Genomic DNA, 57,671 nt, shown 5'->3' on the forward strand with positions numbered 1-57,671 from the left:
AACGACAACGCCTTTGACCGGGCAATCGTGATTCACGGTGCGCCCTATGTCAGCCCGATGCTGGCCCGGGTGAATGGCCGGATTGGCCGAAGCCTCGGTTGCCCGGCAGTCAGGCCGGCGATTGCGCATCGGCTGATTGATTCGATGAAAGATGGGCAGCTGTTGTTCTCCTACTATCCGGATCAGCGCTGGTTGAAGACCTCTTCGTATATCAATTGCGGCAGCGGCACGGTCGCTTCGGCGTCCAAAACCACCGTCCGCAAGTAAACACCGCGTGAACCTGTCAAAACTGTAATCCCCTGCTCAGTCTTCTGAAAGGCAGCCCTCGTTAGTCTCGCCGTCAACTCCACGTTGACGGAACGGGAACAACGGCATGCATTCCAACACCTCAAGACGCACTTTCGTGAAGGGCCTGGCCGCCGGCGGTTTGCTCGGTGGCCTCGGCTTATGGCGTGCGCCGGTCTGGGCGATCACCAGCCCCGGCGAACCCCAGGTCCTGGCGGGCACCGATTTCGACCTGTTGATCGGCGAAACCGCGGTCAACATCACCGGCAACCCACGCACCGCCATGACCATCAACGGCGGCATTCCCGGCCCGCTGCTGCGCTGGCGTGAAGGCGACACCGTCACGCTGCGGGTGAGGAACAAGCTCAAGGACGACACCTCCATCCATTGGCACGGCATTTTGCTGCCGGCCAACATGGACGGCGTGCCGGGGCTGAGCTTCCACGGCATCGAGCCCGGCGGAATGTACGTCTATCAATTCAAGGTCCGGCAAAACGGTACTTACTGGTACCACAGCCATTCGGGCCTTCAGGAACAGTCCGGTGTTTACGGCCCACTCGTGATCGACGCCAAAGAGCCGGAGCCGTTCGAGTACGACCGCGATTACGTGGTGATGCTGACCGACTGGTCCGACGAAGACGCGGCCGGCCTGATGAAGACGCTGAAAAAACAGTCCGACTACTACAACTACAACAAACTCACCGTGGGTGACTTCATCCACGACGTCGGCGAAAAAGGTTGGGGCGCAACGGTCGCGGATCGAAAGATGTGGGCCGAGATGAAGATGAACCCCACCGATCTCGCCGACGTCAGCGGCGCCACTTACACCTTTTTGATGAATGGCCAGGCGCCGGACAGGAACTGGACCGGCGTATTCCGGCCCGGCGAGAAGCTGCGCCTGCGCTTCATCAACGGCTCGGCCATGACGTATTTCGACGTGCGCATTCCCGGCCTGAAAATGACCGTGGTCGCGGCGGATGGACTGCACGTCAAACCGGTGAGCGTCGACGAGTTTCGGATCGCTGTGGCGGAGACGTTTGATGTGATTGTCGAGCCGACGCAAGGGGCCTACACCCTCTTCGCACAATCAATGGATCGCACCGGCTACGCCCGTGGCACGCTGACTTCGAAGTCGGGTTTATCCGCGCCGATCCCTGCGCTGGACCCTCGCCCGCGGGTAACCATGGATGACATGGGCATGGGCGGGATGGACCACGGCAGCATGGGCGATATGGAGGGCATGGATCACGGCGGCATGGTCATGCCGGGCATGCAATCTCATCCGGACGCGGAAAAAGACAACCCGCTGGTGGACATGCAGGCCATGACCACGTCGCCAAAACTCGACGATCCGGGTTTGGGCCTGCGCAACAACGGGCGCCGCGTCCTCACCTATTCCGACCTGCGCAGCACCTTCGAAGACCCCGATGGCCGAGAGCCGAGCCGCACGATCGAACTGCACCTCACCGGCCACATGGAGAAGTTCGCGTGGTCGTTCAACGGCGTGAAATTCTCCGACGCCGAACCGCTGCGCCTCAAATATGGTGAGCGGGTTCGCGTGGTACTGGTCAACGACACGATGATGACCCACCCCATCCACCTGCACGGCATGTGGAGCGACCTCGAAGACGAAAACGGCCAGTTCATGGTGCGCAAACACACGATCGACATGCCACCCGGCTCCCGACGCAGCTATCGGGTGACCGCTGATGCGCTCGGCCGCTGGGCCTATCACTGCCATCTCCTGTACCACATGGAGATGGGCATGTTCCGTGAAGTTCGCGTGGAAGAATGAGGCGCTACCCCATGACCCGACTTACCCCGATTTCCTTGGCGTTCATAACCGTGAGCCTGACACTCTCTTCGGCCATGGCAGCCACCCACGACATGCAGGGCATGGACCACAGCCAGATGACCGGCATGGACTCTGGCCAGATGCAAAGCATGGACGACTTCCAGATGCAGCCCGCCGCGCCGACCGAAAGCCGCACGCCGATCCCGGCGCTGACCGATGCCGATCGCGCCGCCGTGTTCAACAGCTCCGGCGGGCACAAGGTGCATGACTCCGCGCTCAACTATTACTTCCTCGCCGACAAACTCGAATGGCAGGACGCCGATGATGGCAGCACGCTCGCCTGGGATCTGTCCGGCTGGGTCGGCGGTGATATCGATCGCCTGTGGCTGCGCTCCGAAGGCGAGCGCAGCAACGGCAAGACCGAAGACGCCGAAGTCCAGGCACTGTGGGGGCACGCGATTTCCCCTTGGTGGGACGTGGTCAGTGGCGTGCGCCAGGACTTCAAACCCGGCGCCCCACAAACCTGGGCGGCCTTCGGCGTACAAGGCATGGCGCTGTATAACTTCGAAGCCGAAGCCACCGCATTCATCGGCGAAGCCGGGCAAACCGCCGCCCGACTGGAAGGCGACTACGACATTCTGCTGACCAACCGCCTCATCCTGCAGCCGACCGCCGAACTGAATGTCTACGGCAAAAACGACCCACAACGAAGGATCGGCTCAGGCCTGTCCAACACCGAAGCCGGCTTGCGCCTGCGCTATGAAATCCGCCGGGAGTTCGCGCCGTACGTTGGCGTGACCTGGAACCGCACCTACGGCAAAACCGCCGACTACGCCAGCGACGAAGGCGAGGATCGCAGTGAAGCGCGCCTGGTCCTCGGGGTTCGGCTGTGGTTTTAAACCTTTCACCTAAAACAACTTTAATGAGGCCTTGCATGCGCACCATCAACATCACCGCTATTGCCGTCGGATTGCTGATGAGCACACTCGCTCAAGCACACCCGAAACTGCTCTCCTCCGTCCCGGCTGAAGGTGCGGAGGGCGCGTCACCGAACACCATCGAACTGCACTTCTCGGAAAACCTCATGACCCAGTTCTCTGGCGCAAAACTGGTCATGACCGAAATGCCCGGCATGGCCCACTCGCCCATGCCGATGAAGGCCAAAGTCAGCGGGGGCAGCGATCCGAAAACCATGGTCATCACACCACTCTCGCCACTGCCCGCCGGCACCTACAAAGTGGATTGGCGCGCCGTGTCGTCGGACACTCACCCGATTACCGGCAATGTCACGTTCAAAGTGAAGTAATAGATGAGTGACTCGGTCAGCATTGCGCTGCGGTTTGCGCTGTACCTAGACTTGATGCTGCTGTTCGGGCTGGCGCTGTTTGGGATTTACAGCCTACAGGGACGGGAGCGTTTTTCAGGGGTGGTGCTGCCGTTTCGGTCGATGTTGACGGGGACGGCGGGGCTGGGAGTGTTGCTGTCCATCGTCAGCATGGTGGCGATGGCGAGCGCCATGAGCGGTGAGTCAGACCTCACTGAACTGCGTCCGCACATCGAGATGATGGTGTTTGAAACGGTTGTCGGATTTGCCTGGATCGTGCGCATCGTCGCGCTGGTTGTCTGTGGTTTGGCCGTGACGCTCAACCTCCGCGCGCCCGGCATGAGTTTGTTGATCGCCTCGATTGGCGGCGGTATCGCCCTCGCCTCTCTCGCGTGGAGCGGACATGGGGCGATGGATGAAGGCAGTCGGCGCCTTTGGCATTTCACCAGCGATATTCTGCATTTGTGGGGGGCTGGTGCCTGGCTGGGTGCACTGGTGGCGTTTGCGTTGATGGCGAAGATCAATGCGCTGCAAACTGAAGAGCGCATCAGGATATTGGCCCGTGCGGTTTCGCGATTTGAAACGGCAGGTGCGCTGATCGTCGTGGTCATTTCGGTGACGGGCGTTGTGAATTATCTGTTTATCGTGGGCCCGAAACTCGATGACGTATTGCTCAGCACCTACGGGATTTTACTGTTCATCAAAGTGGCATTGTTCGCCGGGATGCTGGTGCTCGCGGCGTTGAATCGCTTTCACCTCGGGCCATTTTTGGAGCGGTCGCTACGAGACGGTCAATATCAGGTCGCCACCAATGCATTGCGGCGCAGCGTGTTTGTGGAGTTGGCAGCGGCGGTATTGATTCTAGGTTTGGTGGCGTGGTTGGGGACGTTGAGTCCGGAAGTGGCCAGCGAGGTCAGCGGTTGAAGTGGGACTCAACCCCAGGACTGCATTTAGTGTTTATGATTCGTTCGGGGACGGCTCCGCGTTAACGCTGGGCTGATGAGAATCCATCAAAAAAGTCCGAGAACAATGAAGAACATTAAAAGCACAATGATGCTCGGTGGTTTGTTCGCTCTATCGTTTGGCGTTCAGGCAGAACCTTCGCATCTGGACAGCATCATCCAGCAAGGCCAACTTCGCGTATGCACCACGGGTGACTACAAACCCTATACCTCCAAAGCCGAGGACGGCGAATACTCAGGCATCGACATCGCCATGGCCCGCTCACTGGCGGACAGCCTCGGTGTCAAAGTTGAATGGGTGCCCACCACCTGGAAAACCCTGATGCCGGACATGCTGGCGGGTAAGTGCGACATCGGCATGGGCGGCATCTCGGTGACACTGGAACGGCAGAAAAAAGCCTTCTTCAGCACCACGCTGGACGTCGACGGCAAGATCCCGCTAGTGCGTTGCGACGATCAGGCGCGGTACCAAACCATCGAGCAAATCAACCAGCCTTCAGTGCGCCTGGTTGAACCGGCTGGCGGTACGAACGAAGCGTTTGTTCACGCCTTCCTGCCCAAGGCGCAATTAAGCCTTCACGACAACGTGACCATCTTCCAGGAACTGCTGGATAAGAAGGCTGACGTGATGATTACCGATGCGTCGGAAGCGCTGTACCAGCAGAAACTCAAACCCGGTTTGTGCGCAGTGAACCCGAGCAAGTTTATGCAGTATGGGGAAAAGGCTTACCTGCTACCGCGCGACGACATCACCTGGAAGTTATATGTCGATCAGTGGCTGCATCTGGCCAAGGTGACGGGCAGTTACCAGAAGATTTTAAACCAGTGGGTAGCAACGCCAGAGACTAAATAACCCGATAGTTCCCACACGCCCTATCAGGCAAATCGCAAAACGGCGGAAACACTTCCGCCGTTAGTTAATCGTCGCGCAACAACCCCGAACTGTACTCGCCGAAGCTGTTACCAAGCGCACTGCCATGGACATTCATCTTGCCGGGATTATTGGTCGGCCCCGGGCCAAAGCCGGCAGACGGCAGCGTGGCTTCCGAATATTCGCTATAGGTACTTGCACCCGAACAGGCGCTCAACAGCACTGCACCACCGATTAGCACGACTTTGAAGAGATTCGAGATCATTTTTCAGTTCCCTGGGGGCTGGAGGCGCGGTGATACAAGGTTGAGTTGTCATCCTAGGCTTCAATGTCGGCGGGGATTATGAAACTTCGCGGGGCGACAGCGATGGTTCAGGTTGGGTGGTTTTGGCCGGCACAATGGTCGCAGGACGTTACAAAACCAATCGCCTAACGGGTGACCCCATCCAGTCAAATGGCATCAGACGTTGCAAGCGGTGCTTTGCTCCACGCGAGCCACGAGCAACATAGATGGGCTGACTGTCGCCCTTACTCTTTTCCGAGACACGATGAATGAAGCAATGGCGAACATGGCTACCCGTATTGATGCTGCTGACCTTGACGGGCTGCGCGACGCCACCACCCAAAGACCAGAACAACCTCTGCAACATCTATCGTGAATACCCTGACTGGTACGAAGACTCGCTGAAGATGCAGGAAAAGTGGGGCACGCCTCAACATGTGGCGATGGCCATCATGAAGCAGGAAAGCAGTTTTATTTCCGATGCCTTGCCACCTCGCGACTACCTGCTGTGGGTCATCCCTTGGGGTCGAGTCAGTTCTGCCTACGGCTATGCGCAAGCGCAAGACCCGGTGTGGGGTGAGTACAAAAGCGGCACTGGCAATGGCGGCTCGCGCGACAACTTTGATGACGCGATCATGTTCATAGGCTGGTACACAACCGGCACTCAGCGCCAACTCGGGATCTCCAAATGGGACGCTTACAACCAGTACCTGGCGTACCACGAGGGGCGTGGGGGCTATCGTAACGGCACCTATCTCGCCAAGCCTTGGCTGATGCAGGTAGCGCGCAAAGTAGAGCAACAATCACAGAGTTATAATTCGCAGCTCAAGCTGTGTCGTCAGGCGTTGGAGGATGATCGTAGTTGGTTTTTTTGAGTTGAGCCCTTGACGAGAGAGCACGAGAAAAGGGGCAGAGCTGTTTAACGCGTCGCCGCCCTTTCAGCTCAAAATCAGAAAGCCTCTACAGGCATCTCAACTTTGAACAGTTCGGCCTGACTCTTGGAAGCTGACCAATACGCTCCTCAAACAGCCTTGTAATTAGTAGCCAGATGCCATCTGGCCCACCTGATGACTGTCTCGCTCAATACCATTCCCGGCGTCCGGCGGGCTATCTCGCAGGACTCGCCTCAACCAACCAGCCCATTCCTGATAAACTGCGGTCTTTCGCCCCACCGATTCCAGACCCCAATGCCCCCAATCACTGCCACGCCCGCCCCGCTCTCCCGCCGCTTCTCCGTCGCCCCGATGATGGATTGGACTGATAGACACTGCCGTTTTTTCCTACGCCTATTGTCGAAAAACGCCCTCCTCTACACCGAAATGGTCACGACCGGCGCGCTGCTGAACGGCGATCACGAGCGTTTCCTGCGTCACAACGAAGCCGAACACCCGCTCGCCCTGCAACTCGGTGGCAGTGTCCCGCTGGACCTCGCCGCCTGCGCCCGCATGGCTCAGGAACACGGCTACGACGAGGTGAATCTCAACGTCGGCTGCCCGAGTGATCGGGTGCAGAACAACATGATCGGCGCGTGCCTGATGGGGCATCCGCAGTTGGTGGCGGATTGTGTGAAGGCGATGCGCGATGCAGTGTCGATTCCGGTGACGGTGAAGCACCGCATCGGGATCAATGGGCGGGACAGTTACGAGGAGCTGTGTGATTTCGTCGGCACGGTTCGGGACGCCGGGTGCACGAGTTTTACGGTGCATGCGCGGATTGCAATTCTGGAGGGGTTGTCGCCCAAGGAGAACCGCGACATTCCGCCCCTGCGTTATGACGTGGCAGCGCAGTTGAAGACGGACTTTCCGGAGTTGGAGATTATTCTCAACGGCGGGATCAAGACGCTGGAGGCCTGTCACGAACATTTGCAGACGTTCGACGGCGTGATGTTGGGGCGCGAGGCGTACCACAATCCTTATGTGATGGCTGAGGTGGATCAGCAACTGTTCGGCAGTACGGCACCGGTGATCAGCCGTGCCGAGGCGCTGGCGCAGTTGCAGCCTTACATTGCCGCACACCTCGATGCGGGTGGCTCGATGCACCATATCACCCGGCATGTGCTGGGCCTGGGCACCGGGTTTCCGGGAGCGCGCAAGTTTCGGCAGTTGTTGTCGGTAGATATTCACAAGGCTAAAGAGCCGTTGGCGTTGCTGGATCAGGCGGCGGAGCTACTTGAGGGGCGCTAACGGTTAGCGAAAAACCAGGCTGTATTTCTCGCAGCCTGGTTGGTGTATCAGAGCGCTGCCGCCTCAGTCCAGTTAACCCAGCCAAATGCCCAGGTTGCCAGAATCAATAAACCGAATGCGATCCGGTACCAGGCGAATACCGCGTAACTGTGGTTGGCGATGAACTTGAGCAAGCCGCGCACAGCGATCATGGCGAACAAGAACGCGGTGACAAACCCCAGGGCAAACACGGGCAAGTCGGCGGCTTGGAACAGGTCTCGATACTTGTAGCCTGAGTAGACCGCGGCACCGACCATGGTCGGCATGGCGAGGAAGAACGAAAATTCGGTGGCGGCCTTGCGCGACAGGCCAAAAAGCAGCCCACCGATAATGGTCGATCCAGAGCGTGAGGTGCCCGGAATCATTGCCAGGCATTGTGCGAAGCCGACCTTCAGGGCGTCGGTCCAGCGCATGTCGTCAACATGATCGACATACACCACATGTTCACGCCTCTCGGCCCACAACATGATGAGACCACCGACTACCAATGCCACTGCCACGGTGATGGGATTAAACAGATACTCATGAATCGTATCGGCGAACAATACGCCCAAGACCACGGCCGGCAAAAAACCGATCAGCAAGTTCAAGGTAAAACGCTGTGCATTACGTTGAGTTGGCAAGCCCGTGATGATTTCGAGGATCTTGCGACGAAACTCCCAGACCACCGCCAGGATTGCACCCAGTTGAATGATGATATTGAAGGCCATTGCTCGCTGACCACCGAAGTCGAGCAAGTCCGCGACAATAATTTGATGCCCTGTACTTGATATAGGTAAAAACTCTGTCAGCCCTTCGACCACGCCTAAAATCAATACCGATACAGTAGTCCAAAAATCCATCAATCCTCCCCATCGAAAAAACACGTCCGCTGACGTGTTTTTAATGCATCGTTAAACAGAGAGTAAAACGCATTCAGCCGCGCATGAGAACACCTTGTTAATTATTGTCCAGCACTACACCCAACACCCCTAATGTTATACAAGGATCAATAGCAGTTAGTTCAGCACCAAAGAAAAGCTCAATCCAACCTGTCAGCGGATCATTCATAACACTCCCCTCATAAAGTCACGCAGCGACCGGGTTCACCAGAAGCACAGCGTATTGCGCTGGAAAGGCGGGAGAACAAGCCGAAAGATGGCACAATGACACTCTTTAACCGGCAACCATTAACTACACAGGAGTGCAATGATTTCTAACAAATTCACCAGCAATGTTAAAAAAATGTGATGTCTGCGAGAAAACCCCATGAAATGTTACCAATTGTCAGTCACAGATGAGAATCCGTGCTTTAACATCCAGACGTCAGCACCCAGCCGAGTCAAAGCATGATGCTTACAGGGAAAATAACGACTACCAGCCACAGTCTCGCGAAGGAGATGATCGGTATTCTCACCATTGGGCGGACCCAAACGTTAGTGGAGGATTTTAAGACTCTATTAGCAAGCCACGTCCCGAATGATATACCTGTTGATACAATATGCTACAGCAACTCTTTCAGAAAAAATCAAGACATTCATTCATACCGGGCAGTCTTCGTTGTCATTGACAGCCCTCAGGCGTTTGTTGAGACCCTTGCCCTCGTTGAAAATATACGTGCCGACAACCATGCACTCCTTATTTTTGTAGCGATCACAGGTAGAGGCACCTACAACAAGATGAAATACTATCTTGCCGGTGCCGATTATTGTATTAAGTTCGGTACTTTGGCAGACGAAAACTCGGACGTGCTTTCCGAGTTTTTTAATAGCGCGGAATGGCAGAAGCAACACAATTTGCTCCTGGACCCCACTCGCATGTGCCTGATTGGAGACTGTAAAAGACTGGACGTATCGTTTCCTGAAATGAAGATATTAGAAGCATTTTCCGGCACAAAAAATCAAATATTGAGCCACGATGAAATCGCCAGAATCATGGGGCTTAATATTAATTTTTATGACCCAAGGGCCTTGGAAAAATCCATCAGCCGCCTTCGTGGAAAGATAAAAGGCCTATATGGCACAAATGCTATTCAAAGTATTCGTGGCCATGGTTATCGTTTAATCAGGGGTCTGATCTCGACCGCCCGATGATTAGTACGCAAGGGAGTAATTGCAGTATGAACGCAATGGGGAGCGCGTCTCACATCTATCGTGCGAGTCATTATTTATCTCGACAATTGATCCTCACTCGCGATGACTGCCCATTTGGCAGCGAGATCAGAATACAATTTGACGACAGTCAGGTTCTGCCCGCTCATGCCTGTAGTGCACCACCCATGAAGCAGATGAGTGGCATCTACAGTGAAGTACTGATGCAGACCCGGCTGATTGCCTTTTCGCTGAAAGACCGCAATGTCTCCAGCGAAAATAAATACCTGAGCCGGCGATTCGTTTGCGTAGGGCAATCAGATCTCGCCAGTCCTGCGCTCACCGAAGAGTTGATCCAATGCAACGATGCCCTGAGTAACTTTGGCCAGACCCTGGCTGTCGCTCTCAATGAGTTGCCTCTTTCGGCGGTGAGCTTCAACGACAAAAAGAAAATCCTCAACAACATTTATCTATTGAAAGATCATGGGATAGAGATTGCTTTCGACGGCTATGATATCCACGACGAAAGCATCGAACTCTTTACCACCCTGAATCTATTCGACTATATAAAAATACCCCTTTCAACCTTAGAATTGAACCTTAAACAAACTGGCAACCCTGAGTTATTCAATCGACTTCATGAACGTATGACCATGCTGACTCACACCACCAAAGTCGTCTTCATAGCCGACAGAGTCGAGCAGTCTGCCAGTCATGTACTGGCACGCGCGCTGCCCTTTGATTACTTCCAAGGGAGCCATTACTCCCCTGCCGACATCCTTTTGAATTAAAACCGAAAGTGCACTTCAGGAGAGAAGACATGGAAAGCAGCACAACCCTCCCCAGAAAATATTTTGTCGTCGTTACTCACAGCTCGGCATTACAACTTGAGCTGGAAGCATTGCTGTCGAACGAGCGATACAACTCATTTGGCACCGCACAGGCAAAAATGTTTGTCGAAGGTGTTGTCCCACCCTCTTCACCCCCTAAGCTGATGGAGTTTTTTTCCCCTCACCTGGACAGTATTGTCCCGCCTGTTATCAAACGTGATACACAGCGCATGCTTTCGACATTCGAATCCGAGTGGCGAACAGCCCAACCCGACACGCGATTCAATAACAGTAACGCTCGCACAGATGAAGCCTCGGACGCCATGCACAGGGCTGCAAAACCACTCAATTCCCATACAGAAGCCTGGCGACTGAGCAACGGCAACGGAGCTCTAATCAGAGATGATACCGAGATTGTATTGACTGGCCTCGAGGCCGCGCTGGTCAAAAAAATGCTCAACCATGATGATCGCGTCGTGAGCAAAGATGATCTTATTCGGAGCATCGGCAGAGAGCCGGAACATTATCGAGGTCTTGAGATGTGCCTTAGCCGACTACAGGAAAAGTTTAAAAACGCCAGTAATGGCGAACGCCTGTTCCGAGCGGTCAGGAACCGAGGTTATTGCCTGACACAAAAAATCATACGAGGAAAAAGCCTCACCTGAAAAACGCAACGACTCTGCGTGTAGTGCATTACAAAAACAAGAAAGCACACTATTTTATACTCCCCCCTTCGCAGCTGAAACGCCCCCCTCCAAACATGCCCCCCCCAACTTACCTTTATCGACTATTTCTAACACCCCACCGCTCAAGATAAACAACCAGCAGAACTTGTCAGCCGTTAGAAGTCGTCAGACAGCCTTTTTCCCAAACAATTAATCTATTCACTGGCGAGCGCACCGCATAGTGGCAATTCGCCCACTAATGATTTGCCATCTTATAAAAATAATAACGTTTGCTAAATCAACTTTGGCTGTTGTCTGTCGACGCGCGAATGGACGTATTTTGGGGATATCGCATGGTTAACAATCTTCGTATCAATCGAAATACCCACCTCAAAGGATTGACCTTCTGGGGACAATGGGCACTGGGTCAGGGCTTTGTAGTTGCCCTGTTGTTTTCATTGGTTTATTACCACACCGGAACGCTAGAGTTCTATTATCGAGTCTGTGCAATTCTGACTGTACTTGCTTCGGTGCCTGCCTATACATGGTGCGGCGTCTATGCAAAGAAAGATAACTATCTGACGGGCTTGGGACGTCTGTTCATGGGTTGGTCAATGACATTGGCCGCGTTAGCCTGTGTGGCGTTTATCTGTAAGGCTGACGAACTGTTTTCTCGTCAACTTATCCTGGTCTGGGCCGCCTGCGGCTACCTCGGGCAAGCGCTGTTGTACGTCCCGTTACACGGATTCTCGCAATACTATCAGCGGTCGCTTCAAAGCGAGCACAAGACCCTGATCGTGGGGACTGGCGAACTGGCATTGGGATTGGCCCGCAAACTGCGCAGCCTGGAGCACTTCCCGCTGGTGGGCCTGGTCAGCACGGACACCACGCTTGCGCCAGCGCCGGGCTCACCGCGTATCGTGGGCCCCCAGGAGCAACTGCTGGAGCTGATCGAAGCCCATGACATCCGACGGTTATACATTACGCTGCCCCTGAGCGAAGCGGCGAAAATCGAGGCCATGTATATCGATTTGCTGGGTGCCAACGTAGACGTGGTCTGGGTGCCGGACTTGAATAGTCTGACGCTGCTCAATCACTCAGTAAGAGTCGTGGACGGCTTGCCGGCGATCTACCTGAATGAAAGCCCGTTGACCAGCCAGCCCACCGCGGCACTGAGTAAAAGCCTGCTGGAAAAGAGCGTGGCGTTGTTGGCCATTGTCCTTCTAAGCCCACTGTTGTTGCTCATTGCCTTGGCGGTGAAACTCAATTCGCCAGGCCCGGTATTCTTCAAGCAGGACCGTCACGGCTGGAACGGCAAGGTGATCCAGGTCTGGAAGTTTCGCTCGATGCGCGTGCACGATGATCATGAGGTCAAGCAGGCCAGTCGTAACGATTCGCGCATTACCCCGGTTGGACGTTTTATCCGCCGTACTTCGCTCGATGAATTGCCGCAGCTGATCAATGTGCTGCAAGGCCACATGGCATTGGTCGGGCCACGTCCGCACGCCGTTGCACACAACAACTACTACTCCGGGAAAATCCTCGCCTACATGGCCCGTCACCGAATCAAACCGGGGATTACCGGGCTGGCTCAAATCAACGGTTGCCGCGGTGAAACGGACACCCTGGACAAGATGCAGAAACGGGTGGAGATCGACCTTAAGTACATCAACAACTGGTCGTTGTGGCTGGACCTGAAGATCCTGGTGAAGACGCCTTTCACCTTGCTGTCCAAAGACATTTATTGATGGCTTGGTAGACAGACACAAGCAACACCACAAGGGGACGCAAGTCCCCTTTTTCATGGGTGTCTTTCAGGTAGCAATGCTGATTCAAGAGTGGGATAGCGCAGAGAACTCCGCGCCAGGTCTTGCAGTTGATACGGACGATCTACAGCGTCAGTTGCGCTGTAGATCGCCCGCCTTTCACTCGGTGATCTTGTCGAAGTTGCGATAGAACAAGTCGCTGTCGCGGCTCTCGGTCATGGCGTGCAGCGAGTAGCTGCGATTGAGCCGCGCACCACCGTCCCGGGTCAGCGGTGACCAGACGATATTGGCGCGACGCATCGTCGACATACTCATCATTTCGTCGAACGGAATGGAGATATAAATGCCCTTGTCGAAACTGCCTTCGCCGTATTCCTCGCTGGTTGCGGTGGTCAACGTGGCCCAGGCGCCGAATTTCACACCATTATTGAACTGCCGTGACAAGTCGAGTGTGGCGCCCCAATCCCGCGCCAGATAACGGCCGACGCTGATGGCCGCCTGGGATTCGAACGGCAAATCGGTATAACCGGTGATGTGGCCGGTAACGGTCGAGTAGTCCCGCAGGCCAAAACCTTGGTCAAACTCACGCTGACGCACGTAGTTCAGGTCCGCGCCGACAGACCAGCCCTCCCCCATTGGACGGAACAGCACTTCACCGCCAACACCGGCAAACATCGATTCCAGGTAACCACCGTAGACCATGCCATACAGGTCTTTATCCAACTGCTCGGCATGACTGAGCTGGAACATCGGCATCGTCACATCCGAGGTCGTCAGGTACTTGCGCAGGTCCGTCCTCACCCGGGGCAAGCCGCTCGGCGCGTCGTAGGTGAAGTGGTCGTAGTTGTTCGCCAGATTGGCACTGAGCAGGCCGCTCCACCAGGTATTGCGCGTGAAGCGGTACTCGGCGTCCGCATCGGCAGTCAGTTGATAGAGCAAACCATCCGGGCCACCGACGTTCTGTTTGTAACCCAGCCCGAGGCCGTAGTTGAAGGGTTTGAGCTTCCCGGTATAGAGCGTGGTCTCCCGGTGCGGCACCGGCGCATTGACCTCGGTCGTACGGTGCAGGCTTTGCAGCGGCTCTTGATTGTTGACCACTTCGCGAAAGGTCTCGCGAGGCACACTGGTTTCGTCCAGCGGCATGTCGTAGCGCTTGTTCACCAAGGTAAACCAGTCGATATCGTCGTTGACGCTGTTGTCCAGAATCCGGCTGGCGCGGCCGACAGCTTTGGCCGAATAGAAATAATTCGACTGTTCGCCGTACACCAATAACTCTGAGCCGCGCTGGGCAATACGTTCAACGTTGTAGCCTGCATTTTGCTGCAGTCGTTGGGAGACGTTGGCCCAGTTGACCTGATCCGGCGCGGTGACCGGTGCATGGGCCGGCAGACGCTCCGCAGGTGGATCGTAGGTCTTGGTGGGTGCCTTACGGCTGACGAAGTTGGTGTGCAGGGTGATGCCGAACATAGCGGTATTACCGCGTTCCCAACCAGCGCTGAGATCAACCGAATCGGTCAGCTTGAACACCGCGCCGATGTTCACCGGCGAGTCCTGCTTGATCTGGTTGTCCTTCGGCTCGTTCTTATAGTCGTTGCCTTCGTATTCCAGTTTCAGGCTGAGCGGCTCCCAAGGCGTCTGGTAGGTCACGCCGCCGAACAACGAAGGACGCCCACGGAAGTAGGCATTGGTATTGACGTCGCCGGTGCCTTCACTGGCTGGCCGGGTCTTGAAGCGATCATCGACCCACCCCAACGGGTTATCGAAATCGCCGCGATTGCCCAGGTAGCCCCAGGCAACACCCGCGCTGAAATCGAAGTCGTCATAGCGCTTGTTGGCGACCACGAACTCACTGGAGAACAGACCGGTCCCCCCGATGTCGCGAAACCCCACGGCCAACTCGGGCGCCCAGTGGCTTTCTTGCCACAGGCGCAGCTTGAGGTCCACGGCCTTGTCTTTATAGCTCTGGTCGCCACTCAGGGACTCGGGGCCATATTTGCGGTTCGTGATTGCGGTATAGCGAAACGAGCCTTCCAGCCACTCAAAGGGCTGCAAGGACACGCTGTAGCGGCTATAGGGGCTGGTGCGGCTGGCATTCACGCTCAGCTCGCCGGCCGGCGCCATTCGGGCCGTCGGCGTCTGCATCAAGCCCACGCCACCAAAATCACTCTGGGTAAATCGCGGCTCTGCATGAGCCAGACCACAAGGCAACAACAGTACTGCAGCAAAACGTAAATTCAAGGAACCACCCCAGCCAGTTGCGTGGCAAGAAATTCGGCCAACTGCTGATTCAGTTCAGGTATAGGCGGACTAAGATCATCGTTTTTGACAGGGACCAGGATTTTGCTGCCAGCCGCAGGCACCTGCCCGCTCTCGCGATTCCACGGTGCAATGCCGACCCGACGGGTGATGCCATCGGGCTGAATGATCCACAGGTAATCGGCTTCAGCATCGGCCAGCGGCGAACACCCTTGCAGGTAATCCCGCGCTTCCTGCATGGCGCGATACGCAACCCGGCACGGTGCGGCGACAGCGCCCAACACTTCAACGACATCGGAACGCATCGGGTAAATCAGGCTGTCGCCGTCAGCCACGCGAAAATTGAGCGCGAACCCGACCTCGACCGAGATCGGGTCCAGCACGGCCACCTGGCGCCCCGTGACGGGCCAATGGCTGACTTGCTCGTACAACCGCAACGCCAGCGCCGCTCGACTGGGTAGATCCAGGAGCAACGCGGTACGCTGCAGCACTTTCAGATCGAACAAGACGCCGGCTTTAAGCCGAGTCTGCTCTTCGAGCAAGGGCCGTCGCAGCCAGGCCGCCGCCAGCCAGTAGCCTTCAGGATTGGGTTGCGCGACGCGCATCACATCCAGCACGCGAGCACCGGGTTGCAGCTCAACGAGCCCCGGATTGCGCACGTCGCCACTGACGGACACTGCCGCGCTCACGCCGCCGGAGATCAACCACAGGCACGTCCATAAAACCTTGGGATACTTCAACGGACAGTCCTGCGTTCAGAGGTCAGCTGAACGATCGTTACCCTGAGCTGTGCAGTCAGTTGTTGCTCGCTCTGCAGGATGAAACCGTTCTGCGGATTGACCCAATAATGATTGGTTGCATGCAGGCCGATAGCCGGTGCATCAATACGCTCATCGACACGCATCACGGCGTACTCCTTGTCCAGAATCCTGATGGTTTCCATGGGGTGTCGCGTGAAGCGACTGCTCACGGCAACCCCCACTTCATAGCCGTGATAGAGATCGATCCAGCGCTGGCTGGTGTAGCCATCGGGCAGCGAATGCAGCCCTTGTTTGAACGGCGAGACCGCTTCAAAACGGGTCCCGTCCAGATCCCCGTCGAAACCCAGTCCGACACTGCGAACGGCCAGGCCATCGCGCAGTAACAGCACCTGCTTGCCGGATGCGACCCAGTACTGCAAGTCACCTCGTTCACGCACCATCGCCAACACCCCTACACCCGAAGGGGTGGTCAGCTTGAGTTGGGGATAGCGAACTTCGGCTATTTGCGCCGGGGTCAATTCCAGGTCGTCGGGCCCGCCGGCCACGGCTTTGAAGTTCGCCAGCGTGGCCTTCATCAGCGGGTTACATCCACACAACAGCAAGGCCGCCATCAAGCAGACGCTAACTTTCAACGTTCTCACAGTTGGACCAGACCTTATCGGGAGTTAGCTTCGCTTAAGTTGTTTTGTGCGGCAGCGCCCATGCCCAGAATCGAGGCCGATGGCACCAATTGACTGATGAAGCGGTTCCAGCGGGTGACGTTGGCAGGGCCCACATAAACAATGTCCTGGGGGCGAACATCGAAGTGGGTGGCGAGCGCCATGGCGGAAGGCGACTCGGCTTGCAGCTGATAGATTTTGGCGGGTTCTACATCGAGGTTTTCTACGCCCCGGATGACGTACACGGCGTTGCCGTTAGAGGTGGTCTGGTTCAACCCGCCGACCGAGCCAATAACGTCAGAAAGATTCATGGTGCGGGTCTTGAAGGTCAACGCGCGTGGCTGATTGACCTCGCCCATGACGTAAATCTTCTTGCTGTCGTTGTACGGCAGGTACAACTGATCGCCGCCTCTGAGGTAAACCTTTTGCAACTCGGCATTCTGTTGATTGAGTGCATCCAGATTCAACGGATACACCCGCCCGTTTCGCGTCAACAGCAACCCGGACAAGTCGGCATTAAGCGGGTCAATACCGGCGGAACCCAAGGCTTCAACAACGTTGAGCGGATTGGTGGAAATGGCTTGCGGACCGGCTTTCAACACGGCACCCGACACCACCACTTTCTGACTGGCAAAGCGCAACACCGCGACATCCACTTGCGGGTCCGAAATGAAGGTCGACAACTTCTCGGCGATATCGGATCGCAGTTGCTGGATGGTCTTGCCGGCAGCCTGGACTTCTTTGATGTAGGGGTAGTAGAGCGTGCCATCGGAACGAACCAGACGGCCGTTTGCATCGATCTGCTGCTGCGCGCCGGACGGTGCCGTCAGTTCGGGGTGATCCCATACCGTGATGTACAAGACATCGTTATTACCAATGCGATATTCAGCAGGGGAGGTCAACAACTCTGGAGGGAGTGACTCATGGACCTGTGTTGCCCTGTCCATGGCGATGAGCTTGGGAGTGATCGGAATCAGCTCGACCCGACTGCTTTCGCTGGCACCTTCGCGCGTGATATCACTGGTGCTCAGATGTTGCCCCGGCGAAAACATACAACCTTGCAAAGCAATACTTGCCAGCATTAAAAAAGGAACACTACGAATCATAATGGCACTACGCTATTCAAGGGCAAACCCAAAACAAGATCGCCCAGTGTTAGCCGGGCAATCTTGTATTACACGTGCGAAAGTTGTTAGTTATGGGTGCCGGTCGTCCCGGTAGTACCCGTGGTGCCGGTGGTCCCGCCATTGGAACTTCCACCGCTGTTGGACGCTGCCACTGCACCGGCAACCAGCGCTGTGCCAGCCAATACTGCTTGTCCAGCCGTCACATCACCGACAACTTGGGTATCCAGCGTGAGGGCTTCTTCTTCGACTGCGAGTGCCCAGCTGCTCATCATGGACAACAGGGCAATTACCATCATCTTCTTCATATCAAACTCCTTCCTGCGAGTTCTTTATATCTACGGACTTGCCGGATGGGTTGCCAGTCAATTTTCCCGACCATAATTAACATCGCGTCCTTATATAACAGTTCAGCAGAAAAGCAGGACGCTGTAACCCCGCCCGTCAGCCTTGATCGGCATATCCACGAGGATGATTCGATTGCCAACGCCAGGTATCGGCCATCATTTCCTGCAAATTCCGAGTGGCCTTCCAGCCCAGCTCCTTCGCCGCTTTGGAGGGGTCAGCCCAACACTCGGCAATGTCGCCCGAACGTCGTGGCATCACGCGATATGGCACCGCCCGGCCCGAAGCCTGCTCGAATGCCCGCAACACTTCCAAAACGCTGTAACCGTCGCCAGTACCCAGGTTCCAGATATTGATCCCGGTGCGCGTCGAGATCGTCTGCAACGCCTTGAGATGCCCGTCTGCCAGGTCCACGACGTGGATGTAGTCGCGCACGCCGGTGCCATCGACGGTGGGGTAATCGTCACCAAATATCGATAACTCCTGCAGGCTGCCGACAGCAACCTGACTGATGTAAGGCACCAGATTATTGGGAATCCCGTTGGGGTCTTCGCCCATCTGCCCACTGGAGTGAGCGCCGATCGGATTGAAATACCGCAACAGTGCGATGCTCCAGCGGGGCTCCGCCGCACACAGGTCATGCAGCACGTTTTCGATGATCAGCTTGGATTGCCCGTAGGGATTGGTGGGCGTGCCCGTCGGAAAGTCTTCACGAATCGGCATCTGCTCAGGCGCACCGTACACCGTGGCCGAGGAACTGAACACCAACCGGAATACTCCGGCCGCGGCCATGGCCTGACAGAGCATGATGCTCCCGCACACGTTGGATTCGTAATACTCCAGCGGCTTGCGCACACTCTCGCCTACGGCTTTGAGGCCGGCAAAATGCAGGACCGCATCAATGGAGTGCGCCTGGAAAATCCGGTCAAGCAAGGCTCTGTCGCACACGTCCCCGTGAATCATCAATGCGGACTTTCCGCAGATGGCTTCAACGGCATGCAACGCTGCATCAGAGCTATTGCTCAGGTTGTCCAGCACAACCACTTCGAAGCCCGCTTCAAGCAGCGCAAGTGTGGTGTGAGAACCGATATAACCGGTTCCACCCGTTACCAGAATCTTCATAGAGCGGTCCATAGTGGGGTATTGAAGTATTCAACTGCGCGCCACGTTTAAAATTTTTGGCGCACGCAATAATTGACGCCAATGACTTATTAGCACTTCACAAGAACCGACACTATTAATAGACACCGACTAAAACTAACCAAACACTGACAGGCCCGACAACTAATAACATTCACCCCATTCTGCGCATGCCATTAATTGCCATCAAACCATGTCTCAGGTATTAAAGTACAACCACCGTAAAACATCCAAACTCACGGTCACCGTCTTTTGTGTGACTGTGAACAATGTCTTTCCAGGATATATCTATGATTCGTAAATGCTTGTTCCCCGCCGCCGGCTATGGCACACGCTTCTTGCCTGCAACTAAAGCAATGCCGAAGGAAATGCTGCCGATCGTCAACAAGCCTTTAATCCAATACGCCGTTGAAGAAGCACGGGACGCCGGTTTGCAGCACATGGCCATCGTGACCGGTCGGGGCAAACGCGCACTGGAAGACCATTTCGACATCAGCTATGAGCTGGAACACCAGATTCGCGGCACCGAGAAAGAAAAGTTCCTGGCTGGCACGCGCGAGCTGATAGAAACCTGCACGTTCGCCTACACCCGCCAGGTCGAAATGAAAGGCCTGGGGCACGCGATTCTCAGCGGCCGTCCCTTGATCGGTGACGAACCCTTTGCCGTGGTACTGGCGGACGACTTGTGCCTGAATCTGCAAGGTGACGGCGTACTGGCGCAGATGATCAAGCTCTACAAAAAATTCCGCTGCTCGATCGTCGCCATTCAAGAAGTCCCGCGGGATCAGACTCACAAGTACGGGGTGATCGCCGGCGAGCTGATTTCCGAAGGGATCTACCGCGTCAACAGCATGGTTGAAAAGCCAGCGCCTGAGGACGCACCGTCCAATCTGGCAATCATTGGCCGGTACATTCTGACCCCGGATATTTTTGATCTGATCGCCGATACCCAACCCGGCAAGGGCGGCGAAATCCAGATCACCGATGCGCTTATGAAGCAGGCACAAAATGGCTGCGTGCTGGCCTATAAGTTCGAAGGCCTGCGCTTCGATTGTGGTGGTGCAGAAGGCTATATCGATGCCACCAACTTTTGCTATGAGCAGCTGTATCTCAAGGGCCTTTAACCAAACGACCCAGCCCAATCACCGCTCACCTTGCGGAGCCCTCGTCACACTCTTTCATCCAGGCAGGCCACTATGACCACTGCAAAACGCTCGGTAGACACTGAACTGAAAGCGAGCAACTTCGGGATGATGGCCTGGCTGTCAAAAGCGCCGTCGTTATCCTTCGACACGGCCGCCTGGCTGGGCACAACCCTGCTGGTTGAGCGGATCGGAGTATTCCCCTCTTCGGGCGATATTCATCGCCCGATCAGGGACCCGCTCTCCCTCTTGGCTCACCTGAAAAGTCTGTATGCCGACCAGGCTCTGGATGTCGATGAACGCGACGGGCTTAAAGTGATTTTCAACGACTGGCGGTTCCGGGTTCGCATTCGCTATAGCGACCCGGCGATCGTCATCAATGTTGAAACGCGGTGTGATCCCGAACTCATGCCTCTGAAAACTGCAGAGCTGCTGAGTCGGCTGGAACACTTTGAGCGGTGAAGGGTTACTTCGCAGCGGCACCACACGGTGACTTGCCGACAAGCAGTCGATAGACATAATCGGCAATAAGCCGACCTCCCGAACCCGGGATGGGGTGAATCTTGTCAGGGCCGATCATGGGGGTCGGTCCGTCACTGGCGTAGCGTTCGAAGTCGGGACCAAACGTACACTGCAAATTCCAATAGGCAATGTTCTGCGAACGCGCCCACGGTTCAAGCACCTGGGCATAGTCCGACATCGGATACGCACTGGAACGTGTTGTGTCCTCGCGCAGGATCACATTGACGCTCGCCGCTGGATGAACCTCGCGAACCATCCGCACCAAGCCTTTCATGTTCTCCAGATAATCCTTGGGCTTAACGCCAAACCCTTGGTCATTACCGCCCAACATAATCAGGTAGATGTCTGCCGGTATCTTTGAAACGACGCCCTTCCACTGGGCCTGCCATTGGCTGTCGCTGTTATAAAAGTCAGCGGAAGCGGCGCCCGAAGCAGCAAGTTTTGAGACCCGGATACCGCCACGGTCATTGGCCATCCACAGGCCAAACAATGTCGGAGCCCCCTTGACCACTTCTAGCCTTAATGCCCAATCGTCACGGGTGGGGGCACTTAACTGCACTTCCTGAACCCCGGTACCCGCCATCTTCAACGACTGCCACGTGTCGGAAGGTGCCCATCGATACCTCATCTCACTGGTTTTACCGTTGCCCAGGTAGAGCAGTTTGGCTTGGCCAATGGACGTATTGATCACGGCCGTCTGCTTAGCGTCGATCTCAATATAAGCACCCGTCTGCCCGGTAACCGTGCGACTGTCCGGACTCGCCTGCCCAAGACTGGAAACGTCCCAGTCACCACCGAAGTACTGCTTGTTGCTTCGGGTGTACTTGAAGTTCGTACCGCCGAGCGCGGCGCCGTGGTTAAACCCGACATAACCAGGCCCGGCGAAACCGAAGTCTTTCGCCAGGCGCTGAGTGAGGTCATTCAGATAAAAATCCTGCCCGGCGCTGTAGCTGTCGCCAACCACTGAGATGTCCAGCACCTCTCCCGACTTACCCTTGCCCAGGCCGGAAAGACGTTCGCTTGAACTTCTTACCTCGATAACCGGCGTCGAAACGGGACGTACATCATCGATATAAACCATTGGCCTGATTCCTCTATTTGGCGGTCAGGAGTGAGACACCTTCTGCCCCTTTTTTGCGGCTCGCCCGCTCGCCCAAAAACAGGACAGAGGTCAGGGTGAAACGGCTAAAAACATTCGATAACAGCACCGGCCCCAACAACCCGCACAACACACCGCCAAAGACCAGGACGCTTTCATCCGTGACGCCCAAGCGACCCAACGCGAACCGTGAACTGGCGGCAAACAGCACGTGAAAGAGGAATATCGCGTAGGAGTATCCACCGAGCCAGATCAGCACTTTCGAGCGCATGTCGGTCGACAGTAGCGCGACGCAGGACATACAGCCAACGAGCAATCCGAACACACTCCTGCGATCGACGATGAGTTCGCGATCCACAGCGGCAATGTAGAGCAGCGCGACCGATATCAAGACGAACACCACGGGCCCGAACACTTTCAGCGATCGCTTTAACGCGTCGACATTCTCGTGGCAAATCATCCCCGTCACAAAGAACGGCAGCAAATAAATAGCACCGTTGATGCCAAACGCATCGACTGGAAAAAGCGGCATCAGGAACACGGCTGCGGAAAACAAAAACAACAGGTTCAGGCGAGTCGGCGTCTGTAGCAGACCGCGCCACTGAAGAAATCCGACAAACATGAAGATGATAAAAACCGCCTGCAAAAACCAGAAATGGTTAACCGGCAGGTAAAACGACAATAAGGCGTCCATCAACCCGACGTCCTTGTTCACCCCCGGCGCCACAGCCTGCAGCACCGAAAATGGAACACCGACAAAGAACAGCGGCACGATCAACCTTCTGATCTTGCCCACACAGTAAGCAGAGAAGTCATTGCCTCTGATTTTGTAAATGGAATAGATATAGCCCGATATAAAGGTGAACAACGGCATCCTGACGTACACCATCGAGTCCGCCAGGATTCGGAAAGGTGATCCCAGGTCAATTTTCAGTCCGCCACCAAGCGGCCCTATCACGTGATAGAGCACCAGCAGCAGGCACGCCAGGCCTCTGAGCGTTTCTATTTCCAACGACTTTTTCTTGCTTTGCATAAACCACAAACCTCAGTTCAAGACGCTTGAATCAACCGACTCAGGTTTTTTTGAGCGCAACTGCAACCCCAGCCCCAGAAACAGGACCGGCACCACCATGGAGAAATGTCGGGCAAACGAGCCAAAGTCAGGCTCGAACAGCCCCTGCACCAATAGAAAGGACAGTGGAATAGCGATTAGCTCTTTGACTTTCGGTTCGATGAGCGAGCCCTTGTAGTGACTCGACGTCATCATTTTGAACATCAACAACGAGGTCATCATCATCAGGACAACAAAGATGATCTGCCCCAGGCCGGATAAAAGAATCAACTCCACCGGGAACGACAACCTGAAAAAGATGCTCATCGAATCCACGGCCTGCGATACAAAATCACCGCCGTTGATCCACGACACGATCAATGACTTTGAGCCCTCCTCGCCCAGCGTCCGTTGTTCATTGTTACTGGCCCGAATGGACGAAACCGAATAGCCGACCAGCAGCTGAATCGCTGTTGCGATCGCCAGATAGAACGCGAACAACATCAGGAAAAAGCTAAAACGCGACACATGCTTTTTCATCACGCACACGCCAACCCAGACCAGCGAAAACAGGATCCAGTAGGGGCGGATCAGCACGCCGTAAAACAGCGCAGACAGAAAAAAGCCCACTCGGTATCGCTTCGAAAATGAAAAAACCAGAATGGCAATCACCGCCACCGAGACAATGATTTCCTTGGTCAGGTTATCGAGGAAGAACGACCGGACCACGCCCCACAAACACAAGGTCAGGAAAATCGTTATCGGTATTCTTCTGAAAATAAAGATCGGGATCGACGTCAGAAACAGATTGCACAGCATCCCGTAGGCCCAGGCATTGGTCAGGTTTATGCCGGTGGGACGTAGCAGGTAAGCGGAGCATTCGTAAGAAGACCGGTCTGGCGAGAAGGGATTCCAGAAGTTGCAGTTGTCTGAACGAACGTATGAAGACCACAACGTCATCGCATCCGGACCTGGATCCCGGTGCATCAGCAACGGCATCGCAATGGACAGAAAAAGACCGCAGAACAAAATCAGGAACGAGATCGACGAGTCGAGTTTTCGTCCACGAAACTCTATGGAAGGCAGAGACAAAGCCATTACAACGCCCCCTTCGCCCGGGCAAACCTGGTCAGCAAAGCGATAACGACCAGTTGCACCGTAATCGAGAAGACGTTCCCCCACGCCGCGCCATAAATTGAATAATGTTTAATGAGTACATAGCTGACAGGCAGTGAAACCATCAGGCATATCGCCGCACTGGCCAGCGACACCCGACTGTTCTTCGACGCAATAAGACCGCCCCAGACGATGTCGCCGACGGCACGCAGGGCAAAGGAGAAAATCAGAATGGTTAAAATCCTGTTATCCGGTCGCGGGACTGCCACGTCCACATAATCCAGCAGGACATTGAAGAAGGCATAAATCAGCACAGCCACCGCGCCGGAAACGATGAGGGAGCGCAACACCCATTGATTCAGGAACAGTTGCCGGACTGTCAGCGCCTGTTGATTATTCTTGTAGCGCTTGGCAAGAACCGGAATGCCGACGACGGCAACAACCGCATAGGACAGCGCTTGCAAGGTGTTGGCCGCAGACCAGGCATACACGTACTTGCCGAGACTGGCGTACGGTTCAATGTCCAGGATAAGAAAACGCTCGGCGTACTGACTGAGTGCGATCAGGCCACCCCCCAGATAAAAGGGCAGCCCTGCTCGCCAGACCGAAACGGTGGTGACGACACAGACTTCCCGCCCCTTGTGAACGTTCACCACAATCAAGTAACCCGCGACGATGACCAGCAGGTTGGTGACCACCCAAAGCCAAAGAACACTGGTGATGCTGGACACTACGCCCGCCATCAATCCCGCAACAGCAAGTAGCGCCCAGAGCCCGGTTTTTATAAAAAACAGTACCGCGCCCCAGTTGGCTTTTTGCGCCGAAAAAACAAACGAGTTTATTTCGAAGGAAAGATGCTCGGTGAGCAGCAGAAGCGTGACACAAGCGATCAACGCGGCACTCGCCTGCACATCGCTGAAGAGCGAGTACAGGGCGACCGTGACCACCGACAATAACAAACCAACAGCCAGATACAGGACCAGCACCCTATCAACGACAAGCCGCGAACTGCCCCCGACACTGATCAGCCGATTGATTTCAGAACTGAACCCGACACTGTAAAACTTCGAGGCTATCAAAGAGGCCGCGACCACAACGCCGTAAAAGCCCAATGCGTCATAACCCAGATAATGAGTGATGGCCAGCACCAGCAGAAACTTTGCGCCTAATGCACCTCCCCGCAGCAACAACCGAAATATCATCGAACAATCCCTTTGATGATATTGTCCATCTGCACCGTTTTGGCTTCGATTTCTTTACAGGTGTCCGTGAGTTTCTTGCCGAATCGGGTGAGCGCGTTGGGGGCGTAGACCGTGTCGATGATGGTGTCGACATTGATGTCGCCTCCATTGATCACCCAGTCTTCCACGCCCATGTCCTGATACGCACCGAAGCCTTTGCGTTCATAACTGATATGGAAAGCGGGTACGCCGGCGAGGAGTGACTCAATCGCCCCGTGCAACCGGACGGAAATAACCAGGTCTGGCTGATACTTCGCCAGTGTTGCCTTCAAGGGCAGCAGGTCCTCGTTAATGCCAAGTTCCCGGTAAAACGCGCCATCGTCGTTGCCGCGGACGGCGCTCTGAACAGCGCAGACCACTTTGCTTTTCGCCCTGAGTCTCTGCAATAGAAGCTTCAGGTTCGCGACGTAGGCAACTTTCTTCTCTTTGCTCCACTCTGGTGGCTTGCGTAAAACAACGCAGACCACAGCAGGAGATGGCGCACAGCGGGTGAACTTGGGCTGGACCAGGATCTTTTTCGCCAGCGCCTGAACTGCCAGGTCCGGCGCCCGATAGACATTTTCATTGGATTGGAAAATAGCCGACGACCTGTTATCCCTGACAAATACGGCATCGGCCTTGGTGTAGTGCTCTACGATTTTGCTGCTCTCGCCATGGAACGGACCGATACTTTGCGGAAGATAAACCGACGGCACCTTGCTCAAAATCGCCGTTTCAAGTTGTTTGGCATGACCCAGTTTCAGCTTGATATGCTCGAAAGCGCTTTTTGAGCGCATGTACCCACCACCGACCCCGACGATCAGATCGGTAGTTTTCAACAGATCGGCAAGGGGCGCGTAAGACTGGTTAAGAAAAACCGCCTCCTTCACTCTTCCGAACCCTTTAGCCGCCATCACCGGCGCGTCATACCGTTTATACGGGAGATAACTGAACGATTGCGGGTCTGACGCAACTACGTTTATTAACGTGTCTGCGCCGAAGTTGCGCAGCACCATGGCAATCGCCAAATCAACGAGAAGCCCATCACCCGAGTTCGACGCGCTGTAGCCATGCAAAATAGTTACGTTCATGATCTTGATTTCTACTTAATAAGTTTGAGCGGAATACACGTCATAGGTTTGCTGGATCATCAACGTTGCGCTGAACTGTTCGCGCACTTTCTTGCGGCTTTCAGTGCCAAGCTCCAGCAGCTTTTGTTTTTTGATATTCAGCAAAATGCTGGCCAGCGCCTGGTAGTCACCGGTCGAAAACAGGTAACCCGTGATGTTGTCCGTCACCAGTTCAGGCAGCGATGTGCAGTCACTGGCGATCACCGGCACGCCCATGGCCATCCCTTCGAGAGGCACCATGGCAAAGCCCTCCCAGCGACTTGGCACAATCAGGGCATCCGCCGTTTTATACAGTTCGTTTACTTCAGCGGGAGTCACCCAAGGCAGGTACTCCACGGCGTCAATATCGGGGCACTCGACGGTATCTTCGTTGACCGCACTGCCAACGACAGTGAGCCTCAAGTCAGTTCGCTCGACCTCAGCGAACGCCTTGAGCAACAAATCGAAGCCTTTCTGGTAGTCCAGTCGACCGACAAACAGAAGATGAATGTCCGTACTCTCGCTGGTTTTGCTCTCATCACTTTTATAATGAATACCGTTGTAGATCAGCTTCATACGGTGACGATCAATACCAAACGATGCGGCTTTATCCATCTCATACTGACTGACACAGATAATGACATCGGTCACTTTCTGCAAAATCCGCTCAATCAGTGAATACACTTTCTGTTTGACAGGAGAACTCTCCATCAAGAAGGAAAATGCATGCGGGCAGTAAACAATTTTAGGCGACCGCCAAGGGCGCATGACCAGACAGACACACCGGCCGATCACTCCGGAGAACGTGCTGTGCAAGTGCACGACATCCGGTTTTTCCTTGAAAATCACACAAGCCAGTTTCCAGGCAAATCGCAACAGGGACATGACATCGCGCTTGTTCCGGGAAAAGGTCCTGATGTTTTTCTCATCAATACCGTGCAGCTCTTTCTTCTGATCGAACGGAACCAGATAAACCAGTTCATACTTCAGTGCGTGGTCCTGAGGAGGGGTCGATATCGTACGGATAACCGTCGCAACACCACCTTTGATTGTTTCCGCCACGTGCAGTATTTTTTTCATAATCCACCTATCTCCATGAACTTAGTCGCAGGCAAGCCGCGCTGAAAGTGGCTAACAATCGTTAAACCACTTTCAACTCGATTACCTGATAGATAGAACTCGCATCAGGACTTGTCAGAGGCGTACTCATAGTTGTAATAGCCATAACTGCCATTACCGTAATAGCTGGACGCGCGTTTCTCGACGCCGTTAAAAATGGCGCCCTTCAACTCGATACCGTTTTGCGCAAATCGACGTATTGTCAATTCGATCTCTTTGGCAGGATTCACACCAAAGCGCGTCACAATCAGATTAATGGCGGCTTCGCGTCCTACGATGGCAGCATCTGTCACTGCCAGAAGCGGTGGTGTATCGATGATCACCACATCGTAGAGTGCACTCAGTTCTGCCAGGAGCTCTCTGAAGTTGGCATGCATCAACAGCTCTGATGGATTAGGCGGCACCTGCCCGCGACTAATAAAATGCAAGTTGTCCGTTTCAATTCTATTGATCGCCTGCTCAATACTGCAGCGCTTGGTTAATAGATCGGACAAACCATTGGTGATCGGCGTTGCCAGGGTCTTGTGCAGATGACCTTTGCGCATATCGGCATCGATCAGTACGACCCGCTGCCCGCTTTGAGCAATGACCGCCGCCAGGTTAGATGACACAAACGTTTTGCCCACCTGTGGACTCGGCCCGGAAATCATGATCCGATTGTTGGTCGCATCCAGCCCTGCAAAATGCAGACAGGTTCTCAGGCTGCGTATCGACTCGATCGACAGGTCAGTGGGATTACGCAGGGCCAACAGAAAAGACTGGTTATTGGCGGCGTCACCCAGCCGAAGTTTTTTGCTGTCTTCTTCCCGCTGCAAATCGCTGTATGGAATGGAGGCATAAACAGGCAGCCCAAGCTGTTCGATGGCTTCCGGCCCCTCGAGTCCTCGGCTCAGGGATTTACGCACCAACACCAAGGCAACACCGACAAACCCGCCAAGGAAAGTTGCAATGAGAACGATCAGGGCTTTGCGTGGTTTGACCGGGGTTGTGGTATCGACGTCGGCGGTATCGATCAACCGCGCATTGCCAACCGCCCCTGCCCTGATGATGTCCAGCTCCTGGGATTTATTCAGCAACTGGGTATAAATCTGTGTCGCCACTTCCACATCACGTGTGAGGTTCAACAGCTCCTGCTGCGTTGCCGGAAGATCCTGAACCTTCTTCTCCAAACCATGGCGCTGCTTGTTCAAATCCCCGATTTGAGCCATCAAGGCGCGGTAGGCCGGGTGCTCTCGGGTGAACTTTCGATCCAGGTCCGCTTGCTGGAGCTTCAAATCGGAGATGCGCGTATCCAGCACCACCATCTGTTCCAGAACAGACTTGGTTTCAAGTGAGATATTTACCGTATTGCCGCGGGTTTGATAGCTGTTCAGCGCGTTGCTGGCTTTGACCAGATCCTCTTTGACTTGAGGCAGTTGCGCCTGCAGGAAGTCCAGGCTCTGGGCCGCCTCGGCAGAGGTGCGTTGCACATTCTGCTGTACATAAAGTGTCGATATCTTGTTGAGGATCTTCACCGCCAGGGTGTAGTCGGTGCTGGCAAGGGCCAGGCTAATAATGCCCGACTCTTTACCTTGCTCAGAGACATCGAGAGCGTCCTGGTAATTCTGAATGGTGACAATCCGTGGATTGCGAACGACTTCAAATTTTGTGCCCGGATTCGCGGCCATGCGCGCGACAAGCACCTCGACCCCATTGTCTACAACTGCGTTGCCTGTCGTGCCGGCGGCCAACAAACCGCCATTGTCATCGTAAAGCTTGAAGCGGTTCTGCTCTTCAGCCACCAGGGTCAATTTTTTACCCAAAAGCTCATCAGGCAACTTGAGCTTCTCGATATCAAGACGCTCGCCCCCCCAGGCATAACTGCTCATGCCGAAGCGCGCAGGCGAAACACTTTCCGTCGGAGTGCTCTTGTATCGTCGTGCGATAAACCCGCCCACGACAGGAAAGGTGTTGGGCGTTATCACGATATCCAGGCGCAGGTCATCGACGGTTTTACCGATGACCGCGCGGGACTTGATAATTCCGATTTCGGTCGCCGCCGGGGATTGGCCGCCCAGCATGCTGCTGATATCCGAGAACCCCAACATGTCGTTCTTTTTCGGTTCGACCTGTACCAACGCGTTCGCCAGATACACAGGTGGCGACAATATCGAATAGGCGGCGCCGGTCACCATGAACGCACCAGTGATGGCACCTATTAACCATTTATGATCAATCAATGTGCCCAGTAAGCCGAGAAGATCAATCTCGTCTCCCTCTTTATCCCGGGTGCTGACTACTGACGGTAACTGCATAAGGTCTATTCTTTTACCTTTAATACTAATCTGAAAATCATCCATCAACGTCCGAGGCGCTGTGCCCATGAGCAAACAGCATCTTCAATCAATGCATGAGCATGGACAAAAGCAGCGTTTCCTTGACGATACGGGTCCTTTATTTCGCGCTCACTCTGCCACTTGCCCAGAAGAAACACTTTGCCCCTCGCGTGCGAGGCAATATTCAGCACGCCTTTTACATGCTCTTTTTCCATGACCAGAATCAGGTCTGATTCATTAACAATCGCAGGCGTAATTTGCCGCGCTTTAAACCCTTGGGCAGCGCGACCCTTTTCTTCGAGAACGGAAAGTGCGTTGGGCTCCATAGACTCGCCCACCCGCGCGTCCAGCCCCGCGGAGGTTACTGAGATATCCGTAGGCTCCAGCGCGTCGCGCAGCAACATTTCAGCTGTTGGACTTCGGCAAATATTGCCCACGCAGACGATAAGGATCTTTCTGAACAAGGCTACTCTTCCCGTGTAGTGTCGAATCGGCCAATGTGTAGCGGGGATAGGAGTGAACCGATAAAATCGGTCCCGCATTCAGAGATGGATCGATCATGGAAATACAAGGATATTAAATACCACGACACATAAAAAACGCCCAACCAGAATAGCCGGACCAAAAATAACGACAGTAATCTGCGCATTATTTTTCCGACTAAAAATAACAATGGTGCATCGACAATAGAGAATTGATGATATGGCTGTACTACTCGCCCCTCAGGAATCAGACATGACCTTAACGTGTTTTCGATGTATTAGCGTCTCAACACTATTGTTACTCGGCGCATTCAATCACGCTAACGCCAGCCAAGCTTTTCCCGCATTGGCAGAGGGCAACAAGACCATAGGCGTTCAGGTAAAAATTCAAAACTTCTCTGCCACCGATGCCCGGCAAATCAAGGACTCTGGCTTCGGGTTCGTGCGTTTTGGCGTATGGACCAACAGCTTGAACAGCCCGGCGTACCAGAATCAGATCAATGAAGCTTTCGCTGCCGCCAAATCTGCCAACTTGCCAGTATTGATGACCGTTCGCTCAACCAAAGCGTTAACCGGCAAATCGAAAAGCGGTGACGATGAACTCGCCAACGCAGGCGCGGCATTCGCAAACTCAGTCATCGGCCTGGAAAACACATACAGCACGCAGCTTGTGGCCATTGAAATATGGAATGAACCGGACTTGCCAAAATACTGGCCCACACAGGATTTTGAAGTAACCTTTGTGCCGTTCATGAGCGCAGTGTGCAACGGATTGCAACATCGCGATCATTCAACACCGCTGATCGGGTTTGGATTCGCACGGGCGCCCACCACAGGCTCCACGTCGACCGCCGCACTGACTAAAATCATGACTGCATATCCGAAATGCCTGAGTGCTGTCTCCTATCACCCCTATGGTATGTCGGGCACTGAGATCAGCAGTGCCCAAGCATTTATTCTCGACAGTTTTCATGTACCCGGCGTGATTACCGAATGGGGAGTGCCATCGCTCAGTTCCATCGGAGGAACTACCGGACAGGCCACGCGCATCACCAAGTTCATTTCCGACGTCAAGCAACTGAACATACCGCTGACATCTCTTTACGAATGGAAAAACAGCGACTCAGGCAGCAATGACCGTGAGCGAAGTTTTGGATTAAAGTCTTCTGATGGCAACTCAAAACCAGCGGAAGCGGCCGTCAAGTCGCTATTAAAGGCACAATGAGTTACGGCCTCCGTGGTTAATGGAGGCTCTTGTTCGTACATTCGGAATAATTCGTCGCATCGAGCGCCAGTGAGGCTTCCACCAGCACTTCCAACAATAAGACTTGCGCTTCAATGCGCAGGTCTTGCTGACGTTGTTGCGCGTAGTTCATTTGCTCCATCATTACGCGCGTGACCTGAGAAGGCACGCTGTGTTTCACTCGCTGCAGCCAACCGGGAATATTTTTTGCGGCTTTAACCCTGCCCATTTCAACCACACCCTGCAAATTATCAGGGTGGTTATTTTTTGAAACGACCATCAATTCTTCAAATACTTCGGTGAGTTTCTTCAGGACATAACCCAAGATAAGGTCATCGAAGGTCCCCACATTTCCAGACACCTGCTTCCCCTGTGAAGTCATCTTCCCATCCGATACATCCATTTATCAGCAGCACGTTACACGGCATCCCGGCCTCGCTATTTGACATCTTATAACGGCGGGACCCGACCCTTTTTAACAGCACCTTCTAAAGATAAGGCGTCAACGGTCAGTTACCTTGAACCTGTGCCCGGTTTTGGCATCGTATTAACCGATACCGTGCCCCGCCATTCAAACAGCCGTTTTCAGGTTGTTGCCGCTGGGGCCATTGATACGTACATGCGCCCTTGAGTGGCTGTCAGCGCTCGGGTAATGTCATTAGACCCACAGGACAGAGCACGCCCATGACTTCCAAGCTGGAACAACTGAAACAAATGACCACCGTGGTTGCCGATACCGGCGACTTCGAAGCTATCGCTCGCGTTAAACCGGTGGACGCCACCACTAACCCTTCCCTGCTGCTCAAAGCCGCGGCGATTCCTGCCTATGCCGAATTGCTGAACGCCTGCGTTCACGATTGCAAAGGCGATGTGGGCCTGGCCAGCGACCGTTTTGGCGTTGCAGTCGGGCAAGAGATTCTGAAGGTTGTCCCGGGCCGCATTTCCACTGAAGTGGATGCGCGCCTGTCGTTCGACACTGACGCCGTATTGAAGCGCGCGCACCGTCTGATCGAACTGTACGACAAGGCCGGCATTGGCCGTGACCGCGTGCTGATCAAGATTGCCTCCACCTGGGAAGGCATTCGCGCCGCAGAGACACTGGAAAAAGAAGGCATTCAGACCAACCTGACACTGTTGTTCTCGTTTGCTCAGGCAGCCGCGTGTGCCGATGCAGGTGTGTTCCTGATCTCGCCGTTCGTGGGCCGGATTTACGACTGGTACAAAAAAGCCAACGGCAACGACTACGCCGGTGCGGATGATCCGGGCGTGCAGTCGGTGACCCGTATCTACAACTACTACAAAGCCAATGATTACAAGACGGTGGTGATGGGTGCGAGCTTCCGCAACCTGAGCCAGATTGAGCAATTGGCCGGTTGTGATCGCCTGACCATCAGCCCGGACCTGCTGGAGAAGCTCGCGGCGGACACTGGCAAGCTGGAGCGCAAGTTGGCGCCTGGGCATGCCGGTGAGGCGCGTTTGAGCTTGAATGAAGCGCAGTTCCGTTGGTTGTCCAACGAGGACGCGATGGCGACCGAGAAACTGGCTGAGGGCATTCGTCAGTTTGCTCGCGACCAGGAGAAGCTTGAAGCTCTGCTGCAAGCCAAGCTGTGATTTGAGTTAGCGCAATGCAAAAAGGGCGAACCTTGATGGGTTCGCCCTTTTTTGTGCCAGTCACTTCAAGTGATCAGTGACGCTCCAGCGCATTCACCAGGTCATGGAACGCTTCGCGATTGTGATCATTGAGGCCCATGAGGATTTTGTGGGCTTCAAGCACCTTGATCCTCACCACTTCCTCGGACTGGTCCTGGTCTGGCAGGTCGTCCAGGCATTCCGGGCACGGCACAGGCTGGTCAACAATGTTGAACACTTGCTCGAAACCCATGGACTCCAACAAACGGGTGATGTCTTCGTGGGTGGTGACGACAGTCGGCAGCAGGCCGACTTTCTGCCGCGACAGGATCGACAATTTGGCCAGCAGGCCAAGGGTGGTGCTGTCGATACTGCGGGTTTCGGTCAGGTCGATCACGATGGCGTTGAAATTCAACGCGGTGAAGATCCGATCAATAGTCGCATCCAACGCCGAACACAGGGTCAGGCGAACTTCACCGACGAATTTCAGGACGAAGGTGCCGTCCTGCTCGGCGAACTGGATTCTACCGGTACTCATTAAAGATTCCTGCTCAACACCAACAGGGCGATATCATCCGGCATCTCCCCAAGCGTGGCCAATCCAAAAACCTGCCGCAGCCCATCCAGGGTGCCGCCCGCAGCCTTGACCCGTTGGGGCAACGCCGCTTCTTTTTCTTTGAGTGTGGCTTCTGGCAAAAGGTCCAGAATGCCATCAGACATCAGCGTCAGGCTGAACGTCGGCGGCAGCTCCAGCACGTGGTCTTCGTAGGTGGCTTCATTAAAGAGCCCCACCGGCAGACCGCGCCCTTCCAGATAACGAACACTGTCTGGCGTGTACAACACTGGCAACGGCAAATGACCACCGATGCTATAGGTCAACAAACCTGTCTCCTCGTCGATGACTCCACCGACCATTGTGACGTGTTTACCCAGCTTACAACTGATCAGGCCTCGGTTGATATGACCAAGGACCTCTGAAGGCTTGAATTCCGGCAATGTACCGCTGCGCTTGGATTCGAACAGCAAGCGCGTGGTCATGAACTTCAGCAGCACGGTAACGAACGCTGAAGAGGCGCCATGCCCGGAAACGTCTGCCAGATAGAAGGCTACCCTACGCTCATCGACCCGAAAGTAGTCAACGAAATCACCCGAGAGGTACAGCGACGGGATGATCTTGTGCGCAAACTGAAACTCGTCGATGGTCCAGGGGCTGACCGGCAGCATGTTCATCTGCACCTGGCGACCGGCGTTCTGGTCTTCCTGGAGCAGGTTCAGGCTGGCGGCGAGCTCGCGGTTGGCCTTTTCCAGCTTCTCGCGGTAGCGCTGGTTTTCCAGCAGCAGGCGCGCACGATCAAGGGCCCGGCGCACAGAATGCTCGAGCACTGCCAGATCTTCGAGAGGCTTGATCAGGTAATCCGCCGCGCCAAGGCGCAGTGCCTCGACCGCGTCGTTCATCACGCCGGCACCCGAAACCACAATCACCGGCGTTTGCGGGGACCGTTCGGTAACCTGGCGAATGAGTTCGAGTCCGCCCATCTGCGGCATGCGCAGATCGCAGATGACCAAGTCGGGCTTGTCTTGCTCGAATACCTGAAGACCCTGTTGGCCATTGCTGGCCTGCAGGACACTGAAACCACTGTCTTCCAAATAGGCCGCGAGACTCGCGCGCACTACTTCGTCATCATCGATTATCAGCAGCGTGGCACTGGTTTTTGGCATGTGGGCAAACGGCGCCAGAATTAGGTTGGCGTAGCAGGCACGGGTTTTAGCCCGGCTCACACTACTGGATTCGCTTTCTAGCCTCTCTGTTGCACCGTTTTCGAGCGTTTGCCCTACTCACCTGTACACCAGAGGTGCCCTTCTAAGGCGCAGACGGTACTCCCATCCGAGAGGCGTTTCAAGCTCACGCCGATGGTCGCTTGGCGTCTTTACTTGTCAAATCACCGGGAGTTATAAGAACAGACAAATCCGAAACCCAATGGAAGGATCGAGCCCATGAGTCAAACCGGTCGGGACTACAGCGAAAAGCGCGATTTCATCCGCATGCGAGTCGATGCCGATGTGTCGTTGATTCATGAAGGTGATGAGGTGCCAGCGGTCTGCATCGACCTTTCCAGCAGTGGCATGCAGGTTGAAGCGAAGCGTGAGTTCAAAGTGGGCGACCGGCTCAACGTGCGCATCGAGTCCGATCACGCCGCATTAAAAGGTCTTGAGGCCGACACCGAAGTGGTGTGGGTGAAGCCTTTGGACGGTGAAGGTCAGAAACTCGGGCTTACAATCTTGAAGATGAAATAAGCCGGATCCAAAACGAAGAAGGCGGCCCATGGGCCGCCTTCTTCGTTTTACCGGTCGAGATTAAAAATCGTCTTCAACCTTGCCGTCTTTGACTTTGAACTCGCGGTTCTGCAAGTACGCATTACGGATGAAGATGTACTTGTCGCCGGTGATCAGCTTCTCGCTCGACAGCAAGCTGGCACGCGTGTCGACGATGTTCAGGCCGAAGACCGAGTTACGCACCGGCACATCGTTGATGTAAGGGTACGGGCCGGTGTAGCTGTCGACGAACTTGGACGGCGCATCTCGCAAGGTGCTTGGGCCCAACAGCGGCAGCATCACGTAGGGGCCGCTGCCCATCCCCCAATAGCCGAGGGTTTGACCGAAGTCTTCGTCATTACGATTCAGGCCCATCTTGGTCCCGACATCGAAAAAGCCCAGCAGGCCGAACGTGGTGTTGAAGATGATACGTGCAGTGTCGGTGCCCGCCGCGGCCGGTTTAGCCTGCAGAATGTTGTTCACCAGATTGGTGACGTCACCGACGTTGCGGAACATGTTATGGATGCCATCTTCCAGAAACTGCGGCGTGATGTATTCATAGCCCTGAGCCACAGGCTTGAGTGCATACGTGTCGATCACATCGTTGAATTTGTAGATCGGACGGTTAACGCTTTCCCAAGGGTCGTCTTCCGACGCAGCCTGAGCCGCAAACGGAACCAGCAACACGCTGGCACACACAAAAAGCTGAGCGAGATGATTGCTCCAGCGCATAGAAAAACTCCTTGGATTTTTACTGGCGCGGGCACGTGGCCCGGGCGTTAAGCTAATCAGTATAAGATGGAAAAGCCGATTTAGGCAGCATCGTGCGCATCCGCCTACAGATGAATCGTCCGGATTGAGAGCGCTTCACATCAATGTCACTCAACTGTCACTGACGCCGCATAGCCTTGTCACTATTTCAGGGACGCTCCTATGCCGCACGCCGAGACCTTGCCCGTTGCAGCACCCAGCTTGACCGCCGTCCTGTTCGGCCTCAGTGGTTGCCTGGTGGATTTCGGCGCCCGGACGCGCCAGCACGGGGCTTATTCTGCCGAGCACGCCGAAGCCACTCCCGGCGCGCTGGACAGCCTGCGCAGTTTGCAGCGCCAGCAAATCCCCTGCGCGTGGCTCGATGAATTACCCCCCGCCCTCAGCCATTCCCTGGCCGTCACCCTGCCCTCCTGGATCAGCTCATCGCAACATCCAGCAACAATCAACCCATGGCCCGCGCCGAACGCTTGCTGGCATGCGCTGATGGCGTTGAATGTCGAACGCCTGGATGGCTGCGTGCTGGTCAGTGGCGAACCCCGGTTGCTGCAATCGGGTTTGAATGCCGGGTTGTGGACGATTGGCCTGGCGTCCTGCGGCTCGCTCTGCGGCCTGGCGCCCAGCGAATGGCACGCATTGACCCAAAAGGAGCGCGAGCACTTGCGGGGCAAGGCGACAATGCAGCTATTCGGGCTGGGCGTGCATTCGGTGATCGATCATCTCGGCGACCTCGACACCTGCCTGGCCGATATCAGCCTGCGCCGGCTCAAGGGCGAAAAGCCCTGACCGAGATCATGCAGGTTGTGCGCAAGTGGATTAATCTAAAGGTCAGCCATAGACCTTTGGCGCGAGGCTGCGGTCTATGCCAGTGCCTATCGATAAAAGGAAGAACGCCATGCCTGCCCGCGAACTGCAAGAACAACTCAATACTCTGCGCGAGCAATTGGAACAGAATCCACCGCTCAACGAAGATGAGCGTAAAAACCTGCACGAGTTGATGGCGCAGATTGAAGCCGAGATAAAACTGGAAAGCTCAACCCAAGACACCAGCCTCGCCGACGGCGTGAACCTGGCCGTCGAACGCTTTGAACTGGAACACCCTGTTATTGCCGGCACGTTGCGCAACATCGCGCAAACCCTGGGCAACATCGGGATCTGAACCCGCCGGATACAAAAAAGCCCCGCTAGCGATAGCGGGGCTTTTTCATATCCAGGATTTGCAATGCAATCCCACATTAGATCTTCACTGGCGGACCAGGCGATGGTTCGGCAGTTGAACGGTTTCGGTGCTGCGGTACGGGTTGATATCCAGCCCGCCACGGCGCACATACCGCGCATACACCGTCAATTTCTCCGGCTTCAATAACCGTTGCAAGTCGAGAAAAATCCGCTCCACGCACTGCTCATGAAAGTCCGAGTGCTGACGGAAGCTCACGATGTACTCCAGCAAACTCGCGTGATCCAGTGCCGCGCCACGGTATTCCACCGCCACGCTACCCCAATCCGGCTGGCTGGTGACCGGGCAGTTGGATTTGAGCAAATGGCTGTGCACGCTCTCCTCCACGATGTGCGACTCATCGCAACGCAGCAGCTCCGGACGCGGGTGTTCGTAGTTGCTGACGCTGATGTCCAGGTCATCAATGCACACACCCGGCAACGCAACCACGCCTTCGGCTTCTACGTCCTTGAGACTGCGAATACGCACGCCAACCGGTTTGCCGGCAGCCGCCGACAGGTCTTTCGCCAGCGTCGCTTCGAGGCTCGCCGTATCGGCAAACGGCGTCTGGTTCAGCGAGTTGAGGTACAGCTTGAACGACTTCGATTCGATGATGTTCGGCGAATCCGCCGGGATGCTGAACTCGCCAATCGCCACGACTGGCTTGCCGGACGGTAACAGCCACGACAGTTCGAAGCAGTTCCAGAAATCCACGCCTTTATAGGGCAGGGTTTCAGCCGTCAGACCCAACTCGGCCCATTTCGCGGTGCGCGGGATCGGGAACAGCAGGGACGGCGTGTAAGTGGCAATGTATTCGCTGGATTTGCCCAGCGGCGAGTGTTCGGCTGCGGGATGCATGGCGGAAACCTGACTGAAGAATCAGCGGATTCTACCAGCCTTTGCGCCCGCCATTGAGTGCTTACTGACTGACAGTCAACTTGCCGACCATGCCGGCCTGATAATGGCCGGGGATGTTGCAGGCAAACTCCAGGCTGGTGGCCTTGGTGAAGGTCCAGGTCAGCTCGGCGGTTTTACCCGGCTCAACGAGGACGCTATTGGGGTCGTCGTGCTTCATCATTCCATGATCCATGCCCGCCATCGAACCGTGGTCCATTTCCTTCATGCCTGTAGGTGTAAGCATGCCACTCTGTTGCATCTGCAACATTTCCTGCTGGTGTTTGGCATGCATCGCCGCGTCCCCCAGGTTGAATTCGTGCAGCAACTGGCCTTTATTCACCAGCACAAAACGAATGGTCTCACCCGCCTTGATATCAATCGCCTTGGGGGTGAACGACATGTCGCCCATCACCACTTCTACACTGCGAGTCGCCTGGGCCGCCGCAGCGGGTTGGCCAAAGTCGTAGGACTGCGCCGGGGCAGCCCACACCGGCGAACTCAACGCCAACAAACACGCCATCCGCAGCAAAGATTTGCGCAAAAACATAGTCGTACTCCAACAAGATAAGGTTCAGCCTGTAGAAAACTCTAAACTGCGGCCACTGCCCGCAACCTGACAGCCAGATTACAAATTTGTCAGGTTGACCTGAAATAACGCCGCCCACGGTATAAAGCGTTCGTTCCATTTGCCCAGAGTCGCTCATGAAATTGCTGATCGTCGAAGACCAACCGAAAACCGGCCACTACCTGCGCCAGGGCCTGACCGAGGCCGGTTTCAATGCCGAGCTGGTGGCCGATGGCAGCACCGGGCAACAACTGGCGCTGAGCGGCGACTACGCGCTGTTGATTCTCGACGTGATGTTGCCCGGCCGTGATGGCTGGCAGATTCTGCAAGCGGTGCGCAGTGCCGGCCTCGATACGCCCGTGCTTTTTCTGACAGCGCGTGACGCGGTGGCGGACCGGGTCCACGGCCTCGAATTGGGCGCCGACGATTACCTGGTCAAACCGTTCGCCTTCTCGGAATTGCTGGCCCGGGTCCGCAGCCTGTTGCGTCGCGGCAGCGCCTCGCCACAGGAAACCAGCCTGCAACTGGCCGATTTGCGCCTGGACCTGATCCGCCGTCGCGTCGAGCGCAGCGGCCAGCGTATCGACCTCACGGCCAAAGAGTTCGCCTTGCTGGAAATGCTCCTGCGTCGTCAGGGCGAAGTCCTGCCCAAATCGCTGATTGCCTCTCAGGTCTGGGACATGAATTTCGACAGCGACACCAATGTGATCGAAGTCGCCATCCGGCGTTTGCGCCTGAAGATCGACGATGAATTCCCCAACAAGCTGATCCACACCGTGCGCGGCATGGGCTACGTCCTTGAAGAGCGTATTGCCTGATGCGGCATCTTTCGTTGAGCAGCCGTCTCGCGTTGCTGTTTGCAGCCTGCACGGCGGTGGTTTCGCTGTTCGCCGGGGTGTTGTTCAGTCGCGCCAGCGAGGCGCACTTCGTCGAGCTCGATCAGCAATTGCTGGACGGCAAGTTGATTGGATTGCGCCGGGCGCTTCACGACATTCAATCCAGCGAGAGCAAAATCAGGCTCGCGGATGAATTGAGCCGCCAGGCCGATTTATCGCTGCGTATTACCGGCAGCGATGGCCAGCGCTGGTATGACAGTTCGACGCAGCTGCCGGACAAGCTGCCGCAAACATCCGGCTTGTCGACGCTGAACGACGGCGGCACCGACTACCGCGTGTTGAATGCGCCGCTGTTTGTCGACAAACCTGATTCCCCACAACTGACTTTGTTGCTGGACATCACCCATCACCAGCACTTTCTGCAACGCATGCAGCATCTGATCTGGCTGACCGTGGGGTTGTCAGCCCTGGCCACCGCCCTGCTAGGTGCCTGGGCAGCGCGTAGCGGGTTGCGCCCGTTAAGGCGCATGAGTGCGGTCGCCCGCGGTGTGTCGGCGCAATCACTGAATGCGCGCCTGCCTGAAGAGAACATGCCGCCAGAACTCGCGGAATTGGCCCACAGTTTCAACGCCATGCTCGGACGCCTTGACGACTCTTTTCAACGACTCTCGGCATTCTCCGCCGACATCGCCCACGAACTGCGCACGCCACTGTCGAACCTGCTGACCCACACGCAGGTCACCCTCACCCGCCCGCGGCCTATCGAGGATTACCGCGAGGCGTTGCACAGTAACCTCGAAGAACTGCAATGGATGGCGCAACTGGTCAATGACATGTTGTACCTGGCCAAGGCGGATCACGGATTGCTGACGCCCAAGCGCGAACCGCTGGAACTGGCGCAGGAAGTGGATCTGTTGCTGGAGTTTTTTGCGCCGCCGGCGGAAGACGCTCAGGTGACACTCACGCGGGAAGGTAACGCGCACCTGGAGGGTGATCGCAGCATGTTGCGGCGGGCGCTGTCCAACCTGCTGGATAACGCGTTGCGGTTTACGCCGGTAGGGGGTGAGGTTCGGGTGCGGATTGTCGAGCAGGCCAAAGGGTTGAGCCTGACGGTTGAGAACAGTGGTGATGGCATTGACGGGGCGTTGCTGCCGCGATTGTTTGACCGGTTTTATCGGACCGATCCGGCGCGCCAGGAAGGTAGCAGTGAACATGCGGGATTGGGGCTAGCGATTACACAGTCGATCGTGCGTGCCCATGGCGGGCAGATTCGTTGCGAATCGGGGAATGGGTGGACGCGGTTTGTGATTGAGTTGCCTAAGGGAAGTTGAGGCCAGCAGTTCCGGCCTCATCGCGGGCAAGCCCGGCTGCCAAAGAGTTTGGAGTCGTTCACAACGGTGTGATTCAACTCGATCAACTGTGGGAGCCGGGCTTGCCCGCGATGGCGATTTCAGGCGTTACGAATACCGCAACGCGTGAGCCGGCTCGATCTTCGCCGCGCGCCAAGCCGGATAGACCGTCGCCAGGAAGCTCAGGATGAACCCCGCCGAGCAAATCAACAGCACATCCCCGCCCTGCAATTCCGAAGGCAGGTTACTGACGAAATACACGTCAGAACTGAAAATGTGCTGCCCGCTCACCCGCTCGATCCAGCCCACCAGCTCACTGACGTTCAACGCCGCAATCACGCCCAACACGCCGCCGATCAAGGTCCCGACAATCCCGATCACGGTGCCCTGGACCATGAAGATCGCCATGATCTGCCCCGGCGTGGCGCCGATGGTGCGCAGGATCGCGATGTCCGCGCCTTTGTCGTTCACCACCATGATCAGGGTCGCGATGATGTTGAACGCTGCCACGGCGACGATCATCAGCAACAGCAGGCCGATCATGGTTTTTTCCATTTTCATCGCGCTGAACAGACTGCCCTGGGTGTGGGTCCAGTCGTCAGCCTTATAGGCAGCACCCAAACCGCTGGCGATGTCGCTCGACACTTGCGGCGCGGCGTACAGATCCTTCACCGCCAGGCGCACGCTCTGCACCTGATTCGGCTCCCAATGCTGCATTTGTGCGGCATCGGCCATGTGGATCAACGCCATCGAACCGTCCAGTTCAGCCCCGACCTTGAACACGCCAACCACGTTCAGGCGCTGCATGCGCGGGGTAATCCCGCCTGGGGCAGTGCTGACTTCCGGCACAATCAGGGTGATCTTGTCGCCGACGTTCAAACGGAAACGCCGCGCCGTGATTTCGCCAATCACCACGCCGAACTCACCCGGTTTCAAGGCATCCAGACGCCCCTGAACGATGTGCTTGGCAACGATTGAGACCTCGCCTTCCAATGCCGGATCGACGCCGCTGACCTGGATCGGCTGCATCGAGCCCTTGTAGGACAGCATGCCTTCCATCTCGGTGAACGGCACGGCGGCCGTGACTTCCGGATTTTTCATCGCGGCCGCTGCAACCGGCTGCCAATCGTCAATCGGGTTCACGCCGACGATGGTTGCGTGCGGCACCATGCCGAGGATTCGCGAGCTCATTTCGCGCTGAAAGCCGTTCATCACCGACAACACCACGATCATCGCCAGCACACCCAGGGCGAGGCCGATCATCGAAGTCATCGAGATGAAGGAAACAAAGCGATTGCGGCGCTTGGCGCGGGTATAACGCGCGCCGATGAAGATCGATAACGGTCTGTACATTCGCTGGGCACCGTATAGAAATAAAAGACCCGACGTCGTTCAAGACGCCGGGTTTCGGTCAATCAGATGGGTGTCAGGCAACCTTCCTGCAAATGCAGGACGCGATCCATCTGGCGAGCCAGGTTCATGTCATGGGTCACCACCAGGAACGCGGTGCGCATCGAGGTGCTGAGTTCCAGCATCAAATCCTGAATGCCCTGGGCGGTGTGGGAGTCGAGGTTGCCGGTCGGCTCGTCGAGCATCACCAGGCCTGGCTTGTTCACCAGGGCACGGGCGATGGCGACGCGCTGACGTTCGCCGCCGGACAACTCGGACGGCTTGTGCTCCAGGCGATGGCCCAGCCCTACCCGCTCCAGCAAGGCCGTGGCACGCTGACGTGCTTGCGGGATCGCAGTCTTGCCGATCAGCAACGGCATGCAGACGTTTTCCAGCGCGGTGAATTCCGGCAGCAAATGGTGGAACTGGTACACGAAGCCGAGGGAGCGGTTACGCAGCAGGCCGCGATTCTTCTCGCTCAGTGCCGACAGTTCTTCACCGTCGAGCCAGACACTACCCTTGGTCGGCGTATCCAGACCGCCCAACAGGTTGAGCAAGGTACTTTTGCCCGAACCCGAGGTGCCGACAATCGCCACACGCTCGCCCGGGTGCAACTCCAGTTGCAGACCGGCCAGCACTTCCACCGACTCCGGGCCTTCCTCGTAGGATTTGCCCAGGTTGCGGCAGCTCAAGATTGCTTTATCACTCATGCCCGACTCACTCATAACGTAGCGCCTCCGCAGGCTGGGTGCGCGCGGCACGCCAGGCTGGATACAGGGTGGCGAGGAAACTCAGGACCAACGCGGCGCCGCAGACCATCAAGACGTCCTGGCTCTGTACTTGCGACGGCAGGTAATCGATGAAGTACACGTCGGCGTTGAGGAATTTATGCCCGATCACGCCTTCTAGGGCCGAGATCGCGGCGCTGACGTTCAGCGCGGCGAAGATCCCGACCACAGCGCCAATCAGCGTACCGACCACGCCGATGACGGTGCCCTGCACCATGAAGATCGCCATGATCGTGCGCGGCGTGGCGCCCAGAGTACGCAGAATTGCGATATCGCCCTTCTTGTCGTTCACCACCATCACCAGCGTGGAAATGATGTTGAATGCGGCAACGGCGACGATCAGCAACAACAGCAGGCCGATCATGGCTTTTTCCATGCGGATGGCCTGATACAGGTTGCCGTGGGTGCGGGTCCAGTCGCGGGCATAATAACGATCTTCGCCCAGTTGTTGCGCGATGCTCCACGCGGTGCGTGGCGCCTGGAACAGGTCGTCGAACTTCAGGCGGATGCCCTGCACCTGATCCGGCTTCCAGCGATGCAGCCTGGCCAGATCCTGCAAATTGGTGATGCCCAGATAACCGTCCAGCTCACCGGCACCGACATGGAAGATGCCGACCACGGTAAAGCGTTTCATGCGCGGGAACATGCCGGCCGGGGTCACGGTGACTTCCGGCGCGACAAACGTCAGCTTGTCGCCGAGGGCCGCACCGAGCTTGGCCGCGGCCTTGTCGCCGATGACGATGCCGAATTCACCCGGCACGAGATCGTCGAGTTTGCCCTGCTGCATGAAGTTATCAATGATCGAAACGTTGCGCTCCAGCGCAGGATCGATGGCATTGAGCAGGACTTTGGAAACTTTGCCGTTGTTGGTCAGCAAACCCTGCATCTGGGTAAACGGCGCCACGGCCGTCACCTGCGGGTTTTGCTTGACCTTGGCGGCCAGGCTTTGCCAGTCACTGATCGGCTCACTGGACTCGATGGTCGCGTGAGGCACCATGCCCAGCACGCGGGTGCGCATCTCATGATCGAAGCCGTTCATGACCGACAGCACCACAATCATCACCACCACGCCAAGGGCGAGACCGATCATTGAAGTCAGGGAAATGAACGACACAAAATGATTGCGACGCTTTGCACGGGTATAACGCGTGCCAATAAATACGAAGAGAGGTCTGAACATGTCGGGGCTTGTTCGGAGGGAAAAGGAACGTCCTTGTGGCGGGGGTCGATAACCAGCTTTACACTCAGACCACCGCCGCTACCATGGGTTCGCCATGTCGACATTAGATGAAGAAGATCGCCGCGAATACTACCGTATCGAGGACACGATCGCACTGGAAATTCGGACCCTGTCCGCTCCCGAGGCCGCAGGCCTTGAAGTGTTGCAGGATGCTTCTCCACTGTTCAACTTGCTCAGCGAACTGCACCTGAGCGAATTCGAGTCGCAACACCTGCTACGCCAGATCAGTGAACGTGACCGCAACCTTGCGGCGTTCCTGAAATCCCAGAATAAACGCATCGATTTACTCAGCCAGGTGATTGCAATCACCGTGCTCGGGCAGATTGGCGAGCCGCAGCCGGTGATTATTTCCGAAGGTGGCATCGACTTTCAGTACCCGACACCTATCGCCGTGGGCGCGCACCTGTCGGTCAAACTGGTGTTGATGCCGCAAGCCCTCGGCCTGTTGCTGCGAGCCCGCGTCACCCATTGCGACCGCAAGGCGGGCGCCTTTGACGTCGGCACCGAGTTCGAACGCCCGACCGATGCCCAGCGGCAATTGCTGGCCCGCTACATTTTGCAGAAGCAGGCCCAGGAACGACGACTGGCCCGCGAAAACGAATCAGGCATCTAATTTAAGGAAGAACCGTGACCCTCATCTACGGCCATCGCGGCGCCAAGGGCGAAGCACCGGAAAACACCCTGACCAGCTTTCAGGAGTGCCTCAAGCACGGCGTGCGCCGTTGCGAACTGGACCTGCACCTGTCCATGGACAACGAGTTGATGGTCATCCATGACCCGACACTCAAGCGCACCACTGACCGTCGCGGCAAAGTCGTCGAACACACGGCGGCCGAACTGGTGACTTACGACGCACGCAAAGGTGGCCCGGGCTGGATCAAACCCTGCCCGATTCCGACGCTGGAAGAATTATTCGAAAAATGCGACTTCGATCACTGGCAGCTGGAAGTCAAAAGCGCTTCGCGCACCCGCGCCGCGACTACGGTGCTGGCAATTCGTGAAATGGCTCAGCGTTTCGGCCTGCTCGACAAGGTCACAATCACCTCCAGTTCACGCGAAGTGCTCAAAGCTGCGCTGGACCTGGTGCCGGATGTGTCTCGCGGCTTGGTAGCCGAATACGCCTGGCTCGACCCGCTGAAGGTCGCGCAAAGCTATGGCTGTGACATTCTGGCGTTGAACTGGACGCTGTGTACGCCGGAACGCCTGCAGAAGGCGCAGCGTCAGGGGCTGCATGTGTCGGTGTGGACAGTCAACGAGCCCGCGCTGATGCGCAGACTCGCCGACTTCGGCGTTGACAGCCTGATTACAGACTTTCCCGGTTTGGCCAGCGCCACGCTCGAGAATTGCTGAAATCGGTCTCCCCGGCCGGCTCAGGCCACCGGCCGGAGCCGCTCAAAAAAGCCGGTTGAGGCCATCGTACGCCGCTACCCGATAGGCTTCAGCCATGGTCGGGTAGTTAAACGTCGTGTTGACAAAATACTTCAGGGTGTTCAGTTCGCCTGGCTGGCTCATGATCGCCTGACCGATGTGCACGATCTCCGACGCCTGATAACCGAAGCAGTGAACGCCCAGCACTTCCAGGGTTTCGCGGTGGAAAAGGATCTTCAGCATGCCCTGAGGCTCGCCTGCGATCTGTGCACGCGCCATGCTCTTGAAGAACGCCTTGCCCACTTCGTACGGCACCTTGGCCTGGGTCAGCTCCTGCTCGTTCTTGCCGATCGAGCTGATCTCCGGAATGGTGTAGATGCCGGTCGGCACGTCATTCACGAAGCGCCAGCTGTTGTTATCGACGATGCTGCCAGCGGCCGAACGACCCTGGTCGTGGGCGGCACTCGCCAGGCTCGGCCAGCCGATCACGTCACCGGCACCGTAAATGTTCGGTACGCAGGTGCGGTAGGCTTCGTCGACTTCGATCTGGCCACGGCTGTTGACCTTCACGCCGATGTTTTCCAGACCCAACTGATCGGTGTTGCCAGTACGACCGTTGCACCAGAGCAAGGCATCGGCCTTGATCTTCTTGCCGGACTTGAGGTGCAGGATCACACCGTTGTCCACGCCTTCGACGCGGTCGTAGTCTTCGTTGTGGCGAACCGTGATGTTGTTGTTGCTGAAGTGGTAGCTCAACGCCTGGGAAATTTCCGAGTCAAGGAAGCTCAACAACTGACCGCGGTTATCCACCAGCTCAACCAGTACACCCAGACCGCTGAAGATCGAGGCGTATTCGCAACCGATCACGCCTGCGCCGTAAACGATGAGTTTACGCGGGGTGTGGCCGAGGCTGAGGATGGTGTCGCTATCGTAGATACGCGGATGGTGGAAATCGATGTCTGCCGGGCGATAAGGACGCGAGCCGGTGGCGATGATGATGTGCTTGGCCACCAGTTTTTCGACTACACCGTTGGCGCAGACCACTTCGATGGTTTGCTCGTCAGCAAAGCTGCCGGTGCCGAAGAATACGTCGACGCGGTTACGGGCGTAGTAGCCAGTGCGCGAAGCGACTTGTTTGGAAATGACTTTCTCGGCGCTTTTCAGCACGTCCGGAAACGAGAACCAGCGCGGCTCACCAATGGCCCGGAACATCGGGTTGGTGTTGAACTGCATGATCTGCCGCACCGAGTGACGCAGTGCCTTGGACGGGATGGTGCCGAGGTGGGTGCAGTTGCCGCCGACCTGGCGACGGCTGTCGACCATCGCGACCTTGCGCCCTGCTTTGGCGGCGTTCATTGCCGCGCCTTCTCCCGCCGGGCCGGAACCCAACACCACCACGTCGTAGTTGTAGACAGCCATGCGTACTCCTCAGAACAGGCCGCGGCGCCATCGGCGCCCTGCGGCTAAATCACGCCGATCTGCGGCATGAAGGAACAATTTGGGGCCAGTGCAGAACCCGGACACAGTCTATAGAAGCGTCAACGCCGCGCACATTAACCCTTGGTCGCGTCGTAGGCTAGTTTTGCCTGCACTACAACGCCAGTCTTCACTGCTTGAATCATTGCCATCACTGGGTTTTGCCGCCACTGAGGCGCTCAAAAGCCTGATTGGTCCGTGTGACGAAACCTGTATCGGCACGAATCACAAAAAATGCACCGATGTCATGTGCCTGGGCATAGTCCCAACCCCGTTCAGGACCGAGAATCAGCAACAGCGTCGATAGTCCATCGGCCATCAACGCTGAAGGATGAATCACCGTGACTGACGCCAGGGTGTGCAGGATCGGTGCACCGGTGCGAGCATCAAAGGTGTGGGAATATCGCCGACCGTCCTGCACGAAATAGTTTCGGTAGTCACCCGACGTGGAAACGCCATAACCGTCGACGGCAATGATGCGCTCAGCCACTTGCTGATCATCACGAGGCTCTTCCAGGGCAATGCGCCAGGGTAAGCCGTCGAGCTTCTTGCCGGCCGCCTTGAGTTCGCCAGTGGCTTCGGCGAGGTAGTTGTGGATGCCCATTGCGTCGAGTTTTTCGGCAATCGTATCGACCGCGTAACCGGCGGCAATGCTGTTGAAGTCGACCTCGACCGCCGCGTCCTTGCACAGCTGATCATTATCAATACGCAGGTGCTGGTAACCGACTCGCTGCCGCACTCCGGCCAGCGCTTGAGCGGTGGGGATGTTTTCTTCCCGGGCCTGCGGGCCAAAACCCCAGAGGTTAAGCAATGGTTCCACCGTCAGGTCGAAGGAGCCTTCGCTTTGTTCGGACAGACGCTCACCGACACGCACCAGCCTGAGGATCGGCGCGGGCATTTTCTGACAGCGATTAGCAGGCAGATCGTTGAAGCGTTCGATGTCGGAGTCGCTGCGGTAGGTCGACATTTGTTGATCGACTTCAGCGAGGATCTTTTCGACCTGAACACGAACTTCCGTCGGGGCGGGAAGCCCGGGATGGCGCACGTACTTGATCGAATACGTGCTGCCCATGGTCGGGCCGCCGAAGCTTTCCAGGCTGTCGCCGCTGCCACAACCGCACAAAACGCCGGCCAGCACCACAAGCCCACCCCATCGTCCAGTTAACAAATCTTCATCTCCCCTCATAACCGCGCCCGCCATTATGGGCATCAGAGCGCATGAGAGCGAGGTCTGCCTGCGCCCGCCAGTCAAACGTAAAACCTGTGGGAGCGAGCCGGCTCGCGATAGCGGTGACGGGACTTACGACCGCCACACACAGGTGCCGCGTTTTCAAACAAGATCCAGCGTGAGTACCTAGAGATGTCTTCCAATACGAGCAAAGGCAAAGCAATTTTTCGCGTCGTCAGCGGAAACTTCCTGGAGATGTTCGACTTTATGGTCTACGGCTTTTACGCCACGGCCATCGCTAAAACCTTCTTCCCTGCCGACAGCGCCTTCGCTTCCCTGATGTTGTCACTGGCCACGTTCGGAGCAGGCTTCCTGATGCGTCCGCTGGGGGCCATTTTCCTCGGCGCCTACATCGACCGTCATGGTCGTCGCAAAGGCTTGATCATCACCCTGGCCATGATGGCCGCAGGCACGGTACTGATTGCCTGCGTGCCGGGTTACACCACGCTGGGCGTCGCGGCGCCACTGATCGTTTTGTTCGGTCGACTGCTGCAAGGCTTCTCGGCCGGCGTGGAATTGGGCGGCGTGTCGGTGTACCTCGCCGAGATTTCGACACCAGGTCGCAAGGGCTTTTTCGTCAGTTGGCAGTCCGCCAGCCAGCAAGCCGCAGTGGTGTTCGCCGGCCTGCTGGGCGTCGGTTTGAACCACTGGCTGAGCCCGGAACAAATGGGTGACTGGGGCTGGCGCGTGCCGTTCCTGATCGGCTGCATGATCGTGCCAGTGATCTTCGTGATTCGACGTTCGCTGGAAGAAACGCCGGAGTTCCAGGCACGTAAACACCGCCCTACCCTGCGGGACATCATCCGTTCGATCAGTCAGAACTTCGGCATTGTTATCGCCGGCATGGCGCTGGTGGTAATGACCACGGTGTCGTTCTACCTGATCACCGCTTACACCCCGACTTTCGGTAAAGCCGAACTGCATCTGTCGGACCTGGATGCACTGCTGGTGACGGTGTGTATCGGCCTGTCGAACTTCTTCTGGCTGCCGGTGATGGGTACCGTGTCCGACAAGATTGGGCGCAAACCCCTACTGTTGGCGGCGACGATTCTGGCAATCCTCAGTGCTTACCCGGCCCTGTCGTGGCTGGTGGCAAACCCGAGCTTCAGCCATTTGCTGATTGTCGAGTTGTGGCTGTCGTTCCTGTATGGCTCGTACAACGGCGCCATGGTGGTGGCGCTGACCGAGATCATGCCGGTTGAGGTTCGTACGACCGGGTTCTCTTTGGCTTACAGTTTGGCGACTGCAACGTTTGGCGGGTTTACCCCGGCGGCGTGTACGTATCTGATTCATGTGCTGGACAACAAGGCTGCGCCGGGGATCTGGCTCAGTGGTGCGGCGGTGCTCGGGTTGATCGCGACGCTGGTGTTGTTCCGGGGTAACAAACATGAGCTGCGGACGGCGAAAGCGGCAGTGGTCGGCGACGCCTGATCTGCTCTCTCCAGCAAGAAAAGCGGACGTGGAGCGTCCATTGAGGCATTTCCACGCAGAGCGTGGGAACGATCACCGCCCAAACAAAAACGCCCCGACCTAGGTCGGGGCGTTTTCATGTGCAGCTATTGAAGCTTAGCGCGGGAACGCTGGCGGGTTTACACCGGCCATGTCTTCCATCACGCGAACGACCTGGCAGCTGTAACCGAATTCGTTGTCGTACCAAACGTACAGGACAACGCGGTTGTCTTGGGTGATGGTTGCTTCAGCATCCACAACGCCTGCATGGCGCGAGCCAACGAAGTCAGTGGACACCACTTCCTGCGAGTTGACGTAGTCAATTTGCTTATGCAGATCGGAGTGCATGGCCATCTGGCGCAGGTACTCGTTGATCTCTTCACGAGTGGTGGCTTTCTCAAGGTTCAGGTTGAGAATGGCCATCGACACGTTTGGCGTCGGAACGCGGATCGCGTTACCGGTCAGCTTGCCGGCCAGCTCAGGCAGTGCCTTGGCAGCAGCAGTGGCAGCACCAGTCTCGGTGATCACCATGTTCAGCGCGGCACTACGGCCACGGCGATCGCCTTTGTGGAAGTTGTCGATCAGGTTCTGGTCGTTGGTGTACGAGTGAACGGTTTCAACGTGACCATTTACGATGCCGAACTTGTCGTTCACAGCTTTGAGCACCGGCACGATAGCGTTGGTGGTGCAGGAAGCGGCGGAAACGATCTTGTCATCAGCAGTGATATCACCGTGGTTGATGCCATGAACGATGTTCTTCAGCTTGCCTTTACCCGGCGCGGTCAGAACAACGCGGTCGATACCCGGGCAAGCCAGGTGTTGACCCAGGCCCTCGGCGTCGCGCCATACACCGGTGTTGTCCACCAGCAGCGCGTCTTTGATGCCGTACTGGGTGTAATCCACTTCAGTCGGGTTCTTCGCGTAGATAACCTGGATCAGGTTGCCGTTGGCAGTGATGGTGTTGTTGGCTTCATCGATGGTAATGGTGCCGTCGAACGGACCATGAACCGAGTCACGACGCAGCAGGCTGGCACGCTTGACCAGATCGTTCTCGGCGCCCTTGCGGACAACGATGGCGCGCAGACGCAGGCCGTCGCCACCACCGGTTTTCTCGATCAGGATACGCGCCAGCAGACGACCGATACGACCGAAGCCGTACAGGACAACGTCGGTGCCTTTGCGGGCGGAAACGTTCTGCTGACCAACGACGTCAGCCAGTTCTTCACGGACGAACTGCTCGGCAGTGCGACCTTTGCCTTCGGCCTTGAACTTGACCGCAAGCTTGCCCAGGTCAACCGAAGCGGCGCCGAGCTTGAGCTCGCTCATCGCTTTGAGCAGCGGGAATGTTTCGTGGACGGACAATTCGCTGTCATCGGACTGACGATGACGGGCAAAGCGGTGAGCTTTGAGAATCGCAATGACTGAACGGTTGATCAGGCTGCGGCCATAGATCGAGCTCACCACGTTGTTATTGCGGTAGAGCTGACCGATAAGCGGAATCATCGCTTCTGCGAGTGCTTCACGGTCGATCCATTCACCAAGACACTGGTCGGGCTTCTGAGTCACGGGAACCTTCCACATGTAGGGGCAGAAAAAAGGGGCTACATTATGCCGCCGACTCCCTCCCGTAGCAATGCGCGCTTGTCGTGCGATCCGTAACATTTTCTTGTTCAAAAAAATCACGCTGCGCCGAAGCCCAATAAAACCGGGGCTTCCAGCACAGTCAATTTTTTGGAGATAACGCTACCTTATCCGTAACCCTCCGTAACACTGGTTGGTTTTGCCACTACATAATCGGCAAATATCAGTAAAAAACCGGCGGATTTTGTCTTTACCACTACATTTCGCCAAACCTGCGTAATAGACACAGTCTGCAACTGACAGGCGGCACCCGGGACCGCTACAATTACCGACTTTGTCGCAACGCTTGGAGCTCAACCTTCCGTGCCCGTTCTGCGTCTACCGCTTCTCCCTGCCGCGGCAGGTAAACAACACTGGGGCAACCTGCCCGGTGCCGCCCTCAGCCTGGCCATCGCCGAGGCTGCCAGCGCTGCCAAGCGCTTTACCCTGCTGCTGACCGCCGACAGCCAAAGTGCCGAGCGGCTGGAACAGGAGCTGAGTTTCTTCGCCCCGGATTTGCCCGTGCTGCATTTCCCGGACTGGGAAACCCTGCCCTACGATCTGTTTTCGCCGCACCAGGACATTATTTCCCAGCGCATCTCCGCCCTTTATAGACTGCCGGAGCTGAGCCATGGTGTTCTAGTGGTGCCGATCACCACCGCCCTGCATCGCCTGGCGCCGACCAAGTTCCTGCTCGGCAGCAGCCTGGTGCTGGACGTTGGCCAGAAGCTCGACGTCGAGCAAATGCGCACCCGGCTTGAAGCCAGCGGCTATCGCTACGTCGACACGGTGTACGAACACGGCGAGTTCACGGTGCGCGGCTCGCTGATCGACCTGTTTCCGATGGGCAGCAAACTGCCATTCCGCATTGACCTGTTCGATGACGAAATCGAGACCCTGCGCACGTTCGATCCGGAAAACCAGCGCTCCATCGATAAAGTTGACACCGTCCGCCTGTTGCCTGCGCGTGAATTCCCGTTGCAAAAAGATGCGGTCACTCGCTTCAAGGCACGCTTCCGTGAGCGCTTCGATGTCGACTTCCGCCGCTGCCCGATCTTTCAGGATTTGAGCAGCGGGATTACACCGGCCGGTATCGAGTACTACTTGCCGCTGTTCTTCGACGAAACCTCCACGCTGTTCGATTACCTGCCGCAGGACACGCAAGTGTTTTCCCTGCCGGGGATCGAGCAAGCGGCGGAAAATTTCTGGAACGACGTGCGCAACCGTTACGAAGAGCGCCGCGTCGACCCGTCCCGTCCTTTATTACCGCCGGCCGAGTTGTTCCTGCCGGTGGAAGATTGCTTTGCCCGCCTGAAGAACTGGCCCCGCGTGGTAGCCAGCCAACAGGACGTGGAACCCGGTGTCGGCCGCGAGCGTTTCCCGGCGCGGGAACTGCCGAACCTGGCCATCGAAGCCAAGGCCACTCAGCCATTGGCGGCGCTGGCGGGTTTCCTTGACGAATTCCCCGGACGCGTTCTGTTTACCGCGGAGTCCGCGGGCCGTCGTGAAGTGCTGCTGGAATTGCTGGAACGCCTGAAACTGAAGCCGAAAACCGTCGACAGCTGGCCAGACTTCGTCGCGAGCAAAGAGCGCTTGGCAATCACCATCGCCCCGCTCGATGAAGGCCTGGTGCTCGACAATCCGGCCCTGGCGCTGGTGGCCGAAAGCCCATTGTTCGGTCAGCGCGTGATGCAGCGCCGTCGTCGCGAAAAACGCGCCGACGCCAACAACGATGCGGTCATCAAGAACCTCACTGAGCTGCGCGAAGGCGCGCCAGTGGTGCACATCGATCACGGCGTCGGTCGCTACCTCGGACTGGCAACGTTGGAGATCGACGATCAGGCCGCCGAATTCCTCACGCTGCAATATGCCGAAGGCGCCAAGTTGTACGTGCCGGTGGCCAACCTGCACCTGATCGCTCGCTACACCGGCAGCGACGATGCCTTGGCCCCGCTGCACCGTCTCGGCTCCGAAACCTGGCAAAAAGCCAAGCGCAAAGCCGCCGAACAGGTGCGCGATGTCGCCGCCGAGTTGCTCGACATTTATGCCCGTCGCGCCGCCCGCGAAGGTTATGCGTTCGAAGACCCGAAAGCCGACTACGCAACCTTCAGCGCAGGCTTCCCGTTCGAAGAAACCCCCGACCAGCAAACCACCATCGAAGCGGTACGTGCCGACATGCTCGCGCCGAAACCGATGGATCGCCTGGTCTGCGGCGACGTGGGTTTCGGCAAGACCGAAGTGGCCATGCGCGCCGCCTTTATCGCGGTGCACGGCGGTCGTCAGGTGGCGATTCTGGTGCCGACCACCCTGCTCGCCCAACAGCATTACAACAGCTTCCGCGACCGCTTCGCCGATTGGCCGGTGACCGTGGAAGTGATGAGCCGCTTCAAGTCGACGAAGGAAGTAAACGCCGCAGTCGCGGAACTGGCCGAAGGCAAGATCGACATTGTGATCGGCACGCACAAATTGCTGCAAGATGACGTGAAGATCAAAAACCTCGGTTTGGTGATCATCGACGAAGAACACCGCTTTGGTGTGCGTCAGAAAGAACAGCTCAAGGCCCTGCGCAGCGAAGTCGATATCCTGACCCTGACTGCCACGCCGATACCGCGCACGCTGAACATGGCCGTGTCGGGCATGCGCGACCTGTCGATCATCGCCACCCCGCCGGCCCGTCGCCTGTCGGTGCGGACCTTCGTCATGGAGCAGAACAAGAGCACGGTCAAAGAGGCCCTGCTTCGCGAGCTGCTGCGTGGCGGCCAGGTTTATTACCTGCACAACGACGTGAAGACCATCGAGAAATGCGCCGCCGACCTCGCCGAACTGGTGCCGGAAGCACGGATCGGCATCGGCCATGGGCAGATGCGCGAGCGCGAACTCGAACAAGTGATGAGCGACTTCTATCACAAGCGCTTCAACGTGCTGATTGCCTCGACCATCATCGAAACCGGCATCGATGTGCCGAGTGCCAACACCATCATCATCGAGCGCGCCGACAAGTTCGGCTTGGCGCAATTGCACCAGTTGCGCGGCCGTGTCGGGCGCAGTCACCACCAGGCTTACGCGTACCTGCTGACACCACCACGCCAGCAGATCACTCCGGATGCGGAAAAGCGCCTGGAAGCGATCGCCAACACCCAGGACCTTGGCGCAGGTTTCGTGCTTGCCACCAATGACCTGGAAATCCGTGGCGCTGGCGAGCTGTTGGGCGATGGTCAGAGCGGGCAGATCCAGGCGGTTGGCTTTACGCTGTACATGGAAATGCTCGAGCGCGCGGTGAAGTCGATCCGTAAAGGCGAGCAGCCGAACCTCGATCAGCCGCTGGGCGGCGGCCCGGAAGTCAATCTGCGTGTACCGGCGTTGATTCCGGAAGACTATCTGCCGGACGTTCACGCTCGGTTGATTCTCTACAAACGCATCGCTTCGGCCACTGACGAAGAAGGTCTCAAGGACCTGCAAGTCGAGATGATCGACCGATTCGGCCTGTTGCCGGAGCCGACCAAAAACCTGATGCGCATCACGGCGCTGAAGTTGCAGGCCGAATTGCTGGGCATCAAGAAAGTCGACGGCGGCCCGCAAGGTGGCCGAATCGAGTTCGCGGCACAGACACCGGTCGATCCGCTGACGCTGATCAAACTGATTCAGGGCCAGCCCAAACGCTACAAATTCGAAGGTGCCACGATGTTTAAATTCATGGTGCCGATGGAGCGCTCGGAAGAACGCTTTAATACTGTAGAGGCGCTGCTTGAGCTCCTTATCCCGAAAACTGCTTGAAGGACGCCGCATGCGCCTGTTTCGTTCACTGACCCTGCTGATAACACTGGTCGCACCCACGGCGTTTGCCGATGATCTGTATCAGATTGAAATGATCCTGGTCCGGCAAAACGCCGTACCCGCTATCATCAGCCGCGCCGCGCCAGAAGACTGGGCTGCCGGGGCGCAACCCATCAGCAAGGACAGCCTGCGTACGCCGAACCTGAATAGCGAAGTGCAAAAACTCACGGCCAGTGCTGACTACACCGTGTTGTTGCATAAAGCCTGGCAACAAACCCTCGGGGAACAAGCCAGCAAAGTGGCGATCAGCGATGGCAAGGATCAATATGGTCAGTTCCCGATCGAGGGCACGTTGAACCTGAAACTGGGGCGCTTCACCGACGTTGATGCCGACTTCTGGGTCAACCAGATCGACGGCAATGGTATGGTCACCGCCAGCGAACGCCTCAAGCAAGAAAGCCACACCAAAAACGGCCAGCTGAACTTCCTCGACAACGGCCACCTCGGCCTGCTGATCAAGATCACCTCGCTCACCGCCCCTGCGCCTCGGCCAGTCCCCGATGAAATACCGGACTGATTGAAGTCCCTATGCCCTCGACCCTGAGCAAACCCCTGGCACCTTCCTGGGTCAGCCGATTCAAGGAACAGAGCCTGGAGCGTGGCCGCCGCTACGCGCTGGAGAATCGTGTCAGGATCGTCGAGGTCGGAGACGCCACGATCACTGCGGCGTGCGAAGGCTCTGGCGGTAATGTATACCGTCAGACCATTCGCCTGCGCGAGTCAGCCAAAGCCACTTTGCTGATGGTCGATGCCACTTGCACCTGCCCGGTTCACAGCAACTGCAAACATTGCGCGGCGGTGTTGCTTAAAGTCCAGGAAACACTGGCCTACCCTGCGGCAGCCCAAGACGCCGACCTGCTGGAAAGACTTCAGGCCGTCCTGGAAAATCGCGGACCGAAAGCGCCTCCGCAAGTGCTTGTGGATAACGTACAACCGGTGCCTCGTCTGTGGCTGGCGAGTGTCGAGTTCAGTGCTTTCGAACCACGCAACGGCAAAATGCAGCGTTACATTCAGCATCGCGCCGCACTGTCGTTCAACTATCTGGATGAGTACGTTGCCGGGCAGAAGAACGCTGACATCCTGATCCGCCAGGAAACCCAGACGCTGCGGATAAAACGCCACCCGGATGTGGAACAAACCTACAGGGAACAGCTGCGAATCCTCGGCTTCAAAATCGCCACCCGGCAAAGCAAGGCCTTGCCGGAAAGTGCCGGTGAGCTCTATGAGATGGTTAACGACAGCGCTTGGCTGACGTTCACTCTCAACGAGTTGCCGAAGCTGCGCACTCAGGGCTGGGAGTTGCAGATCGATGAGGATTTCGGTTTCGACCTGACCGCTGTGGACGACTGGTACGCCACCGTCGAGCAAGCACCGGAGCGCGACTGGTTTGATCTGGAGTTGGGGATCATTGTTAACGGTGAGCGCCTGAGTTTGCTGCCGATCCTGTTGAATCTGATGCGCTCGCACACTGAAATCCTCAACCCGGAGCGCCTCGCACGACGTCGAGACGACGAGCTGATTCTGGTGAACATTCCCAATCGGCCGAACTCCGAGTACGGTCCGCTGCAAGTCGCCCTGCCCTTCGGCCGCTTGAAACCAGTGTTGGCGACGCTCGGCGAGTTCTATCTGCAGGAGCCCGGCGAAACCACCCTACGTTTGAGCAAAGCGGACGCCACGCGCTTGAATCCGCTGGAAGACTTGCCGCTGCTTTGGGAAGGCGGCGAACAGATCCGCACGTTTGCCCAACGCTTGCGCGACATCAAGGACTACACGGCGACGGCCCCTGAAGGCTTGAACGCGACGTTGCGTCCTTATCAGCTGGAAGGCCTGAGCTGGATGCAGTCGCTACGGCATTTGGAAGTCGGCGGGATTCTCGCGGACGACATGGGCCTGGGCAAAACCCTACAAACCCTGGCGCATGTTCTCACTGA

General features: G+C 56.5%; 55 protein-coding genes (2 of these 55 only partly in view). 27 read left to right on the forward strand and 28 right to left on the reverse strand.

Annotation, left to right across the window (positions count from 1 at the left end):
* From J2X66_RS02230 to J2X66_RS02255, 6 genes are all read left to right on the forward strand, one after another.
* Positions 1–267: the end of a murein L,D-transpeptidase catalytic domain family protein gene (locus tag J2X66_RS02230; RefSeq protein ID WP_310260299.1), read on the forward strand. It extends 438 nt beyond the left edge of the window; the window shows 267 of its 705 coding nt (coding positions 439–705); its start codon lies beyond the left edge, outside the window; its stop codon occupies positions 265–267.
* 106 nt (positions 268–373) lie between these two features.
* Positions 374–2,080 (forward strand): copper resistance system multicopper oxidase, encoded by a 1,707-nt coding sequence (locus tag J2X66_RS02235; protein WP_310260303.1) that lies wholly within the window; start codon positions 374–376, stop codon positions 2,078–2,080.
* A gap of 11 nt (positions 2,081–2,091) precedes the next feature.
* Positions 2,092–2,979 carry a copper resistance protein B gene (locus J2X66_RS02240; RefSeq protein WP_310260306.1) on the forward strand — a complete coding sequence of 296 codons (888 nt, stop codon included), beginning with the start codon at positions 2,092–2,094 and terminating at the stop codon, positions 2,977–2,979.
* A gap of 35 nt (positions 2,980–3,014) precedes the next feature.
* On the forward strand, positions 3,015–3,386 hold the full coding sequence (copC, locus tag J2X66_RS02245; protein ID WP_059181229.1) for a copper homeostasis periplasmic binding protein CopC: 372 nt from the start codon (positions 3,015–3,017) through the stop codon (positions 3,384–3,386).
* Between the two features lie 3 nt (positions 3,387–3,389).
* Positions 3,390–4,328, forward strand: coding sequence for a copper homeostasis membrane protein CopD (gene copD / locus J2X66_RS02250; protein ID WP_310260310.1), 939 nt, complete (start codon positions 3,390–3,392; stop codon positions 4,326–4,328).
* Positions 4,329–4,433: 105 nt separating this feature from the next.
* Positions 4,434–5,219, forward strand: a complete 786-nt coding sequence (locus J2X66_RS02255; protein WP_310260313.1) for a transporter substrate-binding domain-containing protein — start codon at positions 4,434–4,436, stop codon at positions 5,217–5,219.
* Between the two features lie 64 nt (positions 5,220–5,283).
* Here J2X66_RS02255 and J2X66_RS02260 read toward each other — a convergent pair whose 3' ends face one another.
* Positions 5,284–5,502: a hypothetical protein gene (locus J2X66_RS02260; RefSeq protein WP_310260315.1), complete on the reverse strand. Its 219-nt coding sequence runs from the start codon at positions 5,500–5,502 to the stop codon at positions 5,284–5,286.
* Positions 5,503–5,789: 287 nt separating this feature from the next.
* On the opposite strand from J2X66_RS02260, the gene J2X66_RS02265 reads away from it, so the two are divergent.
* Both J2X66_RS02265 and dusA read left to right on the forward strand, forming a co-directional pair.
* Positions 5,790–6,395: a hypothetical protein gene (locus J2X66_RS02265; protein WP_123434358.1), complete on the forward strand. Its 606-nt coding sequence runs from the start codon at positions 5,790–5,792 to the stop codon at positions 6,393–6,395.
* Between the two features lie 312 nt (positions 6,396–6,707).
* A complete protein-coding gene (gene dusA / locus J2X66_RS02270; RefSeq protein WP_310260320.1) occupies positions 6,708–7,703 on the forward strand; it encodes a tRNA dihydrouridine(20/20a) synthase DusA in 996 nt (331 codons plus the stop codon).
* 47 nt (positions 7,704–7,750) lie between these two features.
* Here the strand turns inward: dusA and J2X66_RS02275 are convergent, their stop codons facing one another.
* On the reverse strand, positions 7,751–8,584 hold the full coding sequence (locus tag J2X66_RS02275) for an undecaprenyl-diphosphate phosphatase (protein ID WP_310260323.1): 834 nt from the start codon (positions 8,582–8,584) through the stop codon (positions 7,751–7,753).
* A gap of 486 nt (positions 8,585–9,070) precedes the next feature.
* On the opposite strand from J2X66_RS02275, the gene J2X66_RS02280 reads away from it, so the two are divergent.
* From J2X66_RS02280 to J2X66_RS02295, 4 genes are all read left to right on the forward strand, one after another.
* Positions 9,071–9,814, forward strand: a complete 744-nt coding sequence (locus J2X66_RS02280) for a winged helix-turn-helix domain-containing protein (protein WP_310260326.1) — start codon at positions 9,071–9,073, stop codon at positions 9,812–9,814.
* Positions 9,815–9,840: 26 nt separating this feature from the next.
* On the forward strand, positions 9,841–10,602 hold the full coding sequence (locus tag J2X66_RS02285; protein ID WP_310260330.1) for an EAL domain-containing protein: 762 nt from the start codon (positions 9,841–9,843) through the stop codon (positions 10,600–10,602).
* A gap of 29 nt (positions 10,603–10,631) precedes the next feature.
* Entirely contained in the window at positions 10,632–11,306 is a 675-nt protein-coding gene (locus tag J2X66_RS02290; protein WP_310260333.1) for a helix-turn-helix domain-containing protein, read from the forward strand.
* 353 nt (positions 11,307–11,659) lie between these two features.
* A complete protein-coding gene (locus J2X66_RS02295; protein WP_310260336.1) occupies positions 11,660–13,054 on the forward strand; it encodes an undecaprenyl-phosphate glucose phosphotransferase in 1,395 nt (464 codons plus the stop codon).
* Between the two features lie 177 nt (positions 13,055–13,231).
* Here the strand turns inward: J2X66_RS02295 and J2X66_RS02300 are convergent, their stop codons facing one another.
* The 6 genes from J2X66_RS02300 to galE all read right to left on the reverse strand — a co-directional run bounded on the left by J2X66_RS02300 (position 13,232) and on the right by galE (position 19,339).
* The gene (locus J2X66_RS02300) at positions 13,232–15,310 is read right to left on the reverse strand and encodes a YjbH domain-containing protein (protein WP_310260339.1); all 2,079 of its coding nucleotides are present in this window, start codon (positions 15,308–15,310) and stop codon (positions 13,232–13,234) included.
* Positions 15,307–16,068, reverse strand: coding sequence for a capsule biosynthesis GfcC family protein (locus tag J2X66_RS02305; protein ID WP_310260343.1), 762 nt, complete (start codon positions 16,066–16,068; stop codon positions 15,307–15,309). Before J2X66_RS02305 ends, J2X66_RS02300 begins: the two co-directional genes overlap by 4 nt.
* The gene (locus J2X66_RS02310; protein WP_027921645.1) at positions 16,065–16,730 is read right to left on the reverse strand and encodes a YjbF family lipoprotein; all 666 of its coding nucleotides are present in this window, start codon (positions 16,728–16,730) and stop codon (positions 16,065–16,067) included. Before J2X66_RS02310 ends, J2X66_RS02305 begins: the two co-directional genes overlap by 4 nt.
* Before the next feature lie 14 nt (positions 16,731–16,744).
* The gene (locus tag J2X66_RS02315) at positions 16,745–17,800 is read right to left on the reverse strand and encodes a polysaccharide biosynthesis/export family protein (RefSeq protein WP_310260348.1); all 1,056 of its coding nucleotides are present in this window, start codon (positions 17,798–17,800) and stop codon (positions 16,745–16,747) included.
* 140 nt (positions 17,801–17,940) lie between these two features.
* A complete protein-coding gene (locus tag J2X66_RS02320; RefSeq protein WP_310260351.1) occupies positions 17,941–18,180 on the reverse strand; it encodes a hypothetical protein in 240 nt (79 codons plus the stop codon).
* Positions 18,181–18,316: 136 nt separating this feature from the next.
* The gene (galE, locus tag J2X66_RS02325; RefSeq protein WP_310260354.1) at positions 18,317–19,339 is read right to left on the reverse strand and encodes a UDP-glucose 4-epimerase GalE; all 1,023 of its coding nucleotides are present in this window, start codon (positions 19,337–19,339) and stop codon (positions 18,317–18,319) included.
* A 308-nt stretch (positions 19,340–19,647) separates the two neighbouring features.
* Here galE and galU point away from each other — a divergent pair, with 308 nt between their 5' ends.
* Both galU and J2X66_RS02335 read left to right on the forward strand, forming a co-directional pair.
* Positions 19,648–20,481, forward strand: coding sequence for a UTP--glucose-1-phosphate uridylyltransferase GalU (galU, locus tag J2X66_RS02330; protein WP_027921649.1), 834 nt, complete (start codon positions 19,648–19,650; stop codon positions 20,479–20,481).
* 72 nt (positions 20,482–20,553) lie between these two features.
* Positions 20,554–20,961 (forward strand): mannose-1-phosphate guanylyltransferase, encoded by a 408-nt coding sequence (locus tag J2X66_RS02335; RefSeq protein ID WP_310260358.1) that lies wholly within the window; start codon positions 20,554–20,556, stop codon positions 20,959–20,961.
* Positions 20,962–20,965: 4 nt separating this feature from the next.
* On the opposite strand, the gene J2X66_RS02340 is transcribed toward J2X66_RS02335, so the two are convergent.
* The 8 genes from J2X66_RS02340 to J2X66_RS02375 form a co-directional block, all read right to left on the reverse strand.
* Positions 20,966–22,102: an SGNH/GDSL hydrolase family protein gene (locus tag J2X66_RS02340; RefSeq protein ID WP_310260361.1), complete on the reverse strand. Its 1,137-nt coding sequence runs from the start codon at positions 22,100–22,102 to the stop codon at positions 20,966–20,968.
* A 13-nt stretch (positions 22,103–22,115) separates the two neighbouring features.
* A complete protein-coding gene (locus tag J2X66_RS02345; RefSeq protein ID WP_310260364.1) occupies positions 22,116–23,153 on the reverse strand; it encodes an acyltransferase in 1,038 nt (345 codons plus the stop codon).
* 12 nt (positions 23,154–23,165) lie between these two features.
* The gene (locus tag J2X66_RS02350) at positions 23,166–24,269 is read right to left on the reverse strand and encodes a hypothetical protein (RefSeq protein ID WP_310261428.1); all 1,104 of its coding nucleotides are present in this window, start codon (positions 24,267–24,269) and stop codon (positions 23,166–23,168) included.
* The gene (locus J2X66_RS02355; protein WP_310260368.1) at positions 24,269–25,489 is read right to left on the reverse strand and encodes a polysaccharide biosynthesis C-terminal domain-containing protein; all 1,221 of its coding nucleotides are present in this window, start codon (positions 25,487–25,489) and stop codon (positions 24,269–24,271) included. Before J2X66_RS02355 ends, J2X66_RS02350 begins: the two co-directional genes overlap by 1 nt.
* Positions 25,486–26,598, reverse strand: coding sequence for a polysaccharide pyruvyl transferase family protein (locus J2X66_RS02360; protein ID WP_310260370.1), 1,113 nt, complete (start codon positions 26,596–26,598; stop codon positions 25,486–25,488). Before J2X66_RS02360 ends, J2X66_RS02355 begins: the two co-directional genes overlap by 4 nt.
* 15 nt (positions 26,599–26,613) lie before the next feature.
* Positions 26,614–27,696 (reverse strand): glycosyltransferase, encoded by a 1,083-nt coding sequence (locus J2X66_RS02365; RefSeq protein WP_310260373.1) that lies wholly within the window; start codon positions 27,694–27,696, stop codon positions 26,614–26,616.
* A gap of 104 nt (positions 27,697–27,800) precedes the next feature.
* Positions 27,801–30,029, reverse strand: a complete 2,229-nt coding sequence (locus J2X66_RS02370; protein ID WP_310261430.1) for a polysaccharide biosynthesis tyrosine autokinase — start codon at positions 30,027–30,029, stop codon at positions 27,801–27,803.
* A gap of 44 nt (positions 30,030–30,073) precedes the next feature.
* On the reverse strand, positions 30,074–30,514 hold the full coding sequence (locus tag J2X66_RS02375) for a low molecular weight protein-tyrosine-phosphatase (RefSeq protein ID WP_310260375.1): 441 nt from the start codon (positions 30,512–30,514) through the stop codon (positions 30,074–30,076).
* Positions 30,515–30,785: 271 nt separating this feature from the next.
* Here J2X66_RS02375 and J2X66_RS02380 point away from each other — a divergent pair, with 271 nt between their 5' ends.
* Positions 30,786–31,757, forward strand: coding sequence for a glycosyl hydrolase family 5 (locus J2X66_RS02380; protein WP_310260378.1), 972 nt, complete (start codon positions 30,786–30,788; stop codon positions 31,755–31,757).
* Between the two features lie 16 nt (positions 31,758–31,773).
* On the opposite strand, the gene J2X66_RS02385 is transcribed toward J2X66_RS02380, so the two are convergent.
* Positions 31,774–32,178: a hypothetical protein gene (locus J2X66_RS02385; RefSeq protein WP_310260381.1), complete on the reverse strand. Its 405-nt coding sequence runs from the start codon at positions 32,176–32,178 to the stop codon at positions 31,774–31,776.
* 281 nt (positions 32,179–32,459) lie between these two features.
* Here J2X66_RS02385 and tal point away from each other — a divergent pair, with 281 nt between their 5' ends.
* Positions 32,460–33,386 carry a transaldolase gene (gene tal / locus J2X66_RS02390; RefSeq protein ID WP_310260384.1) on the forward strand — a complete coding sequence of 309 codons (927 nt, stop codon included), beginning with the start codon at positions 32,460–32,462 and terminating at the stop codon, positions 33,384–33,386.
* 73 nt (positions 33,387–33,459) lie between these two features.
* Here tal and rssC read toward each other — a convergent pair whose 3' ends face one another.
* Both rssC and rssB read right to left on the reverse strand, forming a co-directional pair.
* A complete protein-coding gene (rssC, locus tag J2X66_RS02395) occupies positions 33,460–33,942 on the reverse strand; it encodes an anti-sigma factor antagonist RssC (protein ID WP_007943680.1) in 483 nt (160 codons plus the stop codon).
* Complete coding sequence (rssB, locus tag J2X66_RS02400; protein ID WP_310260389.1) at positions 33,942–35,123, reverse strand: two-component system response regulator RssB; 1,182 nt, start codon at positions 35,121–35,123, stop codon at positions 33,942–33,944. The genes rssC and rssB overlap by 1 nt, the downstream gene beginning before the upstream one ends.
* 276 nt (positions 35,124–35,399) lie before the next feature.
* On the opposite strand from rssB, the gene J2X66_RS02405 reads away from it, so the two are divergent.
* Entirely contained in the window at positions 35,400–35,699 is a 300-nt protein-coding gene (locus tag J2X66_RS02405) for a PilZ domain-containing protein (RefSeq protein WP_310260391.1), read from the forward strand.
* Between the two features lie 60 nt (positions 35,700–35,759).
* On the opposite strand, the gene J2X66_RS02410 is transcribed toward J2X66_RS02405, so the two are convergent.
* On the reverse strand, positions 35,760–36,449 hold the full coding sequence (locus J2X66_RS02410) for a VacJ family lipoprotein (RefSeq protein ID WP_310260393.1): 690 nt from the start codon (positions 36,447–36,449) through the stop codon (positions 35,760–35,762).
* A gap of 201 nt (positions 36,450–36,650) precedes the next feature.
* Between J2X66_RS02410 and J2X66_RS02415 the strand changes: the two genes are divergently transcribed.
* A complete protein-coding gene (locus tag J2X66_RS02415) occupies positions 36,651–37,271 on the forward strand; it encodes an HAD family phosphatase (protein ID WP_310260396.1) in 621 nt (206 codons plus the stop codon).
* A 109-nt stretch (positions 37,272–37,380) separates the two neighbouring features.
* Positions 37,381–37,644 carry a DUF4404 family protein gene (locus tag J2X66_RS02420; protein WP_123434328.1) on the forward strand — a complete coding sequence of 88 codons (264 nt, stop codon included), beginning with the start codon at positions 37,381–37,383 and terminating at the stop codon, positions 37,642–37,644.
* Between the two features lie 84 nt (positions 37,645–37,728).
* On the opposite strand, the gene queF is transcribed toward J2X66_RS02420, so the two are convergent.
* Positions 37,729–38,559, reverse strand: a complete 831-nt coding sequence (gene queF, locus J2X66_RS02425; RefSeq protein WP_310260400.1) for an NADPH-dependent 7-cyano-7-deazaguanine reductase QueF — start codon at positions 38,557–38,559, stop codon at positions 37,729–37,731.
* Positions 38,560–38,620: 61 nt separating this feature from the next.
* Positions 38,621–39,145 carry a cupredoxin family protein gene (locus J2X66_RS02430; protein WP_310260405.1) on the reverse strand — a complete coding sequence of 175 codons (525 nt, stop codon included), beginning with the start codon at positions 39,143–39,145 and terminating at the stop codon, positions 38,621–38,623.
* Positions 39,146–39,300: 155 nt separating this feature from the next.
* Between J2X66_RS02430 and J2X66_RS02435 the strand changes: the two genes are divergently transcribed.
* Positions 39,301–39,981, forward strand: coding sequence for a heavy metal response regulator transcription factor (locus J2X66_RS02435; protein WP_310260408.1), 681 nt, complete (start codon positions 39,301–39,303; stop codon positions 39,979–39,981).
* Positions 39,981–41,330: a heavy metal sensor histidine kinase gene (locus J2X66_RS02440; protein WP_310260411.1), complete on the forward strand. Its 1,350-nt coding sequence runs from the start codon at positions 39,981–39,983 to the stop codon at positions 41,328–41,330. Before J2X66_RS02435 ends, J2X66_RS02440 begins: the two co-directional genes overlap by 1 nt.
* Positions 41,331–41,456: 126 nt before the next feature.
* Here J2X66_RS02440 and J2X66_RS02445 read toward each other — a convergent pair whose 3' ends face one another.
* From J2X66_RS02445 to J2X66_RS02455, 3 genes are all read right to left on the reverse strand, one after another.
* Positions 41,457–42,701: a lipoprotein-releasing ABC transporter permease subunit gene (locus J2X66_RS02445; RefSeq protein ID WP_310260414.1), complete on the reverse strand. Its 1,245-nt coding sequence runs from the start codon at positions 42,699–42,701 to the stop codon at positions 41,457–41,459.
* A gap of 62 nt (positions 42,702–42,763) precedes the next feature.
* Complete coding sequence (gene lolD, locus J2X66_RS02450) at positions 42,764–43,447, reverse strand: lipoprotein-releasing ABC transporter ATP-binding protein LolD (protein ID WP_185045107.1); 684 nt, start codon at positions 43,445–43,447, stop codon at positions 42,764–42,766.
* A gap of 7 nt (positions 43,448–43,454) precedes the next feature.
* Complete coding sequence (locus tag J2X66_RS02455) at positions 43,455–44,705, reverse strand: lipoprotein-releasing ABC transporter permease subunit (protein ID WP_027921673.1); 1,251 nt, start codon at positions 44,703–44,705, stop codon at positions 43,455–43,457.
* A gap of 94 nt (positions 44,706–44,799) precedes the next feature.
* Here J2X66_RS02455 and J2X66_RS02460 point away from each other — a divergent pair, with 94 nt between their 5' ends.
* Together J2X66_RS02460 and J2X66_RS02465 are read left to right on the forward strand one after the other, a co-directional pair.
* Positions 44,800–45,378, forward strand: a complete 579-nt coding sequence (locus J2X66_RS02460; protein ID WP_027921674.1) for a PilZ domain-containing protein — start codon at positions 44,800–44,802, stop codon at positions 45,376–45,378.
* A 14-nt stretch (positions 45,379–45,392) separates the two neighbouring features.
* Complete coding sequence (locus J2X66_RS02465; RefSeq protein ID WP_027921675.1) at positions 45,393–46,115, forward strand: glycerophosphodiester phosphodiesterase family protein; 723 nt, start codon at positions 45,393–45,395, stop codon at positions 46,113–46,115.
* A 42-nt stretch (positions 46,116–46,157) separates the two neighbouring features.
* On the opposite strand, the gene sthA is transcribed toward J2X66_RS02465, so the two are convergent.
* Positions 46,158–47,552: a Si-specific NAD(P)(+) transhydrogenase gene (gene sthA / locus J2X66_RS02470; RefSeq protein WP_007907752.1), complete on the reverse strand. Its 1,395-nt coding sequence runs from the start codon at positions 47,550–47,552 to the stop codon at positions 46,158–46,160.
* A gap of 208 nt (positions 47,553–47,760) precedes the next feature.
* Complete coding sequence (locus J2X66_RS02475; protein ID WP_310260423.1) at positions 47,761–48,795, reverse strand: FAD:protein FMN transferase; 1,035 nt, start codon at positions 48,793–48,795, stop codon at positions 47,761–47,763.
* Between the two features lie 174 nt (positions 48,796–48,969).
* Here J2X66_RS02475 and J2X66_RS02480 point away from each other — a divergent pair, with 174 nt between their 5' ends.
* Entirely contained in the window at positions 48,970–50,268 is a 1,299-nt protein-coding gene (locus tag J2X66_RS02480; RefSeq protein WP_310260425.1) for an MFS transporter, read from the forward strand.
* 135 nt (positions 50,269–50,403) lie between these two features.
* On the opposite strand, the gene J2X66_RS02485 is transcribed toward J2X66_RS02480, so the two are convergent.
* Positions 50,404–51,867, reverse strand: coding sequence for a glyceraldehyde-3-phosphate dehydrogenase (locus tag J2X66_RS02485; RefSeq protein WP_027921678.1), 1,464 nt, complete (start codon positions 51,865–51,867; stop codon positions 50,404–50,406).
* 363 nt (positions 51,868–52,230) lie between these two features.
* On the opposite strand from J2X66_RS02485, the gene mfd reads away from it, so the two are divergent.
* The 3 genes in view from mfd to J2X66_RS02500 are tightly spaced (at most 11 nt apart) and all read left to right on the forward strand, a layout consistent with a single transcriptional unit that may run on beyond the window.
* Positions 52,231–55,680: a transcription-repair coupling factor gene (gene mfd, locus J2X66_RS02490; protein WP_310260429.1), complete on the forward strand. Its 3,450-nt coding sequence runs from the start codon at positions 52,231–52,233 to the stop codon at positions 55,678–55,680.
* 10 nt (positions 55,681–55,690) lie between these two features.
* Entirely contained in the window at positions 55,691–56,257 is a 567-nt protein-coding gene (locus J2X66_RS02495) for a CsiV family protein (protein ID WP_310260432.1), read from the forward strand.
* Positions 56,258–56,268: 11 nt separating this feature from the next.
* Positions 56,269–57,671, forward strand: partial view of a DEAD/DEAH box helicase gene (locus tag J2X66_RS02500; RefSeq protein ID WP_310260434.1) — the 5' portion only. It continues 1,291 nt past the right edge of the window; 1,403 of the gene's 2,694 nt are visible here — the first part of the coding sequence; its start codon is at positions 56,269–56,271; the stop codon falls past the right edge of the window.

This window comes from Pseudomonas sp. 3296 (genome assembly GCF_031456615.1).
Lineage (GTDB): Bacteria > Pseudomonadota > Gammaproteobacteria > Pseudomonadales > Pseudomonadaceae > Aquipseudomonas > Aquipseudomonas mucoides.

Excerpts from the sequence above, each read along its gene's own strand:
- copC (WP_059181229.1), top strand. The coding sequence starts at position 3,015 with ATGCGCACCATCAACATCACCGCTATTGCCGTCGGATTGCTGATGAGC.
- J2X66_RS02235 (WP_310260303.1), top strand. The coding sequence starts at position 374 with ATGCATTCCAACACCTCAAGACGCACTTTCGTGAAGGGCCTGGCCGCC.
- J2X66_RS02430 (WP_310260405.1), bottom strand. The coding sequence starts at position 39,145 with ATGTTTTTGCGCAAATCTTTGCTGCGGATGGCGTGTTTGTTGGCGTTG.
- J2X66_RS02255 (WP_310260313.1), top strand. The coding sequence starts at position 4,434 with ATGAAGAACATTAAAAGCACAATGATGCTCGGTGGTTTGTTCGCTCTA.
- rssC (WP_007943680.1), bottom strand. The coding sequence starts at position 33,942 with ATGAGTACCGGTAGAATCCAGTTCGCCGAGCAGGACGGCACCTTCGTC.
- J2X66_RS02355 (WP_310260368.1), bottom strand. The coding sequence starts at position 25,489 with ATGATATTTCGGTTGTTGCTGCGGGGAGGTGCATTAGGCGCAAAGTTT.
- J2X66_RS02335 (WP_310260358.1), top strand. The coding sequence starts at position 20,554 with ATGACCACTGCAAAACGCTCGGTAGACACTGAACTGAAAGCGAGCAAC.
- J2X66_RS02385 (WP_310260381.1), bottom strand. The coding sequence starts at position 32,178 with ATGGATGTATCGGATGGGAAGATGACTTCACAGGGGAAGCAGGTGTCT.
- J2X66_RS02380 (WP_310260378.1), top strand. The coding sequence starts at position 30,786 with ATGACCTTAACGTGTTTTCGATGTATTAGCGTCTCAACACTATTGTTA.
- J2X66_RS02370 (WP_310261430.1), bottom strand. The coding sequence starts at position 30,029 with ATGCAGTTACCGTCAGTAGTCAGCACCCGGGATAAAGAGGGAGACGAG.
- J2X66_RS02260 (WP_310260315.1), bottom strand. The coding sequence starts at position 5,502 with ATGATCTCGAATCTCTTCAAAGTCGTGCTAATCGGTGGTGCAGTGCTG.
- J2X66_RS02275 (WP_310260323.1), bottom strand. The coding sequence starts at position 8,584 with ATGGATTTTTGGACTACTGTATCGGTATTGATTTTAGGCGTGGTCGAA.
- J2X66_RS02280 (WP_310260326.1), top strand. The coding sequence starts at position 9,071 with ATGATGCTTACAGGGAAAATAACGACTACCAGCCACAGTCTCGCGAAG.
- J2X66_RS02350 (WP_310261428.1), bottom strand. The coding sequence starts at position 24,269 with ATGGCTTTGTCTCTGCCTTCCATAGAGTTTCGTGGACGAAAACTCGAC.
- J2X66_RS02240 (WP_310260306.1), top strand. The coding sequence starts at position 2,092 with ATGACCCGACTTACCCCGATTTCCTTGGCGTTCATAACCGTGAGCCTG.
- J2X66_RS02415 (WP_310260396.1), top strand. The coding sequence starts at position 36,651 with ATGCCGCACGCCGAGACCTTGCCCGTTGCAGCACCCAGCTTGACCGCC.
- J2X66_RS02410 (WP_310260393.1), bottom strand. The coding sequence starts at position 36,449 with ATGCGCTGGAGCAATCATCTCGCTCAGCTTTTTGTGTGTGCCAGCGTG.
- J2X66_RS02285 (WP_310260330.1), top strand. The coding sequence starts at position 9,841 with ATGAACGCAATGGGGAGCGCGTCTCACATCTATCGTGCGAGTCATTAT.
- J2X66_RS02295 (WP_310260336.1), top strand. The coding sequence starts at position 11,660 with ATGGTTAACAATCTTCGTATCAATCGAAATACCCACCTCAAAGGATTG.
- J2X66_RS02345 (WP_310260364.1), bottom strand. The coding sequence starts at position 23,153 with ATGCAAAGCAAGAAAAAGTCGTTGGAAATAGAAACGCTCAGAGGCCTG.
- J2X66_RS02320 (WP_310260351.1), bottom strand. The coding sequence starts at position 18,180 with ATGAAGAAGATGATGGTAATTGCCCTGTTGTCCATGATGAGCAGCTGG.
- J2X66_RS02455 (WP_027921673.1), bottom strand. The coding sequence starts at position 44,705 with ATGTTCAGACCTCTCTTCGTATTTATTGGCACGCGTTATACCCGTGCA.
- J2X66_RS02405 (WP_310260391.1), top strand. The coding sequence starts at position 35,400 with ATGAGTCAAACCGGTCGGGACTACAGCGAAAAGCGCGATTTCATCCGC.
- lolD (WP_185045107.1), bottom strand. The coding sequence starts at position 43,447 with ATGAGTGATAAAGCAATCTTGAGCTGCCGCAACCTGGGCAAATCCTAC.
- J2X66_RS02460 (WP_027921674.1), top strand. The coding sequence starts at position 44,800 with ATGTCGACATTAGATGAAGAAGATCGCCGCGAATACTACCGTATCGAG.
- J2X66_RS02420 (WP_123434328.1), top strand. The coding sequence starts at position 37,381 with ATGCCTGCCCGCGAACTGCAAGAACAACTCAATACTCTGCGCGAGCAA.
- J2X66_RS02495 (WP_310260432.1), top strand. The coding sequence starts at position 55,691 with ATGCGCCTGTTTCGTTCACTGACCCTGCTGATAACACTGGTCGCACCC.
- J2X66_RS02445 (WP_310260414.1), bottom strand. The coding sequence starts at position 42,701 with ATGTACAGACCGTTATCGATCTTCATCGGCGCGCGTTATACCCGCGCC.
- tal (WP_310260384.1), top strand. The coding sequence starts at position 32,460 with ATGACTTCCAAGCTGGAACAACTGAAACAAATGACCACCGTGGTTGCC.
- galE (WP_310260354.1), bottom strand. The coding sequence starts at position 19,339 with ATGAAGATTCTGGTAACGGGTGGAACCGGTTATATCGGTTCTCACACC.
- J2X66_RS02365 (WP_310260373.1), bottom strand. The coding sequence starts at position 27,696 with ATGAAAAAAATACTGCACGTGGCGGAAACAATCAAAGGTGGTGTTGCG.
- copD (WP_310260310.1), top strand. The coding sequence starts at position 3,390 with ATGAGTGACTCGGTCAGCATTGCGCTGCGGTTTGCGCTGTACCTAGAC.
- J2X66_RS02440 (WP_310260411.1), top strand. The coding sequence starts at position 39,981 with ATGCGGCATCTTTCGTTGAGCAGCCGTCTCGCGTTGCTGTTTGCAGCC.
- sthA (WP_007907752.1), bottom strand. The coding sequence starts at position 47,552 with ATGGCTGTCTACAACTACGACGTGGTGGTGTTGGGTTCCGGCCCGGCG.
- J2X66_RS02340 (WP_310260361.1), bottom strand. The coding sequence starts at position 22,102 with ATGGTTTATATCGATGATGTACGTCCCGTTTCGACGCCGGTTATCGAG.
- J2X66_RS02435 (WP_310260408.1), top strand. The coding sequence starts at position 39,301 with ATGAAATTGCTGATCGTCGAAGACCAACCGAAAACCGGCCACTACCTG.
- galU (WP_027921649.1), top strand. The coding sequence starts at position 19,648 with ATGATTCGTAAATGCTTGTTCCCCGCCGCCGGCTATGGCACACGCTTC.
- J2X66_RS02475 (WP_310260423.1), bottom strand. The coding sequence starts at position 48,795 with ATGAGGGGAGATGAAGATTTGTTAACTGGACGATGGGGTGGGCTTGTG.
- J2X66_RS02315 (WP_310260348.1), bottom strand. The coding sequence starts at position 17,800 with ATGTTTTCGCCGGGGCAACATCTGAGCACCAGTGATATCACGCGCGAA.
- J2X66_RS02360 (WP_310260370.1), bottom strand. The coding sequence starts at position 26,598 with ATGAACGTAACTATTTTGCATGGCTACAGCGCGTCGAACTCGGGTGAT.
- J2X66_RS02265 (WP_123434358.1), top strand. The coding sequence starts at position 5,790 with ATGAAGCAATGGCGAACATGGCTACCCGTATTGATGCTGCTGACCTTG.
- rssB (WP_310260389.1), bottom strand. The coding sequence starts at position 35,123 with ATGCCAAAAACCAGTGCCACGCTGCTGATAATCGATGATGACGAAGTA.
- J2X66_RS02480 (WP_310260425.1), top strand. The coding sequence starts at position 48,970 with ATGTCTTCCAATACGAGCAAAGGCAAAGCAATTTTTCGCGTCGTCAGC.
- dusA (WP_310260320.1), top strand. The coding sequence starts at position 6,708 with ATGCCCCCAATCACTGCCACGCCCGCCCCGCTCTCCCGCCGCTTCTCC.
- J2X66_RS02485 (WP_027921678.1), bottom strand. The coding sequence starts at position 51,867 with ATGTGGAAGGTTCCCGTGACTCAGAAGCCCGACCAGTGTCTTGGTGAA.
- J2X66_RS02290 (WP_310260333.1), top strand. The coding sequence starts at position 10,632 with ATGGAAAGCAGCACAACCCTCCCCAGAAAATATTTTGTCGTCGTTACT.
- queF (WP_310260400.1), bottom strand. The coding sequence starts at position 38,559 with ATGCATCCCGCAGCCGAACACTCGCCGCTGGGCAAATCCAGCGAATAC.